42 protein-coding genes and 3 tRNA genes are annotated in these 42,957 nt (G+C 68.0%); 21 read left to right on the plus strand and 24 right to left on the minus strand.

Annotation, left to right across the window (positions count from 1 at the left end; all coding sequences use genetic code 11):
• Positions 1-406: 406 nt before the first annotated feature.
• Complete coding sequence (locus tag JHC79_RS09085; RefSeq protein WP_296389839.1) at positions 407-1,096, plus strand: GAF and ANTAR domain-containing protein; 690 nt, start codon at positions 407-409, stop codon at positions 1,094-1,096.
• A gap of 3 nt (positions 1,097-1,099) precedes the next feature.
• On the opposite strand, the gene JHC79_RS09090 is transcribed toward JHC79_RS09085, so the two are convergent.
• From JHC79_RS09090 to JHC79_RS09105, 4 genes are read right to left on the minus strand one after another with little or no spacing between them, the layout of a single operon-like run.
• Complete coding sequence (locus JHC79_RS09090; RefSeq protein ID WP_296389841.1) at positions 1,100-2,002, minus strand: glycosyltransferase family 2 protein; 903 nt, start codon at positions 2,000-2,002, stop codon at positions 1,100-1,102.
• A gap of 6 nt (positions 2,003-2,008) precedes the next feature.
• Complete coding sequence (locus tag JHC79_RS09095; RefSeq protein WP_296389842.1) at positions 2,009-2,923, minus strand: ABC transporter ATP-binding protein; 915 nt, start codon at positions 2,921-2,923, stop codon at positions 2,009-2,011.
• A 12-nt stretch (positions 2,924-2,935) separates the two neighbouring features.
• A complete protein-coding gene (locus tag JHC79_RS09100) occupies positions 2,936-3,799 on the minus strand; it encodes an ABC transporter permease (RefSeq protein WP_296389844.1) in 864 nt (287 codons plus the stop codon).
• Positions 3,800-3,848: 49 nt separating this feature from the next.
• A complete protein-coding gene (locus tag JHC79_RS09105) occupies positions 3,849-4,322 on the minus strand; it encodes a bacterial proteasome activator family protein (RefSeq protein ID WP_296389909.1) in 474 nt (157 codons plus the stop codon).
• 237 nt (positions 4,323-4,559) lie between these two features.
• On the opposite strand from JHC79_RS09105, the gene JHC79_RS09110 reads away from it, so the two are divergent.
• Positions 4,560-5,756 carry a cysteine desulfurase-like protein gene (locus JHC79_RS09110; protein WP_296389847.1) on the plus strand — a complete coding sequence of 399 codons (1,197 nt, stop codon included), beginning with the start codon at positions 4,560-4,562 and terminating at the stop codon, positions 5,754-5,756.
• A gap of 73 nt (positions 5,757-5,829) precedes the next feature.
• Here JHC79_RS09110 and JHC79_RS09115 read toward each other — a convergent pair whose 3' ends face one another.
• Entirely contained in the window at positions 5,830-6,807 is a 978-nt protein-coding gene (locus JHC79_RS09115) for an NAD(P)H-quinone oxidoreductase (RefSeq protein ID WP_296389849.1), read from the minus strand.
• Positions 6,808-7,030: 223 nt separating this feature from the next.
• Here JHC79_RS09115 and JHC79_RS09120 point away from each other — a divergent pair, with 223 nt between their 5' ends.
• A complete protein-coding gene (locus JHC79_RS09120) occupies positions 7,031-7,495 on the plus strand; it encodes a MarR family transcriptional regulator (RefSeq protein WP_296389851.1) in 465 nt (154 codons plus the stop codon).
• A gap of 18 nt (positions 7,496-7,513) precedes the next feature.
• Positions 7,514-7,598: transfer RNA gene (locus JHC79_RS09125), tRNA-Ser, on the plus strand.
• 96 nt (positions 7,599-7,694) lie between these two features.
• Here the strand turns inward: JHC79_RS09125 and JHC79_RS09130 are convergent.
• Positions 7,695-8,507 (minus strand): amidohydrolase family protein, encoded by an 813-nt coding sequence (locus JHC79_RS09130; RefSeq protein ID WP_296389853.1) that lies wholly within the window; start codon positions 8,505-8,507, stop codon positions 7,695-7,697.
• Between the two features lie 150 nt (positions 8,508-8,657).
• Between JHC79_RS09130 and JHC79_RS09135 the strand changes: the two genes are divergently transcribed.
• Positions 8,658-9,026: a hypothetical protein gene (locus JHC79_RS09135; protein WP_296389856.1), complete on the plus strand. Its 369-nt coding sequence runs from the start codon at positions 8,658-8,660 to the stop codon at positions 9,024-9,026.
• A 33-nt stretch (positions 9,027-9,059) separates the two neighbouring features.
• On the opposite strand, the gene JHC79_RS09140 is transcribed toward JHC79_RS09135, so the two are convergent.
• From JHC79_RS09140 to JHC79_RS09155, 4 genes are all read right to left on the minus strand, one after another.
• Positions 9,060-9,782 (minus strand): type II CAAX endopeptidase family protein, encoded by a 723-nt coding sequence (locus tag JHC79_RS09140; RefSeq protein ID WP_296389858.1) that lies wholly within the window; start codon positions 9,780-9,782, stop codon positions 9,060-9,062.
• A 4-nt stretch (positions 9,783-9,786) separates the two neighbouring features.
• Positions 9,787-10,947 (minus strand): NAD(P)H-binding protein, encoded by a 1,161-nt coding sequence (locus JHC79_RS09145; RefSeq protein ID WP_366782534.1) that lies wholly within the window; start codon positions 10,945-10,947, stop codon positions 9,787-9,789.
• An 85-nt stretch (positions 10,948-11,032) separates the two neighbouring features.
• Entirely contained in the window at positions 11,033-12,085 is a 1,053-nt protein-coding gene (locus tag JHC79_RS09150) for a magnesium transporter CorA family protein (protein ID WP_296389861.1), read from the minus strand.
• 30 nt (positions 12,086-12,115) lie between these two features.
• Complete coding sequence (locus JHC79_RS09155) at positions 12,116-13,231, minus strand: D-alanine--D-alanine ligase family protein (RefSeq protein ID WP_296389863.1); 1,116 nt, start codon at positions 13,229-13,231, stop codon at positions 12,116-12,118.
• A gap of 76 nt (positions 13,232-13,307) precedes the next feature.
• Here JHC79_RS09155 and murF point away from each other — a divergent pair, with 76 nt between their 5' ends.
• The 3 genes from murF to JHC79_RS09170 are packed head-to-tail and all read left to right on the plus strand — an operon-like array spanning position 13,308 to position 17,043.
• Entirely contained in the window at positions 13,308-14,636 is a 1,329-nt protein-coding gene (gene murF / locus JHC79_RS09160) for a UDP-N-acetylmuramoyl-tripeptide--D-alanyl-D-alanine ligase (protein WP_296389865.1), read from the plus strand.
• Positions 14,633-15,802 (plus strand): acyltransferase, encoded by a 1,170-nt coding sequence (locus tag JHC79_RS09165; RefSeq protein WP_296389911.1) that lies wholly within the window; start codon positions 14,633-14,635, stop codon positions 15,800-15,802. The genes murF and JHC79_RS09165 overlap by 4 nt, the downstream gene beginning before the upstream one ends.
• Positions 15,799-17,043 carry a hypothetical protein gene (locus tag JHC79_RS09170; RefSeq protein ID WP_296389866.1) on the plus strand — a complete coding sequence of 415 codons (1,245 nt, stop codon included), beginning with the start codon at positions 15,799-15,801 and terminating at the stop codon, positions 17,041-17,043. Before JHC79_RS09165 ends, JHC79_RS09170 begins: the two co-directional genes overlap by 4 nt.
• Positions 17,044-17,063: 20 nt before the next feature.
• Here the strand turns inward: JHC79_RS09170 and JHC79_RS09175 are convergent, their stop codons facing one another.
• On the minus strand, positions 17,064-18,425 hold the full coding sequence (locus JHC79_RS09175) for an alpha/beta hydrolase-fold protein (RefSeq protein WP_296389868.1): 1,362 nt from the start codon (positions 18,423-18,425) through the stop codon (positions 17,064-17,066).
• 171 nt (positions 18,426-18,596) lie between these two features.
• Entirely contained in the window at positions 18,597-19,430 is an 834-nt protein-coding gene (locus JHC79_RS09180) for a helix-turn-helix transcriptional regulator (protein ID WP_296389870.1), read from the minus strand.
• A gap of 100 nt (positions 19,431-19,530) precedes the next feature.
• Here JHC79_RS09180 and JHC79_RS09185 point away from each other — a divergent pair, with 100 nt between their 5' ends.
• On the plus strand, positions 19,531-20,301 hold the full coding sequence (locus JHC79_RS09185; protein ID WP_296389872.1) for an SDR family oxidoreductase: 771 nt from the start codon (positions 19,531-19,533) through the stop codon (positions 20,299-20,301).
• Between the two features lie 12 nt (positions 20,302-20,313).
• On the opposite strand, the gene JHC79_RS09190 is transcribed toward JHC79_RS09185, so the two are convergent.
• A complete protein-coding gene (locus tag JHC79_RS09190; protein ID WP_296389874.1) occupies positions 20,314-20,745 on the minus strand; it encodes a thioesterase family protein in 432 nt (143 codons plus the stop codon).
• A 143-nt stretch (positions 20,746-20,888) separates the two neighbouring features.
• Between JHC79_RS09190 and JHC79_RS09195 the strand changes: the two genes are divergently transcribed.
• On the plus strand, positions 20,889-21,938 hold the full coding sequence (locus tag JHC79_RS09195; protein WP_296389876.1) for an alpha/beta hydrolase family protein: 1,050 nt from the start codon (positions 20,889-20,891) through the stop codon (positions 21,936-21,938).
• Positions 21,939-21,945: 7 nt separating this feature from the next.
• Here the strand turns inward: JHC79_RS09195 and JHC79_RS09200 are convergent, their stop codons facing one another.
• Positions 21,946-22,434 carry a MarR family transcriptional regulator gene (locus JHC79_RS09200; protein ID WP_296389877.1) on the minus strand — a complete coding sequence of 163 codons (489 nt, stop codon included), beginning with the start codon at positions 22,432-22,434 and terminating at the stop codon, positions 21,946-21,948.
• Positions 22,435-22,551: 117 nt separating this feature from the next.
• Here JHC79_RS09200 and JHC79_RS09205 point away from each other — a divergent pair, with 117 nt between their 5' ends.
• Positions 22,552-23,499 (plus strand): NADP-dependent oxidoreductase, encoded by a 948-nt coding sequence (locus JHC79_RS09205; RefSeq protein WP_296389879.1) that lies wholly within the window; start codon positions 22,552-22,554, stop codon positions 23,497-23,499.
• A 4-nt stretch (positions 23,500-23,503) separates the two neighbouring features.
• Here the strand turns inward: JHC79_RS09205 and JHC79_RS09210 are convergent, their stop codons facing one another.
• Both JHC79_RS09210 and hisC read right to left on the minus strand, forming a co-directional pair.
• Positions 23,504-23,761, minus strand: a complete 258-nt coding sequence (locus JHC79_RS09210; protein ID WP_296389881.1) for a hypothetical protein — start codon at positions 23,759-23,761, stop codon at positions 23,504-23,506.
• Between the two features lie 4 nt (positions 23,762-23,765).
• Positions 23,766-24,848 (minus strand): histidinol-phosphate transaminase, encoded by a 1,083-nt coding sequence (gene hisC / locus JHC79_RS09215; RefSeq protein ID WP_296389882.1) that lies wholly within the window; start codon positions 24,846-24,848, stop codon positions 23,766-23,768.
• A gap of 101 nt (positions 24,849-24,949) precedes the next feature.
• Here hisC and JHC79_RS09220 point away from each other — a divergent pair.
• Positions 24,950-25,041, plus strand: a tRNA-Ser gene (locus tag JHC79_RS09220).
• 38 nt (positions 25,042-25,079) lie between these two features.
• Positions 25,080-25,155 (plus strand) — tRNA-Arg (locus JHC79_RS09225).
• 48 nt (positions 25,156-25,203) lie between these two features.
• Here the strand turns inward: JHC79_RS09225 and JHC79_RS09230 are convergent.
• Positions 25,204-26,391 carry an FAD-dependent monooxygenase gene (locus JHC79_RS09230; protein WP_296389883.1) on the minus strand — a complete coding sequence of 396 codons (1,188 nt, stop codon included), beginning with the start codon at positions 26,389-26,391 and terminating at the stop codon, positions 25,204-25,206.
• 79 nt (positions 26,392-26,470) lie between these two features.
• On the opposite strand from JHC79_RS09230, the gene JHC79_RS09235 reads away from it, so the two are divergent.
• Positions 26,471-27,040 (plus strand): TetR/AcrR family transcriptional regulator, encoded by a 570-nt coding sequence (locus JHC79_RS09235; RefSeq protein WP_296389885.1) that lies wholly within the window; start codon positions 26,471-26,473, stop codon positions 27,038-27,040.
• A gap of 6 nt (positions 27,041-27,046) precedes the next feature.
• Here JHC79_RS09235 and JHC79_RS09240 read toward each other — a convergent pair whose 3' ends face one another.
• Complete coding sequence (locus tag JHC79_RS09240) at positions 27,047-27,976, minus strand: aldo/keto reductase (RefSeq protein WP_296389887.1); 930 nt, start codon at positions 27,974-27,976, stop codon at positions 27,047-27,049.
• 58 nt (positions 27,977-28,034) lie between these two features.
• Here JHC79_RS09240 and JHC79_RS09245 point away from each other — a divergent pair, with 58 nt between their 5' ends.
• Complete coding sequence (locus tag JHC79_RS09245; protein WP_296389889.1) at positions 28,035-29,039, plus strand: hypothetical protein; 1,005 nt, start codon at positions 28,035-28,037, stop codon at positions 29,037-29,039.
• Positions 29,040-29,072: 33 nt separating this feature from the next.
• On the opposite strand, the gene JHC79_RS09250 is transcribed toward JHC79_RS09245, so the two are convergent.
• Both JHC79_RS09250 and JHC79_RS09255 read right to left on the minus strand, forming a co-directional pair.
• Positions 29,073-31,097, minus strand: a complete 2,025-nt coding sequence (locus tag JHC79_RS09250) for a hypothetical protein (protein ID WP_296389913.1) — start codon at positions 31,095-31,097, stop codon at positions 29,073-29,075.
• 41 nt (positions 31,098-31,138) lie between these two features.
• Positions 31,139-32,380 carry a carboxylate--amine ligase gene (locus JHC79_RS09255; RefSeq protein ID WP_296389891.1) on the minus strand — a complete coding sequence of 414 codons (1,242 nt, stop codon included), beginning with the start codon at positions 32,378-32,380 and terminating at the stop codon, positions 31,139-31,141.
• A gap of 139 nt (positions 32,381-32,519) precedes the next feature.
• Between JHC79_RS09255 and JHC79_RS09260 the strand changes: the two genes are divergently transcribed.
• Positions 32,520-33,167 (plus strand): nucleoside/nucleotide kinase family protein, encoded by a 648-nt coding sequence (locus JHC79_RS09260; protein WP_296389915.1) that lies wholly within the window; start codon positions 32,520-32,522, stop codon positions 33,165-33,167.
• Positions 33,168-33,170: 3 nt separating this feature from the next.
• Here JHC79_RS09260 and JHC79_RS09265 read toward each other — a convergent pair whose 3' ends face one another.
• Together JHC79_RS09265 and JHC79_RS09270 are read right to left on the minus strand one after the other, a co-directional pair.
• Complete coding sequence (locus tag JHC79_RS09265; RefSeq protein ID WP_296389892.1) at positions 33,171-33,836, minus strand: NAD(P)-binding domain-containing protein; 666 nt, start codon at positions 33,834-33,836, stop codon at positions 33,171-33,173.
• Positions 33,837-33,932: 96 nt separating this feature from the next.
• A complete protein-coding gene (locus tag JHC79_RS09270) occupies positions 33,933-34,961 on the minus strand; it encodes a hypothetical protein (protein WP_296389893.1) in 1,029 nt (342 codons plus the stop codon).
• 111 nt (positions 34,962-35,072) lie between these two features.
• Here JHC79_RS09270 and JHC79_RS09275 point away from each other — a divergent pair, with 111 nt between their 5' ends.
• Positions 35,073-35,867, plus strand: coding sequence for an SDR family oxidoreductase (locus JHC79_RS09275; protein WP_296389895.1), 795 nt, complete (start codon positions 35,073-35,075; stop codon positions 35,865-35,867).
• A gap of 25 nt (positions 35,868-35,892) precedes the next feature.
• Here the strand turns inward: JHC79_RS09275 and JHC79_RS09280 are convergent, their stop codons facing one another.
• Positions 35,893-37,029, minus strand: a complete 1,137-nt coding sequence (locus JHC79_RS09280) for a TDT family transporter (RefSeq protein WP_296389898.1) — start codon at positions 37,027-37,029, stop codon at positions 35,893-35,895.
• Between the two features lie 105 nt (positions 37,030-37,134).
• On the opposite strand from JHC79_RS09280, the gene JHC79_RS09285 reads away from it, so the two are divergent.
• The gene (locus JHC79_RS09285; protein ID WP_296389900.1) at positions 37,135-38,055 is read left to right on the plus strand and encodes a LysR family transcriptional regulator; all 921 of its coding nucleotides are present in this window, start codon (positions 37,135-37,137) and stop codon (positions 38,053-38,055) included.
• 44 nt (positions 38,056-38,099) lie between these two features.
• On the opposite strand, the gene JHC79_RS09290 is transcribed toward JHC79_RS09285, so the two are convergent.
• Complete coding sequence (locus JHC79_RS09290) at positions 38,100-38,873, minus strand: DUF2071 domain-containing protein (RefSeq protein WP_296389902.1); 774 nt, start codon at positions 38,871-38,873, stop codon at positions 38,100-38,102.
• A gap of 156 nt (positions 38,874-39,029) precedes the next feature.
• Here JHC79_RS09290 and JHC79_RS09295 point away from each other — a divergent pair, with 156 nt between their 5' ends.
• From JHC79_RS09295 to JHC79_RS09305, 3 genes are read left to right on the plus strand one after another with little or no spacing between them, the layout of a single operon-like run.
• Complete coding sequence (locus JHC79_RS09295) at positions 39,030-40,703, plus strand: FAD-dependent oxidoreductase (protein ID WP_296389904.1); 1,674 nt, start codon at positions 39,030-39,032, stop codon at positions 40,701-40,703.
• 37 nt (positions 40,704-40,740) lie between these two features.
• Positions 40,741-42,204 carry an ATP-binding protein gene (locus tag JHC79_RS09300; RefSeq protein WP_296389905.1) on the plus strand — a complete coding sequence of 488 codons (1,464 nt, stop codon included), beginning with the start codon at positions 40,741-40,743 and terminating at the stop codon, positions 42,202-42,204.
• Positions 42,201-42,863: a bifunctional 2-polyprenyl-6-hydroxyphenol methylase/3-demethylubiquinol 3-O-methyltransferase UbiG gene (locus JHC79_RS09305; protein ID WP_296389907.1), complete on the plus strand. Its 663-nt coding sequence runs from the start codon at positions 42,201-42,203 to the stop codon at positions 42,861-42,863. The genes JHC79_RS09300 and JHC79_RS09305 overlap by 4 nt, the downstream gene beginning before the upstream one ends.
• Positions 42,864-42,957 lie beyond the last annotated feature (94 nt).

Consider the following 42,957-nt stretch of genomic DNA (forward strand, 5'->3'; position numbering starts at 1 on the left):
GGGGACGTGTACCGCCGCCGGTCGGACGAGTCCGGGCGTGCGGTCGATCAACGACCGTGGGTCCGCCGGCGTGGCCGCGGTATCCGAGCTGCAGGCCGACGCCACGACGGCGATGAGCGCGACCAGCACGATCATCGGGTGATCGAGAAGGTGTCGCAAGACGGGGAGTGGATGGGTGCGGTGGCCTGCCGTCGGCGGGGAGTAGGAGGTCGTCATGACCCGCAAGGTATGGAAAACATATCGGTATCTTCAACGAAACCATCGGCCACCAGCGCCGTCCGTCATCGCCGAAGTCCCGGACCCGGCGTCCGCGGTCGCTATAGGATCGCAGGCGTAGTCGAACAAACAGGAGTGTGGGACCGTGGTCGAACGCGGCAACGAATTGTTCAGAGCTGTTGCGGCACAGGTGGCGAAGCTGCACGACACCGAGGTGTCGGATGAGGATGTCGAGAAGCTTCTCGCGTCGCTCACCGAGGGGGCGGTCGCGTCAGTTCACGCGGCGCGCTTCGGGTGCATCACCGTCGTCGAACACGGCGACGTCATGACCATCGCGCCGACCGACCCCATCGCGGCCCGCCTCGACGAGTTGCAGTCCAAACACGACATCGGACCGTGCCTCGACGCGGCGTGGGAGCAGCACCCAGTGCTGATCGGCGACTACACGACCGACAAACGGTGGCCTCGGTTCATCGAGGACGTGGTCGCCCAGACGCCGGTGCGGTCGAGCCTGTCGTTCCAGCTGCATCGTGACGACACCAGCATGAGTGCGTTCAACCTGCACGCCGATCGCGCCCACGCCTTCGACGACGGGGCGCAGCGATTGGCCAGCGTCTTTGCGGCGAACACCGCGCTCGCTCTACACAGCCGTACCTGGACAGAGCAGTTCGACCAGGCTCTGGCTTCGCGTGACGACATCGGGCAGGCCAAGGGGATCCTGATGGAGCGCTACACCGTCGACGCCGACCGGGCGTTCGACATGCTCAAGCAGATCTCGCAGACGAGCAACACCAAACTGGTCGAACTGGCCCGACGCCTCATCGACATCGACCACCCGTCGCACGACCAGCGCGGCGACGGGACCGACAGCGCCCGCTGATCCCTACGGGCGCTTGAAACGCTCGCGTCGACCCTCGCCGCGCAGTCGGATCCACTCGCGGAAGCCGGCCACGTCGCGGCGGTGGATCAGGAAGTACCACCCGAACCGAGCCCACTCCTGCGGTATCAGTTTACGAAGTCCGGGCTGGTGCAGGAGGTAGCCGCGGTTGCGATAGGTGAAGTAGCGCTTGGTCGTGTCATCGGGGTACTGCGTGTGCATGCGTCCGCCGAGTATTGGGTGGAACTCCGCGGTCCCGTCCGGGTGCAGGTACGCGGTGATCAGACAGGTGCCGAACCGCATCCCCGACCGGGCGAGCCGACGATGCATCTCGACCTCGTCGCCGCGGACGAACAGCCGCAGGTCGGGGACACCGACCGCATCGATCGCGCGCGACGAGAACAGGGCGCCGTTCATCAACGACGCGATTCCGTCGAGGACTTCTTCGGTCTCGCTGCTGTCGACGAAGAGTTCGGATCGCTTGCGTCGCCAGACGACTCCGCGTCGCAGCGGGAACGCGAGGGTGTCGGGGTCGTCGATGTTGCAGACCACCGGCGACAGCTCGTCGTAGCCGCCCTCGGTCGCACACCGCAGCAGTGTCGCCAGGACCTCGGGGCCCTCGGGGCGTCCGTCGTCATCGGCGCACCACACCCAGTCGGCGCCGAGCGCCAGCGCGTGCAGCATCCCGAGGGCGAATCCGCCTGCGCCGCCCAGGTTGTGGGCCGAGGGGATGTAGGTGGTCGGGACAGCTTGCTGCGCAACCAGATCGGCGACTTCAGTCTGGCTGCCGTTGTCGATGACCACGAGGTGGTCGATCGGTCGGCTCTGTGCGGTCAGCACGGCCAACGATTGGGCGAGGAGTTCGGCGCGGCGGTAGGTGACGACCACCGCGATGACCCGTTCGGTCACGCCGCGTCAGCCGTTCTGCGCGGCGTTGTCGGGATCGGGCGACTCGGTCGGGTCGGTGCCTGCGCCGGCGCGCGCCTTGTCGTCCCGCGCGGAGCGCGCCTTGTCGTCCCGCGCGGAGCGCGCCTTGTCGTCTCTGTCCACTTCGGCGAGGACCTCGCGGACGTGGCGGGCGGCGTCGGGACCCTCGTAGGCGCCGACCACCTCCTCGATACCGCCGTCCATCCGGATCTGACCGTGGTCGACCCACAACGCGCGGTCGCACAGCTGGGCGAGGAACTCGTTGGAGTGGCTGGCGAACACCAGGATTCCCGAGCGCTTGACCAGATCCTGCAGTCGGATGCGGGCTTTGCGCATGAAGTCGGCATCGACCGCGCCGATGCCCTCGTCGAGGATGAGGATCTCGGGATCGATGCTGGTGACCACGCCCAGCGACACACGGACACGCATACCGGTGGAGTAGGTGCGCAGCGGCATCTTGAGGTAGTCGCCGAGCTCGGTGAACTCGGCGATCTCGTCGGTCTTCTTGAGCATCTCGCGGCGGCTCATGCCGAGGAACATGCCTCGGATGATGATGTTCTCGTAGCCGGAGATCTCCGGGTCCATGCCGACGCCGAGGTCGAACACCGGCGCCACGCGACCCTGGATCTTGCAGGCGCCGCGGGTCGGTTCGTAGATGCCCGACAACAACCGCAGCAGCGTCGACTTGCCGGCGCCGTTGTGGCCGACGAGTCCGATCCGATCGCCGTGCGACAGGTGCAGATTGATGTTCTTCAGCGCCTCGACGACCACGACGTCCGACTCGTTGGCGCCGATCACTCCACCGGCCCGACCGAGGACGGACTTCTTGAACGAGCGGGTCTTGGCGTCGAAGATGGGGAAGTCGACGCCGGCGTCCCAGGTGTCCAATCGAACTGTGCTCATGTGTGCGCCCCCTCAGACCCAGTAGGCCACGCGGGCCCGGTAGTTGCGCAGGATCAGCAGGGCGGCCAGCCAGCCCACGGCGGTGCAGCCGATCACGATGAACCAGTGGTAGGCCTCGACGTGTTCGCCGACGAGCGGCCCGCGTGAGATCTCGAGGTAGTGGAACATCGGGTTGATCTCGACAAGTTTCAGCCGGCTCGAGTTGTCGACGTTCTTGGTGATGTTGTCGGTCGTCCAGATGATCGGCGTCATGAAGAACACCAGTTGCACCAGAGTCGCCAGCAGCTGACCGATGTCGCGGAAACGGGTCGAAAGGATCCCGAAGACGATGGTCACCCACACGGCGTTGAGCGCGAACAGGAAGAGCGCCGGGATGATCAGCAGAATCGTCCAGTTCACCGGCTGCGGGAACACCGCCATCACGACGGCGTAGATCACGATGTTGTGGGCGAAGATGATCGACTGTCGCCACACCAGTCGATAGACGTGGACGCTCAGCGGTGACGGGATCTGCTTGAGCAGGCCCTCGTTGCTGGAGAACACCACCGCACCCTCGAGGATCGACTGAGAGATGAAGTTCCAGAAGATCAGGCCGAGGGTGACGTGCGGCAGGAAGGTCTTGATGTCAGCGCCGAACAACTCGCCGTAGAGAAGGCCCATGGCGACGGCGGTGACGCCCGTTGCGACGGTGATCCACAGCGGACCGAGCAACGAGCGACGGTAGCGCTGCTTGATGTCCTGCCAGCCGAGCAGCGCCCACAGCTCACGCTGGGCGAAGCCGACACGCAGATCGGTCAGGGCTCGTCGCAGCGTCCGCGAGTCCGAGGCTTGCGGTCGCAGCGGTGCGACGTCGTCGTCATGCAGAACGGTGGACACGGTGGTTGAGCCTACCGGCCGCGCCCATCCGACCGGGTCACGCGGCAGGTCAGAGGTACTGACCGGTGCCGGGAACCCCGTGCCCGGAACCCGCCGAGCCGCCGACCGACGGCGGCAACGCGCCCTGGCGCATCTGCTCGAGCTGCGACCGCGCCGCCATCTGCTGGGCGAACAACGCCGTCTGGATGCCGTGGAAGAGGCCCTCCAGCCATCCGACGAGCTGCGCCTGCGCGATGCGCAGTTCCGCGTCGGACGGGGTGGAGTCGTCGGTGAAGGGCAGCGCCAGCCGCTCGAGTTCCTCACGCAACTCCGGCGCCAGACCGCCCTCGAGCTCGCGGATCGACGACTGGTGGATCTCCTTGAGCCGATTACGGCTGGCGTCGTCGAGAGGAGCCGCCCGCACCTCTTCCAACAGCTGCTTGATCATGGTGCCGATGCGCATCACCTTGGCCGGCTGCTCCACCATGTCGCTGAGACCGCCCGACTTGTCGCCCTCGGCGTCCGACGATCCGGTGGGCCCCATGACGACGATGCCGTCGTCACCGGAGCCGTTCCCGGCCGGGCCGGCACCTCCGGTCGGGTCGCGGTCGGCTGCGGATCCAAATGCTCCCGATGTCATGGCTTCCATTGTGCGACATCCGTCCGACTCGGTCGGCCCCCACACCCGGTGACCTGGGACAGATGTGTTCAGTACCCATCTCGTGAGCCGTCCTGACGAGGGGGTATGGCTCACCTCACCTGACCGTCTATCGTGTCTGCCATGACCTACGACGTTGCCCGGGTGCGCGGATTGTTTCCGTCACTCGGCGACGGCTGGATTCACCTTGATCCGCAGGTCGGGATGCAGATCCCCGACTCGGTCGCCTCCACGGTGTCCAAGGCGTTCCGGGCGCTCGTGTCGGCCCCCGGCGGGGTCTATCCCGCGGCGCGTCAGTCACGCGCCATCGTCGATGCGGCCAGGCTCGCGGTCGCAGATCTGGTGGGTGGCGATCCCCGCGGAGTCGTCCTCGGACCGAGTCGCGGGCTGCTGTTGAACATTCTCGCCGAGGCTCTCAACACCCGTGTCTGGTTGGGGTCGCAGGTGGTGGTCAGTCGGCTCGACGACGAGGCCAACCTGGTGCCGTGGTTACGGGCGGCCGACCGCTACGGCGGCAAGGTCGTCTGGGCCGAGGTGGACATCGAGAACGGCGCGTTGCCGCCGTGGCAGTACAGCGACCTCATCGTCGACGCGACCAGCGTCGTTGCGATGACCCTCGCGTCGTCGACCCTGGGCACCGTCACCGACGTCCGCGCGGTCGCCGAGGTCATCCATGCGGTCGACGGCTTGCTGGTGGTCGATGCGACCAGCGCGGCGCCGTACATGTCCCTCGACATCGACGAGCTGCAGGCCGACGTCATGGTGGTCTCCGCCGAGCGGTGGGGCGGGCCGCAGACGGCCGCGCTGGTGTTCCGTGATCCCGACTACCTCGCCCGGGTGCGTCCGGTGAGCCTGTCCCCGAACGCCGAGGGCCCCGAACGACTCGAGGTCGAGGGACATCAGTACGCCATGCTCGCCGGGCTGGTTGCATCGGTCGAGCACCTCGCGTCCCTCGACGAGGCCGCCGAGGGCACCCGTCGCGAGCGACTGGTGACGTCGATGACGAGCCTGTCGCACTACCTGCAGCGGCTGCTGTCGTACCTGATCAACTCGCTCGACCAGCTCAACACCGTCCGTGTCCTCGGTACGGCTGACGCCCGCGTGCCGACGGTCAGCTTCACCGTCGCCGGGGTCACCGCCGACAAGGTGGTGCGACGTCTCGCCGACAACGGGATCTGTGCGCTGGCAGATGTCTCGAACCGGGCGCTGAGCGGCATCGGGGTCAACGACGTGGGTGGCGCGGTCACCATCGGCCTCGGCCAGTACTCGACGCCGTACGAGGTGGATCAGCTCGTGCGGTGCCTCGGTTCCCTCGGCTGACCGCCGACCGTGCCGTAATCCCCCGCCGAGCGTGCCGAAAATGCGTGCCGACCGTGCCGAAACCCGCGCCTGATCAGAGCGTGAGCAGCACCTTGCCGATGGCTGCGCTGTCCTCGAGGTGCTGGTGCGCCTGTCGGGCCTGCTCGAGCGGGTAGGTGCGGTCGATGATCGGGCGCACGCGGCCGGCCTCGACGAGCGGCCAGGTGTGGTCCCGCACCCCGGAGATGACCGCCGACTTGCCGATGGGGCCGTCGACGGGACGTCCCCGCAGGTTGGTGGCGATGACCGAGCCCCGCTTCTTGAGCAGCGCCCCGATGTTCAGCTCGGCGCTGGCGCCGCCCTGCATGCCGATGATGACCAGACGGCCGCTGTCGGCGAGCGCGGAGACGTTGCGCTCCAGGTACTTCGCTCCCATGATGTCGAGGATGACGTCGGCCCCGCCCAGGTCACCGACCACCTCGACGAAATCCTGATCGTTGTAGTTGATGGTTGTGGTGGCGCCGAGTTCGGTGCAGAAATCGAGTTTGCGTTGCGAACCCGCGGTCACCGCGATCCGCGCACCGAGCGCGTGCGTGAGCTGGATGGCGTGGGTGCCGATACCGCTGGCGCCGCCGTGCAGCAGCACCAGTTCGTCGGGCTGAAGACCGGCGGCCATGAATAGGTTCGAGTAGACCGTCGCCGCGACCTCGGGCAGCCCGGCGGCCTCCACGAGGTCGACCCCGTTCGGCTTCGGCAGGACCTGACCGGCCGGGGCCGCGACGTACTCCGCGTAGCCGCCGCCCGCGAGCAGCGCACAGACCTCGTCGCCGACGGAGAACCCGTCGACACCCTCGCCCAACTCGGCGATGGTCCCCGACACCTCCATGCCCAAGATCTCGCTCGCGCCGGGCGGCGGGGGATAGAGGCCCTGGCGTTGCATGAGGTCGGCGCGGTTCACACCGGCCGCGGTCATCGCGATGAGCACCTCTCCGGGTTCGGGCCGGGGGCGATCGGCGCGGTCTGCCTCGAGAGTGGCCGACGAACCCGATCCCTGGATGCTGATGATGCGCATGGAAGTCACCCATCCATCTCTACCCGCGTCGAGGCCGAGACGAAACGAACGGGCCGCGACGGGCGATGTGATGAGCACAACGTGTTCATTCGGTCGTTCGCACGACTGTCGAGTGGACGCTTGTCCACGTACGCTTCCAGGACGCCGGTTCGGGCCGGTCGGGAAGTACAGGGAGATCATTGTGAGTGTGAACGGTCAGCCTGTCGGCTCCGTCGAGGACGCGGTGGAATCAGACAGATCGGGCCCTGGTTGGCTCTCCGACACCGAGCAGGCGGCGTGGCGATCGTTCGTCGACGGCTCCCACGAACTCATCGGGGCCCTCGATCGAGCCCTGACAGCCGAAGCCGGCCTCAGCTTCGACGAGTACCGGATCCTGGTGATCCTCTCCGAGAACCGCACCCTGCGGATGTCGGACCTCTCCCGTGGCGGGCTTGCCTCGCGCAGCACGGTGTCGAGGCAGGTGTCCCGGCTCGTCGAGCGTGGCGACGTCGAACGTCTCCCGGACGTCAACGACGCCCGCAACCGGCTGGTTCGCATCAGCGACCTCGGCCGGGAACGGTTGCACGAGGCCGCGAAAGATCATGTGCGCCTGGTGCGTCGGTATCTGTTCGACCATCTGACGCCGGAGCAGGTGGTGGAGATGACCCGCGTGCTCACCACGGTCCGGAACACCGTCGACGGGGCCTGACGTACGCTTATCCCGCTGGGAAGTGTGGCAGAGCGGCCGAATGCACTCGCCTTGAAAGCGAGCGTGGGTGAAACCACCGGGGGTTCAAATCCCTCCACTTCCGCTTCAGAGCGGCCGTGCGTCAACTGTCGCTGACGATCGAGATCTCCCTGTTTCTCGAAATCGCAGTTCGATCGGTCGTTTTCATGGCCTTACCGGGTCACGTCGGAACGGTGACGGCGGGAAGCCGATAGAACTCGACTGCATTGTCTCTCAACACCGCATCGAGATGTTGTTCGCCGACTGCATCGGCGAGGACACCGAGGTCGTCCTCATGGAATGGGCGGTCGGCTCGAGTAGACGGAAGGTCGCTTCCGAACATCAGAGCTCGGGGGTTGGCGTCGCAGACGGCCCGAAGGGTGGCCGCCACATCCAGCTTGACGCGTCCGAACCCGGTCGCCTTCACCCGGACACCGGAATCGACGAGCTTCAGCAGTGTGGCCAGCCCCTCGGCAGAGAGGCCCAGATGGTCGATGCTGGCCGACGGCAGGGCGGCGATCACATCGACGAGATCGCCCAGTGTGCTCGCGTCCGCATAGAGTTCGGTGTGCCAGCCGGCGACCTCGTGAACGCGGCGCGCGAAATGGTCCAGCTCATCGGTCGATTCGGACCCGCCGCGGCGGACATTGAACCGGATGGCCCGCACGCCTATTCGGTCGAGACGGAGAATCTCCTCGTCGCTGACCGTGGCCGGGAGCTGCGTGACCCCCACAAAGTTCGAGCCGAGTACTGCGAGTGAGTGCTCCAGGTACTTCTGATCAAACCCCTGGAAGGATCCCGACACGATGGCGCCGCCGACGATGTTCATCGATGAGCCGCGCTCGGAGTAGTCGCCGGCGGTGAACGTCGGAGGAAAGTACCCGTCGTTGCCGATGAGGTCGAACTCGGGATCGATGATGTGGAAATGTGCATCGAAGATCGGGCGCTGGACGACGTCGATTGTCGACTCTTCGGATGTTTCGGTCTGGCCCATGGCCTCACCCTTTCACTCGGACGGCACTGTTAGCTTATCTAAGAATGTCTCTGGGGGCGTGCCTCTGGAAGGGGAACTATGAATCACTTTGTCCGCCCGATACGTTCGGAGGGCGATAGCCAGGAGCCACCCCGCGGTCTCCTACGCCGAGTGTCGTGGTGGCTGCGCCAGGACGGCCCCCGGCCGAGCCCCGGATGGTACGAGAGTGGCGGGATCATCGACGACGACGCAGGGCTCGCAGTTCTGGATTCGACGGGGCACCGACACCCCCTTCCGGACAACGTCGCGAAGTTCGTGCGGCGCGACAGTCCGATCGAACTGTTTGCCGTGGACGATCAGAACAAACTGGTGGCAAAACTGCCCAACCGGGGATTGAGTGACGCCGCTCTCACGGAGTTCGCCGAGCGCACCGGTCGCGAGTTCTCGCATGAAACCAACCAGGGGTGGGCAGAAATGATGGATCGTTACCCACCGACGATGAGGTCGATCCTCCAGTACCAAGACCTGGCAAGTCGATGAGTCGACCCGGTGATCTCTCCCCCCGCCGGTGTCTCAGACGCCGAACAGCGGCGGAAGCGCCAGCAGGATGATCGCGGTCCAGGCGACGTGGGTCAGCATCGGCGCGAGCACACCGCCGGTCGCTCGACGCTCCAGCGCACACACGAGTCCGAGCAGGATGGCCGCGAAGCCGAGCATCGGGTTGCCGCTGGCCAGCGTCACGATGATGTAGATGATCGTGGAGTAGACCACCGGGTAGTACTTGCCCAGGGCCGAGTAGAGCGCGCCGCGGAAGAACAACTCCTCGGCGATTCCGTTGACCAGAGCGATCGCGACGACGAGGGCGAGGTTGCCCGCGGTCGCGTACTCGAAGACGCCGGCGATCAGGTCGCGGATCGGGGGGATCTCGCGTACCACGAGCCCGCCGACCACGAAGAACAGGCCGAGCCCGATACCCACACCGAGTCCGGTGAGTACCGGTCGGCGTTTGTGTCCGCGCCACGTCACCCGCCCGAGGTGCAGTGGTCGCGACAACGCCGCCCCCACGACCCAGACCGCGGCGAGCGCGAGTGTGTAGACGTAGAAGATCGAGTCGCCCGGCTTCGCCGACAGCGACAGTGCGAGGAACACCGCACCGAACACGAGGAAGACGATCACCACGATCCGGCGGCGTCGCACCACCGACCGTGCCTCATCGGGATTCGTGGGTCGGCGGTCGAGCAGCGCGGTGCGCAACTGGTCCCAGCCCTCGGTCGCCCTGGTTGTCATCGTGGTCATGGTCTCACCGCCCGACGTGTGACGCGATCTTGTTGGCCCGGGACACCGCGAAGTCGACGCCGGTGCGGACGGCCCCCGCGGCGGGACCGACCGACAGCACGAGGCCGGCGCCGAGGCGCTCGAACTCGTTCCATCCGCGGGAGCTGATCAGGCTGGAACCGACGCGTCGGATGCGCAGCCAGTCGCCGCCTGCCCACTCGGGGTCGGAGTCGGCGAGGTGGTGGATGTCTTCGAGCTTGTTGACCGGCAGCGCCGGTCCGGCATGCAGCGACGCCTCCACGGCCTGACGCACGGTGAGCAGGCCGCCGGGCGGGTCGGGGACGATCGAGCGGATGCGGTCCTCCGAGGCGAACATCGGATAATCCAACGACGCGACCAGATCCCCGGTGAGATCCGTCGGCACAGGCACGAGGCGTCCGCTGACGAGCGACGCCAGCCCGGTGCCCAGGCCGCGCAACGGCAACGGGAGCCGGCGACGTCGCGCTGCGGAGAGGTAGGTGAACAGCAGCTCGCGGTAGCTGGCCTTGTTCGCGCCGGCCACGTCGTAGGCGCCGGCCGGGAGCTTGTCCGCATCTGCTGCGGCGACGAGGTAGTACACGACGTCGCGCACGGAGATCGGATCCATCTTGTTGTCGGCCCAGTGCGGAAGCGGGATGACGGGAAGGCGGTCGGAGAGGTAGCGGACCAGCTCGAACGAGGTCGACCCGGCGCCCACCACGACCGCGGCGCGCAACCAGACGAGTTCGGGCCCGCCGTCGACCTTGAGGTACTCGGCGACCTCCGCGCGACTCGCGAGGTGCTCGGAGAGCTTCTCGCCGTCGGGGACGAATCCGCCGAGGTAGACGATGCGGGACACCCCGGCGTCCTTGGCCGCCTCGGCGACGTTGCGCGCGGCGGCGTTGTCCTTCTGACGGAAGTCGGACTCCCCGATGCCGTGCACCAGGTAGTAGACGACATCGACGTGGCCGACGGCGCCGAACGCGGTCGCCGCGGCCGTGCGGTCGGATGCGTCGAGAGCGACGGGCACGATGTCGTCGTACCACCCGAATGCGGCGAGCCCGTCGGGCTTGCGCGACGCGGCGATGACCTCGTGCCCCGCGGAAAGAAGTTCGGTGACCAGACGTGACCCCACGTAGCCGGTGGCGCCTGTGACCAGAATTCGCATATCCCCCACCGTACGGAGGGTGACGTGCGGTTTCAGTGTGAGATGTGGCTCGTGCGGTCTGGGGAACAACCGCGCCGACCGGCGACTACAGCCAATCCCGGCGCTTGAACAGCAGGTAGAGCACCGTCATCGACACCACCAGCAACGACACGCTGGTGATGAACCCGCCGGTGTGTTCGAAACCGGGGAAGGGGACGTTCTGGCCGTAGAAGCCGGTGATCGCGGTGGGCACGGCGATGATCGCGGCCCACGCGGTGAGCTGTTTCATCACGGTGTTCAGGCGGGCGTCCTGCAGCGACAGGTTCGTCTCGAACACAGTGGTCACCATGTCGCGCAGGGACTCGGTCCACTCGGTGACCCGCAGGACGTGGTCGTAGAGGTCGGTGAACTCGGGCTCGAGGGCGTCGCTGTGGCCCAGGTCGTGACGTCGGCGCTGGACCAGGGAGACGACCTCCCGCATAGGCAGGACGACGCGACGCAGCGCGACGAGGTTCTTGCGCAGCGAGTAGGTGCGACGTTGCAGCGCCCGCGAGGCGACCTTCTCGTCGAACAACAGTTCCTCGAGGTCCTCGATGGCGTCGTCGAGCTGTTGGACGGTGTCGAAGTGCCCGTCGACGACGACGTCGAGCAGCCCGTGCAGGAGCGCCCCGACGCCGTACTCCTGCCCACCGATCTCCTCCCATCGGCGCTGCACCTCGTCCATGTCGAACACTTCGGTGTACTCGCTGTCACCCCGGTCGCCGCCGCCCTCGGTGAGGCGGACCGTGATCAGGGCGTTGTGCACGATGAACATCGAGATCCGCTCGAAGCGGATCTCGGCCGCGGCGGCGTCGACGGCCTCGTCCCCGGTCGTCGCGGTGGGTGAATCGAACGCGACGGCGTAGACGGTGACGAAGGTGTGTTTGGCGTAGGCGGTGGCCTTGACCCGCTCGGAGGCGGCGAGCGCGTCCTCGACCGCCCACTTGTTCAGGCTGAGTTCTTCGGCGAGACGGGTCAGCGTGTCGTGCGACGGGTTGATCAGGTCGGCCCAGACGAGCCGGTCCGGGTCGTCGATGCAGTCCGACACCTTCTCGAGTTCGAAACCGTCGACCGGTTTGCCCTTGTGCCAGATCTGGCCGCGCACGGCCTGGTTGCTCACGACCTCATCGTGCCACCGCGGGGGCGGGGCTCACCGGTGGGTGGAGAACCCCGAGCGTCGACGGTGTCGCTCGACGGCCAGCCCGACGAGGCGATCGATCAGGTCGGTGTACTCGAGGCCGGTGGCCTCCCACATCTTCGGATACATCGACGACGGGGTGAAGCCGGGAATGGTGTTCACCTCGTTGAGCAGCCAGCCGCGGCCGTCCTCCTCGTAGAAGAAGTCGACGCGGGCCATGCCCGAACACCGCAGAGCGGTGAACGCGCGGGCGGCGAGTTCGCGTACCTCGCCGATGGCGTCGTCGGTCAGCTTCGCCGGGATCGACAGTGCCGCAGTGCCGTTGAGGTACTTGTCCTCGTAGTCGTAGAACTCCGCGCCGGGCAGGATCTCGCCGGGGAGCGACGTCTCCGGGATCTCGTTGCCCAGCACCGCCACCTCGATCTCGCGGCCTACGACACCCTCCTCGATGACGATGACCTCGTCGTACGTCAGCGCCAGGTCGATGGCCGCGACGAGTTCGTCGGCGTCGTGCGCCTTGGAGATACCGACCGACGACCCGAGGTTGGCGGGCTTGACGAACACCGGCAGGCCCAGTTCGGCGAGCACCCGGTCGACGATCTTGGACCGGGTGCCGATGCCGTCGCGGTACTCCAGCCAGCGGCACTGCGGGATGCCTGCCTGGGCGGTCGCGACCTTGGCCATCGCCTTGTCCATGCACAGCGCCGACCCGAGCACCCCGCTGCCGACGTAGGGGATCCCCGCCAGTTCCAACATGCCCTGCACGGTGCCGTCCTCGCCGTGCGGTCCGTGCAGCAGCGGCAGCACCACGATCGGTGCGTCGGAGTCGGCGTCGCGGAGCAGGTTCAGGGCCTCGACCTCGGTGCCGACGGTGCTCAGCGACGCCGGGAGTGCGGTCGACCCGGAGAGCGCGGCGATGGCGTCGTCGTTGCGGACCCACTGCCCCTCGTGGGTGATGCCGATGGGGACGAGGTCGTATCTGCCGCGGTCGGCCGCGGCCAACACGTGTGCGGCGGAGACGCAGGAGACGTCGTGTTCAGCGGAGACGCCGCCGAACAGGACCACGAGACGGTGCCGGCCCGGGGTCTCGCCGGGAGATGAACCGCTCTCGGGGGCGGGGATCAGCATGGACCACACCCTACGGACCCCATCGGTTGCCTGGCGAGGGTGTGGTTTCCCTGCGGCGGCAGAGTAGTTTCGGTGGGTGCATTTCTCAGCGAACGAGGTGGCAGAAGCGACCGGCGGCCGCCTCACCGGCCCCGATGTCACCGTCGACGGTGCGAGCATCGACTCGCGGACCGTGTCGGCCGGACAACTGTTCGTCCCGATCGTCGCCGAGCGCGACGGTCACGACTTCATCGCCACGGCGGTGGACGCCGGCGCGTCGGCGTTCCTGACCGACCGCGCGGTGGACGCGGACGCGACATCGATCCAGGTCGCCGACACCTCCCTCGCCCTCGCCGACCTCGGACGCGCGGCCCGTGCGCGGCTGACCGGTCCGGTCATCGGGGTCACCGGCTCGGTGGGCAAGACCTCGACCAAAGACCTCCTCGCCCAGGTGCTCTCGACGCAGATGCGTACCGCGGCCAACGAGCGGTCGTTCAACAACGAACTCGGTCTGCCGCTGACGCTGTTCGGCGCCCCCGACGGCACCGAGGCCGTCGTCGTGGAGATGGGCGCGCGCGGGGTCGGACACATCGCGACGCTCTGCGACATCGCGCACCCCACGATCGGCGTCGTCACGCGGGTCGACGGGGTGCACCTGGAGTTGTTCGGCAGCATCGCCGCGGTCGCGCAGGCCAAGGGTGAACTGGTCGAGTCGTTGCCCGCCGACGGACTGGCCGTCCTGAACGTCGACCAGGAGGCGGTCGCGGCGATGGCGTCGCGCACCTCTGCGCGTGTCATCGGCTACGGCCTCACCACGCCCGCCGACGTCCACGCCACCGACATCCGACTCGACTCCGAGCTCCGCCCGACGTTCACCCTGCACACCCCGTGGGGGTCGATCGAGGTGTCGATGGCCGCGCGGGGACGCCACCAGGTGTCGAACGCGCTGGCCGCGACCGCGGTGGCCGGTGGCGTCGGCATCGACCTCGACAAGATCGCCCAGGGGCTGTCCGGTGCGGCGATCTCCGGTCTGCGGATGGAGTTGTCGCGCACCGACTCCGGCGTCGCAGTGCTCAACGACTCGTACAACGCCAACCCCACCTCGATGAACGCAGCTCTCGACGCGCTCGTCGGGCTGTCGGACCGACGTCGGGTCGCGGTTCTCGGTGTGATGGCCGAACTCGGTGACACCGCCCGGGCCGAACACCTCGCCATCAGCGAACGCGCCGCCGCGCTCGGCGTGGATGTGATCGCCGTCGACGCAGCCGATTACGGGTCGTCGGTCACCCACGTCCCCGACATCGACTCCGCGGTCGCCGCGCTGAGTGACCTGCGCGCCGGGGACGCCGTTCTCGTCAAGGGCAGTCGGGTCGCGGCGCTCGAACGGGTCGCGGTCGCGTTGCTCGCCGCACCGGGCGCCTCCTGAGCGTCGAGGACAGTCGGCCGGCGCCCACCCCGGAGAAGACGACCGGCCGCGTCGACTCGCTGACCGGGATACGCACGCTCGCGGCGTTTCTGGTGTGCGCGACGCACGCGGCGTTCTGGACGGGCAACTACACCGATGACCTCGCGGGCCGTTTCTTCGCCCGCCTGGAGATCGGTGTCGCGATCTTCTTCGTGCTCTCCGGGTATCTGCTGTTCAAGCCGTGGATGACGGCGCTGGCCGGTGGTGGTCGACGCCCGTCGGTGCGGCGGTACGCCGAGCACCGCGCGCGACGGATCCTGCCCGCCTACTGGGTCACGGTGCTGGCGGTCTACGCGATCTTCACGTGGTGGCGCACCGACACCTCCGACCTCGGCCACGGGTGGTCGGGGCTGCTGCGCAACCTCACGCTGACCCAGATCTACGGGTACGGACACCTGCACTCGGGTTTGACCCAGATGTGGAGTCTCGCAGCCGAGGTCGGCTTCTACGTTGTGCTGCCGATCGCGGGATGGCTCATCGTCAGCGCTGTGTGCCGCGGCCGGTGGCGCCTCGACCTGATCGTCATCTCGCTGGTGGTCCTGGGTTCGGTGTCGCCGTTGTGGGCGATCGTCACCCACACCGGCGACGGGCTCGACCCGACCGCGCGGCTGTGGCCCCCGGCGTTCCTCACGTGGTTCGTCGGCGGCATGCTGCTGGCCGCGCTCGCGCAGACGCGACTGCGCATCAACCCGTTGCTGTCGGTGCTGATCGCGGTGCTCGCGTTCCAGGTCAGCTGCACCTCGATCGCCGGCGAGCCGACGATCACGCCGCTGTCCGGGTCGGCGACCGTCATCAAGTTGCTGCTCTACCTCGTGATCGCCCTGGGGCTGATCGCGCCGCTGGTGCTCGGACCGGCCGGATCGTGGTGGGACCGACTGATGGGCTCGCGGCCGATGGTGTGGCTCGGTGAGATCTCGTACGAGTTCTTCCTGGTCCACGTGATGGTCGTCGAGTTGGTGATGGACCTGCTGGGGTATTCGATCTTCACCGGGTCGATTGTCGGCGTGCTCATCGTCACCAGCGTGCTGAGCATCCCGGTGGCGTGGCTGCTGCACCGTCTGACCGTGGTGTTCTGGCGTCCGCGGGCCACCGCACCGAAACGGCAATCCGTACCATCGGTGCCATGACCGACCCCGGTTCACCTCACCCCGGACCCCGATTGCCCGACCCGCTGACGCCGTCCGACATCGGTCGGTGGTGCGAGAAGTCGGTGATCCCGGGCGTGCAACCGGAACTGTCCGACGACGCGGCGGTGGTCATCGCGTCCGGGCATCTGTCGGCTGCGGCACGGGAGATCGTGGTCCGCCGGATGTCGGCGGGGCTGCCCGTCCCGAGCTCGACGTCGATCAACGGCCCCGGAGGATTCGGTGGGCTCCGACGACTCCAGCGCAGTGTCGGGGCCATCGAGGCGCAGCTGGCGAACCCGATGCTGCCGTCGATGGTCGCTCCGGTCATCCGGAGTCGGCGCAACACCATGACCCGACGGCTCGACGACGCCCGGAAGAACGTGATCACGGGCAAGGGGATCTTCGCCACCAGCATCCGCGGTATCCGCCGGGAGCGCCGCGAGGGCGTGCACCTCGAGTTGATCGATCGAGAGCGGTTGTTCGTCGGGCTGACCTACACCCCGACGCCCAACGTGAACGCCGGCGGATATGTCCGCCGCGCGGGTAGTGCCGCCATCGACCGTGTCGCCGGGGTGGTCGGTGCCGCGGCCACCAAGGCCGGGATCGACAAGGGGAATCGATGGGTGAGCGAGATCCTCGGCGATCTCGAGACGCCCTCTCCCAGCGGTGATGCGAAGTTCGTCGACGGGTACGAGACCATCCTGTTCGCGGCGGGTTCGTTCTACGACCGGATCGTGCGTTGTCCCGCATGGCATTCCGACCACTTCGACGTGCAGCGCACCGCCGTCGACCTCAACGCCGAGCTCGGCGACATCGCCGCCGACGTGATCGCGCTGCGCACCATCCGTGTCGATCTCGACAACAGCCGCCGCGCAGCGGGTTTCGACGCCGACCTCAGCGACCACATCGCGAGCCGGGAGAGTTCGCTGCGACCCGTGTGGACTGAGCTGATCGACCGTGTCGCCGCCTTGGCGTCGGTGGCCGAGGTGGTCGAGTCGGCCGCCATCGAGCTCCGGGTCATCGCCGAATTCGCCCACACCGCGACGATCGACGACCGCATCGACCGGCTGGTGGCGCGGTCGGGGGAGCGGGAGATCTCCGCCGACAACACCAAGCGGCTCACCGAACAGGTGCGCGCCGGCGAGGACCAGTTGCGGATCTACCGGGACGTGCTGCAGGGCAACATCGCTCGTCTGTCCGCCGGCGACGCCACCCTGCGCAGTCGTCGCCTCCCCGAATAACCCGCCTCCCCAACTGGCGGTCAGGCTCCGGGGACCTTGATGGTCGAGGCCAACCACGGCAGCGACACCGACAGCGCCGTCGACGCGAACTGCCATGAGTGCCTACCCGGTTGGGTGTGGATCTGGCAGGCGATGCCGACGGCCTTGTTCTCGGTGCACAGGGTCTGCGCCGCCTGGCCCTGATCGTTCGCGTCGGGCCCCTCGCCGCGTCCGCCGAGTCCGGTGCCGCTGCTCTGCGCCGAGTGCGTCCAGTGGTGCCCGCCCCCGCCCCCGCCTCCGGGACGACGACCGGTCCGCGGGCTGTCGCCGGTGTCGTCGTACCAGGCCGAGATCCCCTGGTACGGACCGTGCCTGCTCATGACCGTGGCCGGATCGAAGGACTGCATCATTGCCGCGTCACCGCCGTAGAGCCGTGACAACGTCTGCGCGGCGGTGCCGGCCGTGGGAGCGGCGTCGCCGGCGATGTCGACGTAGCTCGAGAACAGATCGGGGTGCATGACGGTGAGGTCCACCGAGCACGTACCGCCCATCGACCATCCGACGATGCCCCAGTTCGCCGCGGCCGACGACGTGTGGAAGTGCGAGATCACGTACGGACGGACCTCCTCGGTGAGGTGGTCGGCGACGTTGCCGCGCGACCCGTTCACGCACTCGGTGTCGTTGTTGAACGACCCGCCCGCGTCGACGAACACCATGACCGGCGCCGAACCGTGGTGGGCGGCGGCGTAGGCGTCGACGGTGTGCATGGCGTCGCCGGTGCGAATCCAGTCGGCCGGGGTGTTGAACTCGCCGGCGATCATCATCACGACCGGCAGTGTCGGCGGGGTGGCGCCGACGAACCACGTCGGCGGCAGGTAGACGTACTCGGTCCGATGGGCGAAGTGGCTCGAGGTGTCCGGGGTCGTCACGGGGACCAGGGCGCCGGTCGTGTGGGTGGTGTTCCGCATCGACGCGAGGTCGCTCGCCGACACCTGGTCGGGCAGCGGACCGGAGGTGATCTCACCCCAGGCCGCCGACACGGTCGGGAAGTACCCGACCCACTGGTTGAGGACTATCCCTGTGGCCAACAGGGCGATCGGCACGACGGCGATGGCGACCCCGCGTCGCCACCACCGGGCGCTGCGCCAGCCGAACACGACGACTCCGAGCGCGCCGACGGTCACGCCGACCCAGATCCACAGGCTGCGCGGAGCGGGATCGGTGGCCAGACCCTGCGAGTCGAAGTAGAGGTGCACACCGAATGCGCCCAGGACGGCGACCGCCACCGATGCCGGCAACCAGATCAGGCGCCACCGCCGCGTCCGCCATCCGATCGCGACGACGAGCAGGACCACGGCGACGATCTGCACGGTGAGCGGGAACCACCCGTCCAACAACGACACACCCTGGTGGTGAGACCAGCCCGCGGGCGCTGACATCGGAGGCACGAGGACCAGTGTGCATCGTCAAAGCCACTGTGCGGCTGAGAGTTTGCTGACAGTGACGGGTATCGGGCAATACCGACGGTCGTTTGACGGGTTCGTCCGAGATGGCCCGATGAGCCCCCTGTGGGGTCAGACCGAGATGGTCGAATCCGGGTCCCAGCTCGCGAGGATCGGCAGCACCCGGGCCGTCGTCGAACCGGGCTCCACGGTGTAGACGATGAGACTCTGGTCGGGATTGCCCGGGGTGCAGAGGAACTCGATGCCGAACTGCATCGTGCCCGCCGACGGGTGCTGGATGACCTTGATCGTACGCTCGAATTCCAAGACCTCGTGGTCGTCCCACCACTGGGCGAACTGCGGCTCGGACACACGCAGTTCCTCGATCAGCGCAGCCAGTACGGGGTCGCCGGGTCGGCGCGCCGCGTCGCGACGGAGCCCGGCCACCGCGGCCGACGCGAACTGCGACCAGTTCACGATCCGCTCCCGCGCGATCGGATTACGGAACAGATAGTGGTGCAACGACGCCCCGGTCTCCATGGGAAGACTGAGCACCGCACGGATCAGGGCATTGCTGGCAAGGATCTCGCCTGCGCGTCCGAGCAGGATGACGGGGACGTGGTCGAGTGCCTGCATCACCTGCAGCAGCCCCGGATCGGCCACCTGCGCAACCGGATCCGGTGCAATCGCCGGTGCCGCCAGGTCATGGAGGTACGCGGACTCGACCGCGTCGAGCCGCAGCGCCCGGGCGAGCGCCCGCAACACCTCCGGCGAGACGTTCGCCTGCCGCCCCTGTTCGAGCTTGCTGTAGTAATCCGGACTGACCCCCGCGAGCTGCGCCAACTCCTCGCGGCGCAGCCCCGGCACCCGCCGCCGCCCGTACTCCGTCAACCCGACCGAGGCGGGCGTGAGGCGATCGCGACGATCCCGCAGAAAGGCGCTCAACGCGGTGCGGTCCTGGGTCATCACGCCAGGCTAGCCGCGTCACCGACCACGAGCCTGGTCATGACAGACCTAGGTTGATCCTCGCCTGGTTGCCGACCGTTGAGCGGCATAGACAGAGGTCATGACAACTCCGAGCACGCACAGACTCGCCGGCCGCACCGCCGTCGTCACCGGATCCACCAGCGGGATCGGCGAGGCCATCGCCGTCACTCTCGCCGCTCACGGCGCGAGCGTCGTCGTCAGCGGCCGTGACCGCGACCGCGGGAGCGCCGTCGTGGCCCGTATCCGGGACGCGGGCGGCACCGCGGTGTTCGTGCCGGTGGACCTCGGCGGGAGCTACAGCGACATCCGCTCGTTCGCGGCCGCCGCGGCGTCCGAACTCGGCGGGTCCGTCGACGTCCTCGTCAACAGTGCGGGCATCTACCCCGCCACCGCGACGGTGGATCTGGCCGATTCCGACCTCGACGCGATGCTGGCGGTGAACGTCCGCGCACCCCACGTACTCGTCGGTGAACTGGCCCCGCCGATGGCGCATCGAGGTGCCGGGGCGATCGTCACGATCGGATCGTGGATGGCCGCGGTGGGCAGCCCGTTCGCCGCCATGTACACCGCGACCAAGGCGGCCGACGAACAGCTGACCCGGAGTTGGGCCGCCGAATTCGGGCCGAGCGGGGTCCGGGTGAACTCGGTCGCGCCCGGCGTCACGTTGACCCCCGGCAACGAGGATTCCCGCCCCATCCTCGACGCCATGACCGCGTCCACGCCCGCGGGCACCGTCGTCGATCCGCAGGACATCGCCGACGGCGTCGCGTTCCTGGTCTCCGACGAGGCGTCGAAGATCCACGGGATCACCCTCTACGTCGACGGCGGGATCAACGCGACGCGGATGTGAGGGCCCGCCCGGTCAGCTGCGCGACCACGCGGCGAGGTGGGCCTTCTCGTCGGGGGAGAGGCGGCGCAGGGTGTGCTTCTCGATGTCGACGACAGCCATCTGCGTGGTCGCGACACAGGCCGGTTTGGAGGCGGCCGACGTCTGCGCGCCGCGGATCTCGTAGGAGATGGTGAAGTCGACCGACCGGTACGCGCTGATCCACATCCCCACGTGTAGCGGGGTGTCGGAGTGACGGAGCTGCGCCTGATAGCGGATGGCGACGTTGACGATCATCGCGCTGGTGATCAGCGGCTGATACTGCTCGCCCGCGCTGAGCAGCCACTGGATCCGCGCCTCCTCCATCAGGGTGACCATCCGGGCGTGATTGATGTGCCCGAAGGCGTCCATGTCCGACCATCGGACGGGGACATGGGCACTGAACGCAAAGCCGTCATCGGTGGTCACGCGGGTTCTCCGTTGCTCGTCGGTGGCTCAATCGTTACGCAGCCGAGGCTCACGTTGCCTGATTTGTTCGGGGGTGTGGACCTCGCGCGTCGGTACTGTGGGAACAGTCCACGATGTTTGCTGAATGCTGGGGGTAGTTAGACATGCTGAACTCTCGTGTGAGAGCTCGCCCCGGCTTCGTCCCGCGGCCGCGTCACCGGTCCATCCGCCGACGGGTGGTTCCGTCGTTGCTCGCGATCGGAATTGTCGCCTCGGCCGTCGTCGTGGCGCCCCAGGCCGCCGCCGCTCCCGCCCCTCCCGCACCGGTCGCGAAGCTCGACAAGGTCGTGAAGGTCAACAGCAGGCACCTGGACGTCACGGTGGATTCGCCGGCGATGCGCGGCAAGGTCACGGTCTCGGTGCTGCTGCCCCGCGACACGTCCGTGAGTCGGTCGACGGTCTACATGCTCGACGGCGCGGGCGCGACCGGTCAGGTCAGCGACTGGCTCACCAAGGGCAACGCCGCCAAGTTCTTCGCCGACAAGAACGTCAACGTCGTGCTTCCGTCCGGCGGAGCCGGATCGTTCTACACCGACTGGCAGAAGCAGGATCCCAAGGTCGGCATGCCGAAGTGGGAGACCTTCCTGACCGAGGAACTCCCGCCGCTGATCGACTCCAACTACAACGGCAACGGCCGCAACGCGATCGTCGGACTGTCGATGGGCGGCCAGGCCGCGCTGGCACTGACGTTCCGCCATCCGAACCTCTACACCGGCGCCGCGTCGCTCAGCGGTTGCCCGCCGGTCAGCGGTCTGCTGAACGAGGCCTACGTGCGCGCGACCGTCGCCAAGGACGGCGGCGACGCCACCAACATGTGGGGTCCGATCGGTGGCCCCGACTGGGCCGCACACGACCCGAGCCTGCATCTCGACGAACTCCGCGGCAAGAACCTGTACATCTCCGCGGGCTCCGGCGCGATCGGACCGCTGGACTTCACGACGCCGCTGGACCCGGGCATGTCCCGGCAGACCACGCTGCTGGCCGCGTCCGGACTGGAGTCCGGTGCCTACCGCTGCTCGCTCGAGTTCGCGCTCACGCTGCGCGCCAACGGTGTCGCGGCCGACGTCAGCTTCCCGCTCATCGGCACCCACAGCTGGGCCTACTGGTCGCGGGATCTGCCGCTGCTCTGGCCGACGATCTCCCGCGGGCTCTGACCCCGCGTCACCGCCGCCGAGCCGATCGCGGTGGTGCCGAACGCATGTGGTCGCGCACCGGCGACAACAGGTCCGCCAGTACTCCGGCGTCCGATTGCGAGAGCGTCGTGAACAGCTGGCCTCGGACGACCTCGGTGTGACCGGGTAGCACCCGCCCGAGCACCTCACGCCCGGCCTCGGTGATCGACACCGTCACGCCACGCTCGTCCTCCGCCGACGGGGCGCGAGTGATCAACCCCGCCTTCTCCAGCAGCCCCGCCTGGTAGGTCAACCCACTGCGGCTGTAGACCACGGCGTCGGCGAGATCGGTCATGCGCTCACTGCCGGTCGGCGAGTTCAGGCCGAGCCGCGCGAGCAGTTGGAACTGCACATAGCTCAGGTCGCCGACGTCGCGTAGTTGCTGTTCGACCGCGTGTCGGAGCAGTCCGGCGACATCCATCAGCGCGAAGTACGCGCCCAACTGGGTCGCATCGAGAGGCGTGAGTTCGTCGGCCATGCCCCCACTCTAGTCACTGCTTCAGATTCGAAACACTTGCTTCGAATCTGAAGTAATGCTAGCGTCCCAATGTGCTTCGAGTTCGAAGCACATTGGGATCTCAGGAGAGGCGAGAACATGAGAGCAGTGCGATTCCACGAGTACGGCGGACCCGAGGTGCTTCGCGAGGACGACCTCGAGCGGCCGGAACCCGGTGCCGGACAGGTGCGGATCCGTGTCGCGGGAACGACCTTCAACGCCGTCGACGGCAACATCCGCGCCGGGTTCATGCAGGAGCCGATCCCGGTGCAGCTTCCCCATGTCCCTGGCCTGGATGTCGCCGGGACGGTCGATGCCCTCGGCGACGGGGTGGACGGCATCGCGGTCGGCGATCGTGTCGTCGGCTTCCTGCCGTTCGTCGATGACGGTGCGGCCGCGGAGTTCGTCCTGGCGTCAGCCGAGATCCTCGCGTCGGCTCCGACGACGATCCCGCTCGCCGACGCGGCCGCGTTGCCGGTTGTCGGGCTCACCGCCTGGCAGGCGCTGTTCGAGCTGGCCGATCTGCAGGCGGGCCAACGGATACTGATCAACGGGGCCGGTGGCGCGGTGGGTGGCTACGCGGTGCAGTTGGCGTCGGCGGCGGGCGCCCACGTCATCGCCACGGCCGGCCCGAACAGCCGGGCGCGCGTCGAAGCGGCCGGCGCCGACGAGATCATCGATCACACCACGACCGACGTGATCGACGCGGTGACCCAGCCGGTGGACATCCTGCTGAACCTCGCGTCGATCGACCCCGACCGGTTCGCCGCGCTCGCGGCCCTCGTCGGAGACGGTGGGGTCGTGGTCAACACGACGGTCTGGATGCCGGCGCCGTCCGATGCCGATCGAGGCGTGCGCGGCATCGACGAGTACGTGCGCAGTGACGCAACGCAATTGGCTGAGCTCGTCGCGCGCGTCGACCGGGGTGAGCTGACCGTCGATGTCGCCGAACGGATGGCGTTGTCCGAGCTGGCCGATGTCCACACCCGGGCGGCGCAGGGAACGATCTCGGGCAAGATCGTGATCGTCGTCGACGCCTCGGAGTGATCGCTCAGGCCGGTCGTCGTGCGCGTCTCGTGACCACCAGGTACGCGACCACCCCGACGACCGGCAGCAGCCAGATGACCGCAACGCCGCGCCATCGGGTTCTGCTCGACGCGGTCGGGCGCGTCATGAGGTCGATGGTCAGGTAGGTGGCCATCGCGACCCAGGCGAGCGCGACCGCGGCGAGAGCCAGCCACCCCGCGACCTCCATGTAGTGCGGGAACATGTTGCATCCCCGGGTGCGGGCACACTCGGTGAAACCCATCGCCTCAGCGATCCCCGCCCGCCGTCGCCTCCGCGGCCCAGCGCTCGGCGAACGCGAGGAAGACGTCGTTCTCGTCGGGCTCGGTGACCGTCACACGCACACCGTCGCCGGCGAACGGGCGGATGACCACCTTGTTGTCGATCGCCACGGCGGCGAAGTCGAGCGAATCCGCGCCGAGGTCGATCCACACGAAGTTGGCCTGCGACTCGGGCACGCGGTAACCGAGCTCGCGCAGGCGGGACGAGACCCGGGACCGCTCGGCGACGACCGCCTCGGTCCGGGCGAGCAACTCCGCGTCGGCGGCGAGGCACGCGACAGCGGCGGCCTGGGCGAGGGAGTTGACGCTGAAGGGGACGTGGACCTTGCGCAGCGCCTCGATGACGGTCGGGTCGGCGATCGCGTACCCGACGCGCAGACCGGCCAGTCCGTACGCCTTGGAGAAGGTCCGCAGCACGACGAGGTTGCGGTAGCGCCGGTGCAGTTCGATCGCGTCGTAGCGCTGCGCCTCACTCGGCCGCACGTACTCGATGTAGGCCTCGTCGAGCGCGACGACGACCTCGGGCGGCACCCGGTCGAGGAACGCGATGAGGGCGTCCGCGTCGACCACGGTCCCGGTGGGGTTGTTCGGGTTGCAGACGAAGATCAGACGGGTGCGCTCGGTGATCGCCTCGGCCATCGCGGGCAGGTCGTAGGTGTGGTCGCCCGTCAGCGGGATCTGGACCGGCGTCGCGCCCACCACGCGGGTCGCCAGCGGGTAGGTCTCGAACGACCGCCACCCGAACAGGACCTCGTCGCCGGGCGCGCTGGTGATCGCGATCAGGTTCTGACAGAGGCTGACCGATCCGCACCCGGTCTGGATGTTGTCCGGGGTGACGCCGAGCCGCTTGGCCAACGCCTCGGTGAGCGCCACCATCGCGTTGTCGGGGTAGCGGTTGAGGCCGCCCGCGGCGTCGGCGATCGCGGTGGCGACGCTGGGCAGAGGCCCGAAGGTGACCTCGTTGCTCGCGAGCTTCACCGCGCCCGGGAACGTCTTGCCGGGAACGTAGGCGGGCAGGGTGGCCAGATCGGGTCGGATGCGCGGTGTCACACGTCAAATCTAGGCGGGTGTCCTGCGGGTTACCAACCGGTTTGCTCCGCGCGACGCACGCTGTGTAACCTTTGCTCTCGGCAGTTCGTAAGGACTCCGCTGGAGGCGTGCCAGAGCGGCCGAATGGGATTCACTGCTAATGAATTGTCCCGCTAAAACGGGACCGGAGGTTCAAATCCTCTCGCCTCCGCCACGGCACCAGCGGCCGTACAACTGAACACGCACGACCACGCGCCCGTAGCTCAACGGATAGAGCACTTGACTACGGATCAAGAGGTTAGGGGTTCGAATCCCTTCGGGCGCACCACACGACGATCCCGCCACTGCCCTCGCAGCGGCGGGATCTTTCGTCTGTCTACCCGGCCGCGGCCAGCGCCATCTCGGCGATGCTCTCGGCGTCGTGGGTGTTGACGTCGATGCCGGCGAAGATCGCGCCGATCCGCTCGGCCTGCTCCAGGCCGGTCAGGTCGGTCGACCGGTAGGTTCGGCCCGCATCGCGCGCACTCTCGCGCACCAGGCGGGTGCGGTCACGACGCAGCCCTCCGTACACCCGTAGCCGTGCGGGGATGTCGATCGGATCGCAGTCACGCAGCACGACCGCAAGCGTGGCAGCGTCCTCGACGGCCTGATTGGCCCCCTGGCCGAGATGCGGTGTCACCGCGTGCGCGGAGTCGCCCAGCAGTGCGATGCGACCGGTCGACCACCGGTCCAGTGGCTCGCGGTCGTAGATGCCCCACCGGAACGTCGCGTCCATGGCGCCGATGATGTCGCCGACGCGGGGGTCCCAACCCGCGTAGGTGTCGGCCAACTCGTTCACGTCACCGGGCGCGGTCCACGATTCGATGACGTCGAGATTGGTCGGTGCGAAAGCGACGACGTTCAGCAGCGCGCCGTCGGACACGGGGTAGGTCAGGAAGCTGCGTTGCGGTCCGAGCCACATGGCGCAGATGGACATGTCGACCACACCGTCGAGCCGGTCGGTGGGGATGAGTGCGCGGTAGGCCATGACCCCTTCGCTCACGGGGTCGGCCGGCTCGCTGACCATGCCCTGGATGTGGGAGTGGATGCCGTCGGCCCCGATCAGCAGATCGGCCTCGACGCTGGTGCCGTCGGCGAAGTCCACCTCGATACCGTCGGCGTGTTCGGTGGCGCCGACGACCCTGTGTCCGAGGCGCAGTGCGCCGGTGGGCAACGCATCGGAGAGCACCTGCTGGAACTCGCCGCGGTGCAGGAACCAGGTGGTGGCAGGGTCGCCGAAGGACAGCCGCGAGGGTTCGCCGGCAATCGGGTCGCCCTGCCAGTTGCGGAACGCGTAGCGGTCGAACGCGCCGGCCACCGCATGCAGGCGATCGCCCAGGCCGAGGCGGGTCAGGATCCGAGATCCGTTGGTGGCGATCGAGACCCCCGCGCCGAGCGCTTTCAGTTCCGATGCCTGCTCGTAGACGGTGGCGTCGATTCCCCGGGCCCGCAGCGCGATGCCCGCGGTCAGTCCGCCGATGCCGGCTCCGACCACTGCCACTCGTAGCGTGCGCGTGCGATTCACGATGTGTCCTCCCTCGACGTGTTCATGTACCGATCGGCACACTTTTGACGGTAGACGTACCGATCGATACATTCAAGCAATGCCGCGAATGCCCGATCAGAAGAAGCGTGCGGACCTGCTGCGCGACGTCGTGGGCTATCTGGAGGACAACGGCGTCAGCGATCTGTCACTGGCGCCGATGGCGCAGGCGTTGGGAACGAGCAAACGCATGCTGCTCTACTACTTCGGCGACCGCGGGGCGCTGCTGGCCCAGGCGATGGATGCGGCTCGACCCGACGCCGGCCAGATCTTCGACGGCGTCACCAGCGACGAGGAGTTCGTCGACGCGGCACGAACCCTGTGGCGGGCCATCACACGCGGTGAGCAACGCCGCAGCGTGACGGTGATGCTGCAGGTGCTGAGCCTGGCATCGACCGATCCCGACATCTACGGTCGGTACGCCCGTGTGGCGGTCGACGTCATGCTGGGTCCTGCCACGCAGGCGCTGGTCTCGCTGGGGTACGACCCCGCCGACGCCGCCGCGCGAGCGACCCTCGTCGTCTCCGGCCTGCGCGGACTGTGCCAGGACGGACTGGTGACCTCGCAGCGTGCCCGTGTCGACGCGGCGGCCGAACTCGTCATCGCCGCCGCGGTCGCCCCGGTGCGCTGAGCCGGCTCAGGGCAGCGTGTGCCCGGCCGCACGGAAGATCCGGTACCACTGCTCGCGGGTGAGCTCGACGTCCGATCCGGCGGCGGCCTCGGTCACCCGACTCGGTGTCGTGGTTCCGAGAACGACCTGAATGTTGGCCGGGTGCCGGGTGATCCACGCGGTCGCGATCCCGGTTGGCGTGACGCCGTAGTGGTCCGCCAACTCGTCGAGCACGTCGTTGAGTTCTGCGTAGTTCTCACGATCGCCGAGGAAGACGCCGTCGGACGTGCCTTTCTGGAACGGTGACCACGCCTGCAGGGTCATACCGTGCACGCGTGAGTAGTCGAGCAATCCGTTGTCCCGGCTGACCGACTGGTCGAGGCCGCCGATGTTCGCCGCGACGCCGGCTGCGATGAGCGGGGCGTGGGTGACGCTCAGCTGCACCTGATTCGCCACCAGGGGCTGCGTGACGGCGGTCTTGAGCAGCTCGATCTGACCGGGAGTGTGATTGGAGACGCCGAACGCGCGCACCTTGCCCGACGACTGCAGCGCGTCGAAGGCGGCGGCCACCTCGGCCGGTTCCACCAGCGTGTCCGGGCGGTGCAACAGCAACAGATCCAGGTGATCGGTGCGCAGGGCGTCCAGCGACTCGTCGACCGTGTCGAGGATGTGTCGGGTCGAGAAGTCGTAGAAACCGTCGCGGATGCCGACCTTGCTCTGCAGCATCACCCGCTCCCGTTGTGATGCCGTGAACGTCACCGCCGCACCGAATCTCCGTTCGCACGCGTGCCGCTCGCTACCGTAGATGTCGGCGTGGTCGAAGACCGTGACACCGGAATCCATCGCGGTCCCGACGAGCGTCCGGATCTGTTCGTCGTCGAGCGGTTCGATCCGCATCAGGCCGAGGACGACGGCTGAGGCGCTGCGGCCCGTGGCGGGGAGTTCGTAGGTCTTCACGTTCCCAGGATGCCCTGCGTCGACTCTGAACCGGTAGGGCGCCAATACAGTGGCCACCATGACGGGTGTACGAGACGACAACATGGGTGGAGGAGACGACGCCTCCGAACCGCCACGGCCGATCTGCACGGAGCTCCTGGCCGCACAGGAAGTGTGGGACACGAGGGACCGGCTGCAGCGAGAACTCGACGCGGCGGTGGCTGTCGGCGAGACCACCGCAGCTGAACTGGACCGGGTCGCCGGTATGCACGAGATCGAGAGCGATGACGTCCACGATCTCGAGTCGGTGACTCCCACCCGGGTGTGGGCCTCGCTGCGCGGGGCGCGCGACGAACGGTTGCAGCAGGAGCGTGCGGAGCGCGACGACGCCGAGCGCAGGCTGCGTGCGGCCGAGTACGAGGACGGCAGAGCTCGTGCCGACGCCGAGCGACTCCGGCAGGCGATCGCCGATCTGGGCGACGTCGACAGCCGGCGGGCCGACGCTCTCGACGCGATGGAGCAGTGGATTGACCGTGTTGGTGCGGTGGGGCTGGACTCGCTGCGGCGGGTGGCCCTGGAACGCCACGCGCTCGACGACGAACTCGGCGAGGTGCGCCAGGCCATCGCGGCCGTGGAGACCGCCGAATCCCGCCTGGCCGAGGCCGCGGTCTGGCTCGGGAAGGCCGGGGACTGGGCGACCTACGACACTTTCTTCGGCGGCGGGATGATCGGGGACGCAATCAAATACGACCGAATCGACTCCGCCAAGGCGTCGATCGCTGCTGCCGAGGACAGTCTGCGAACCCTCTCCTCCGAATTGTCCGACATCGGTATGACGTCGATCGGCGGGGTCGACGTGGGTGGACTGACCAGCACGTTCGACGTCTGGTTCGACAACTTCTTCAGTGACGGCGCGGTACGGGGGCGCATCCGCGATGCGGCCGAGCGGGTACAGGTGGCGCGGCACTCGGTGGCGCAGGCCGCCGCCGAACTCGGCCGACGTCGTGACCACATGACGCAACGGTCGACCGAGCTCGGCGAGCAGAGGCGAATCATGCTGCTCGACAGGGCCGCTGGGCGCTGACCACGAGGTCGGGGGCGCCGTGTGTGCTCGCCGTCAGCTGTCGGTCGCACCGGAATCGACCGGCATGCGCTCGGCACCCCAACTGCGTTCGATGAACCCGACGATGCGGTCGATGTCCTCGGACGGGACGTTCTGCGGCTCGCCGTTCTCCAACGGGTCGGCGTGGAAGATGTAGAGCCGGGAGGCGAACTGGTCGAACGGCAGCGATCCCTCGCCGGCCCGCTCCCCGTTGCCGGCGGTCCCGACCACGACGCCGTCACCCCAGTCCTGGCCGCTGTCGTTGTTGGGGTTGAAGAAGTACACCCGCATCACGCCGTCGGGGTCGGCGGCGACGCGCAGGATGGTGATCGCGTGCCAGCCGACGTACCGTGCCGCGCTGTCGGTCACCGCCACCCCGGCCGGCTGGGGGTGGATCAGCGGCTGATCGCCGTTGTAGGCGGGGTGATACGAGGCGTGGAACTGCCTCAGGAAGTCGTCGAGGTCGATGAGGTTGCCGGTCTCCACGTCGACGTTGATGTGGAATTCCCTTGCGGCCCACCAGCCGTGGAACTCGGGGTTGACCCATCGGTGCGGATCGCCCGGTCGTCCGGCGCAGCGCCGGACCATCTCGGCGTAGATGCGGTCGAGGTGTGGGACCAGCAGCAGCGACACCGGATCCAGGTCGATGGGGTCGCTGGTCGCGACACCGGAGACGCTGTCGGTCGACGACAACGGTTGCCCCTCGAAGTGCATGACGATCTCGTCGTCGCGCGCCGCCCAGACCACCATCTGCAGCAGGTAGTCCGGGTCGTTGTAGGCCCACATCGACAGTGCACGCGCCGACTGACAGGTCGGGTTGTCGCCCTGACCGACGCCCAGCGGCTGTCCGAGCATGGACAGCAACCCACCGAGCAGGCGCGACTCCGGCGCCGGTGTGGGCCCGAACGCCAGCGTCATCCGTTCGCGGACCGCAGGCGAGAGCTTGAGCGCGATCTGCCGCCACAGCGACGGCACGATCGGCGGCTGGTGCAGAATGCCTCGATCGAGCATCAGCGCGAGGCCGTACAGGCACTGCGCGGTCTCCGGGTGGACGGCCTCGAGGACGAGACGGTGGACCAGTTCGGGGTAGCGCTGCAACGAGATACGGCCGGTCTCGGAGAGTCCGAGCGCCTCGGGCAACCCGTAGGAGTTGTTCTCGACGAGGAAGCGCACCAGCGTCGCGTGGTACGGCGAGACGAGTCCGGTGTCGTGCATGGCGCGGGCGAATCCGCCGGCCTCGAACTGCAGGGCGCCGGCGTCCATGTTCTCCAGGCGCGACCGGTAGACGTCGACACCGGGATCCTCGCGACATGAGTCGGTGGTTCCGAACAGTGCCGTGATCAGGCGGTCGAGGCCCTGACCGGAGTTGCCGAGGTCGACGTCGGGGTCGTCGCGGTAGATCGCGATGCGGGTCACCATCGAGGTGACCTGCTCGACCTGGATCGGACGCTGCCGCAGGATGCGCCAGATCTCCTCGACCAGTTCGTCGAGGACGCTGTCGTAGCCGATCTGCTCGGCCACGTAGGCGAACAGATCGCGGATCAGATACGCGGTGCGGCCCAACCGGACTCGCTCTGACTCCGACGGCGGCGTGAACAACACCTCGAGGTTCATCGCGAGAACCTGCGACAGGAACCGCCGCGCGTCGTCGGCGGAGATCGACGGGTGGGTGAACTCGCCGGCGGCGATCGCCACCAACCGCAGTTCGCTGGTCGCCTCGAGCACGACGGTGTCGTTCTGACCGCTGCGCAGACTCGGCCCGACGAAGCCCGGCACCAGGATGTCCGGTTGCGACCAGTCGGTGCCCTCGAACAGTCCGGCACCGTCGAGCTCCGCGGCGCGGTCCCGGATCGCCGCGCACCCGCCCTTCTGCGCCAGCACGCGGTGCAGCGAGTCGAGGACGCGTCGAACCTTCGTGTTCTTGGTGAAACTCGGCGCGTCACGCAGGGCGGCGGTCGCGTGATCGAGCTGCGCGAGCCGCGACGTCAGAGCCGGATCCTGCGCAGGCGAGGAGTCCCCCTCTGTCGAGGAGGCGTCCATCGTCTGCGTCGGTCCGGTCCGGTCGTTCCCGAGTTCCTGCTTCACACGTAGAAGTCCAGTTCTTCCTGTTGCTTGAGCAGATCCCGCATCCGATACGGGTCCTCACCGAAGAAGTACAGCAGACCCCAGTGCGTTCCGAAGGCCGTGCGCTTGGTGACGGTCTCTTCCAGCGGCGGGGCCAGGTCGTTTGTCTCGTAGTAGTCGTCATCGAGGGTGACCTCGGGGATCTCGAGGTTGCTGACCACGCGTCGACGGGGATAGACGCCGAAACACCCGGCGACACCCGCGGCGTCGACGACCTCGCGCGGGAAGAACGCGTCGATCTCCTCTTCGGTGGTCTTGGGGTCGAAGGCCAGCGCGAGCCCCTGGTAGGCGTTGAAGCCGTAGGCACGCTCGAGCAGTTCGAACACCTTGAAGCCCGGCGGGCGGTATGCGACCTCACCGAAGTACATCTCGCCGTCACTGGTCACGAAGTACTCGGGATGGACGAATCCGAACTCGATGTCGAAGGTCTTGATGAGCTTCTCGATCTGGGCGGTGATCGCCGGACGGTACTTCTCCAGCTCCGGCGTCGCCGGGACGAACACCGAGTACCCGAGTGTCACGTACTCGGAGATGTTGAGGAACTTGATCTTTCCGTTGTGGATCCATGCCTCGACGGCGAACTCCCAGCCGTCGAGATGGGACTCCATCAAGACCGGGAACTCCTCTTCCGGGATGGAGTCGACCTCGTCGGGGGTGCGGATCACGCGGTGCCCGAGGCATCCGGCCTTGTCGAACGCCTTGAGGTGGATGGGGTCGTTCGGGTCGCCGTCGAGCTTGAGCAGCGTCTGGTTGACGCGTCGCAGGAACCGGATGACGTCCTCACGGTCGTGCGCTTCCTCGAAGATGCCGACGCGGATGCCGCCGAGCTGGGCGCGTCGCTTCATCAGGGCCTTGTCGCGCAACAACATCGCCTGCCCGAACAACCGCGGGTTGTCCAGCAGGACCGAGTTGATGGCACCCGCCCATTCGACGGTCTCCTCGTACAGCGGGATGGCGACATCGACGCCCTTGTCGCGCAACGTCTCTGCGATCTCCAACGATCGATCGTTGAGCCGCTCGAAGTTCCACGGGAGGAACGGGATGTCGTTGGTGGTGCAGTACTCCTCGGCCCATTCCGGGGCGACGACGATGTACCGGCGGTCAAAGCTCTCGAGGGCTTCCACCGCGGCGAGACTCCAGCCCAGCAGGGCGACATAGCCCTTGTCCGGGTTCTTCGGCAGCTTTGCGGGCTGCGACATAAAGATCCTTCCTTCGCGTCGAACGGTCGGAGATGATCGTTTTCAACGGTACAGAAGGCGGTTTCTCGTTCCGGGGACCACCCGAGTGCAGGTATAACTCGATTCATGCATCCCCGGGACGGTCGGTGACGACGACGTGATCGACGCGCTCGTCAGCGAGGCGATCGCCCTGGCCGCAGGCCCGCAACGCGCCGTTCTGGGCGTGACCGGTCCGCCCGGCGTCGGCAAGACGACGTTGGCCGAGGCGTTGATGGCGCGCATCGACGACATGCAGGGCCCGGGATGGGTGGCGCACATCCCGATGGACGGTTTCCACCTGGCCGACCGGCAACTCCGCAGACTCGAGGCGCTGGACCGCAAGGGTGCACCGGACACCTTCGATCCCCTCGGCTACGCCGCGACACTCGATCGGGCTCGCCGCGAGACCGACACCGCTGTGTACGCGCCGGGGTTCGAACGCACACTCGAGCAACCGCTGGCCGCCGCGCTGGTCGTGCTGCCCCGAGCTCGGCTCGTCATCACCGAGGGCAACTATCTGCTGCTCGACCACCCGGCGTGGCGAGTCGCCCGCGGGCAGATGGACGCGGTCTGGTTCGTGACCGCGGACGAGACGACACGCGTCGAGCGTCTCGTGACACGCCACGTCGAGTTCGGCAAGACGTCATCGGACGCCCGCGCCTGGGTTGACGCCGTCGATCAGCGCAACGCCGAGGTGGTCTCGGCGACATCGGCGCGCGCTGACCGAATCGTCGTCAACCGCGACGACGACTGGTCGTTCGTGGAATAGGCGTCAGGCCTTGGCGCGCCACTCGTCGGTGCGCTCGTTGCTCGCCTCGGCGAGAGCCGCGCGGGTCTTCTCGACGTCGTAGTCCTTGCCGTAGACGGGCGTGCCCGGCTGCTGACGCCACGAATCGGTGATCGACCCGGCGTCGACGGGATCGAACCCGATCTGGTCGACGAGGTCGGACACGATCTTCTTGTGGTCCACGTCGTCACCGGCGATGGGCAGCGCGATCCGGCCGTCGGTGCCGGCGTCGACACCCTTCTCCAGCAGGTGCTTCCAGTAGATCCCGTTGAACACCTTGATCACCGGCGCGCCGATGTGCTCCGACACCCACGCGCTCTCGGGCTGACCGTCCTCGATGGCGGCGATGAGACCGTCGCGCTGTTGCGGGTAGTAGTTGTTCGTCTCGATGATCGGTGCGCCGGGCTTACGCGCCGCGAACAGGTCGTCGGCGAGGTCGGGGACGTTCTTCTGCGGGATCGAGAGGATGACGAGGTCGGCGTCGGCTGCCGCGTCCTTGGCCCAGACCGCCGTGGCGCCGGTCTCCGCTGCGAGGTCGGCCAGCGTCTCCGGGTCGCGTGAGTTGGCGACCGCGACCTCGTGGCCGACGGCCGTGAGGCGCCGCGTCAGCGTGCCGCCGATGAATCCTGCTCCGATGATTCCGATCTTCATGTGCCCTGCTCCTGTGGTTGAACGACATCATCTGGTGTCGCTTCTCCAGAGCATCGTGAGCAAGCCCAATATTCCAGGCTGTGGGTCCGGTAGGGATCAGTCGCCGGTGCGGGTGAGTTCCGCGCGAAAGCGCACGGTCCCCGCGCACGCTCCCGACCATGTCAGGGTCGACTCGTTGTCCAGGGTGTCGATCGGGGCCGAGGAGTTCGGCTCGACGAGGGTCTGCGAGGTCAAGGTGGGGCGGTACCGTTCGCTGCGGCCCGGGCACTGGCGCTCGGGGAGGGTCTCTGTCTGGCGGAAGACGCCGTCGGCGAAGTCGACGACCGTCTGACCGGGTCGAGACGGTTTGTCGACCATGACCACCACGCATCGGGTGCCGTCACGGGTGCAGGTCGGTGCCGCGGTGAACTCGGTGGTCTGTGTGGTGGGCCGTGCGATCAACGACGGCGGGTCCCACGAGACCACCGTGGTGCGTTGTCGGTAGGACCCACGGAACCCGTCACCCGGTGTCGTGGTGGCGTCGGGAACGGACACCGACCCGAGGGGTGGGGTGCCGGCGGGTAGATCGCCTTTCCGGGTGAGCGTGATCCGGCCCGTGCTGACCCGGGAACACGAACCCCCCTGGATGGAGGTGGTGGGTCCGCCCAGGGTGTCCGGCGCGCCGTTGGTCGCCGAGTCGGAGCGCGGTGTCACCGTTGTGTTGTCGATGGCCACCCACGGCTCGTCGACCGGTGCGGTCGTCCCCGGCAGAACACACGTCCGTTTCGGTGGGACGGCAACGCGTGACCACGAACCGTCGGCGAAGACGAACTCCATTCGGTCGAGGTCCAGACCGGATGAGTTGTTCGGCGCCGTCGACCGGGCGACCGCGACGCACGTGCCGCCGTCACACCGGGACTGCACCACCCAGGTCGACGTCACGGGTTCGGCGTCACCGCCGGTCGGAGGTTCCCGATCGACCGAGGCGGTGGTCCGGAACACCGAGTACGTACCCTCGAACACCGCGTCGGACGACGTGCTCGACGCGGCTGTGTCGTCGCCGGAGTCCGTGTTGCCGCAGGAGCCGAGCGCTCCGGTGGCCACGACGGCGGACAGGCAGGCGATGACAACCCGGCGACGGCGCATGCTTCGCAAACTAGGCGAACCGGCCGCCGGGTGCAGCGGTAAGCGAAAAACTGCCCGCCTAGGGTGGATTCGCCGGCGAGCCTCCGGCGTCGTCGACCCCAGGAGCACGCGATGCACATCGATCTGTCCGGGCGCACCGCCCTGGTCACCGGTTCCACCCAGGGCATCGGAGCAGCCATCGCCGCCGGTCTCGCCCGTGCCGGAGCCCGGGTGGCGATCAACGGCCGCAGCGCCGACACGGTGGACTCGGCCATCGCCACGCTGCGTGGCGAGCTGCCCGACGCCGAGCTGATCGCTGCGCCCGCCGATCTCGGTGACGCCGATGCAGCCGATGCATTGTTCGAGCAGCTGCCCGACGTCGACATCCTGGTGAACAACCTCGGCATCTTCGGGGCCACACCGGCGTTGGAGATCACCGATGAGCAGTGGCGGCGCTATTTCGAGATCAACGTCCTCTCCGCGGCGCGGCTCATCCGGCTGTACCTCCCCGGGATGATGGAGCGGCGCGACGGGCGGATCGCCAACATCGCCAGCGACTCGGCTCTCGTCATCCCGGAGGAGATGATCCACTACGGGATGTCGAAGACCGCGTTGCTCGCGGTGTCGCGGGGTTATGCGAAGGAAGCCGCAGGCACCGGCGTCACGGTGAACTCGGTGATCGCCGGCCCGACGCACACCGGCGGTGTGGAGGATTTCGTCTATCAGCTGGTTGACAAGGACCTCCCGTGGGAGGAGGCCCAGCGAGAGTTCATGCGCGAGCACCGACCACAATCGTTGCTGCAGAGACTGATCGAGCCCGAGGAGATCGCCAACCTCGTGGTCTACCTGAGCTCACCGTTCGCCTCGGCCACCACCGGCGCCGCGGTGCGTGTGGACGGTGGATACGTCGACTCCATCGTTCCCTGATCGACCGTCCGAAGGCTCGACCAGGTCAGGCCGCGGCGGGAAGTGCGCCGCTGCGGATGCCGGCCACCGTCCGGGCCGCGACGACCAGCCACGCGCTGAACAGGAGAACGTAGAGCACCACGGCAGTGGTGTGGATCGCACCGACACCGGTCGCGGTTCCCAGCGCGGTCGCGCCGGTGACGCAGGTTCCGATGGGGAAGGTGAAACTCCACCAGGTCAGCGAGAACGGCAGACCGGAGTGTGCGGCGCGAGCGGTGACGGTGGCCGACACGGCGAAGGCGACGATCCCGAGCGTGCCGACGACGACCCCGTATGCGACGCCTGCGGTGTGCAGATCGGCGGCGACAGGCCCGCTCGCCACGCTCCTGGCGCCGGCGAACTCGCCTCGGCTCACGGTGCCCAGGGTGATGGCCGCGGTGATCGACTGACCGATCATGCCCAGTGGGATCCACACGGTGGGTACGGCATCGCGTGCGGGAAGGCCGACGCGAAGGAGCCGTCGGTAGACGACGAACGCCGTGGCGGTGCCGAACACGAAGCTCACACCGAACAGCAGGTAGCAGAGCATCAGGAAGGCCAGACGCAGGTCGGCATCGGCGATGTGCGGCACCAGCAACGCGCCGGTGGAGGCCGAGACCATCGGCGCGACCACCGACATCATCCGGGCGGGCACCGCGGCGCCACCGCGATCGGCACGGGTGCACAATCGGGCGACCACGAAACCGACGGCGACGACGCCGATGACCGTGCCGACCGTCCACAGCATTGCGTCGACGCGCACCGCCGTGGTCGTCCCCATCAGATCTGCACCGAACAGCAGCGTGCCCGCCCCGACGGTCATCACGGCCATGGCCGGTGCCCCGTAGAAGTGCGAGACCACGCCGTGGTCGAGGTATCGACGCGCCTGCGCGCGGTGCAGTGACCAGTGGGCGACGAACGCCACCGTCACCGCGAGCAGCGTCAGCGAGGCGACGGCCCACACCACCGTCGCGACGGTGTGCAGTCCGGCCACGTGCGCCGGCAACGTCGCGGCCGAGGTCGCCACGATGCCGGTCCCCATCACGGTGGTGAACCAGTTGGGCGTGACGTGCGCCAGACGACCCCGCGTATGGCCCACGACGGGTTCGAGGGAGGTCGGGCGCAACGGCGCTGCGGTGGTCATGTCCCCACAGTCGTCGGATCGGCAACGCGCTGGTAGACCCCTTGTTCTTGTGGGGGCACAAGGCAGCGTTGTACCCGCTCCGTCGCGACTGTAGGGTCGGCGGAGATGGCCGTACCCGCGCACGTTCCCGAACTCGCCACCCTCGACGTCCTCGTCGCGGTCGCGGTGGCCGGGAGCATGAGCGCGGCCGGGCGTGCCCTCAACATGAGCCAACAGGCGGTCAGCGCCCGCGTCCACAGCGCCGAACGGGAGATCGGGATCGCGGTGTTCCGACGGTCCCCGGCGGGCGTCGAGCCCACCGCGGAGGGCGTGCTGATCCTCGAATGGGCGGGCGCGGTGATCGAACGCGCCGAACGGCTCTCGGCCGGGGTCGAATCGCTGCTCGGGCATCGCAACGCGGAACTGACCGTCGCGGCGTCGATGACCATCGCCGAATACCTCGTCCCGGAATGGGTGGTGGCGCTGCGCCGCGCGAGCCCCGAGGTGAAGATCCGCGTCCGCCCGATGAACAGCACCGACGTGGTGACCCGCGTCGTCGCCGGTTCCTGCGATGTGGGTTTCGTCGAGGGATCCGGTGACATCCCGGCGTTGCAGGAGCGCACGGTCGCCACCGACGAGCTCATCCTGGTTGTGCCGCAGGGGCATTCGTGGGCGCGCAGGACGAGCGTCACCGCGGCCGAACTCGCCAGGACGGCGTTGGTGCAGCGTGAGCCCGGATCGGGCACGCGGGTGGTGTTCACCGAGTCGCTGGCTGCCGCGGGCTACGAGCCCGCCGAACCCATGCTCGAACTCACGTCGGTGTCGGCGGTGCGCGCGGCCATGCTCAGCTCCGACAGCCCAGCGGTCCTGTCGTCGATGTCGGTGGCCGACGACCTCCGTCGCGGCACGTTGGTCGCCGTGCCGATCGACGGCATCACGATGCCGCGGCGACTACGGGCGGTGTGGGACCGCGACCGCGGCCTGCGCGGGCCGGCACGCGACCTCGTCGACATCGCCATCCGCCACGCCGGCTCCGGAAATGTGTAGTTCCGGTGATGCCGACCTGGGCATTCGATCACCGAAACCACGCATCATCGGACTACGGACGGTCGGCCGAAGCGGGTGCGGACACCCGGGGAGAACAACGCCCGCAGACGCTCGCCCGTCGGTTCGACACCGCTCGCGCCCAGGAGATCGTCGTGCAGTTCGACCACCTCGGCGTCGTGCAGTGGCCACGGGTCGTGCTCGTTGGGCACCCACCACGTCTGACCGGCCTTCCGGGTGTGCGCACCCCAGCGCGCCGTCAGCCAGACCTCCAACGGCGTCGGGTCGACCCGGTCGCCGACGCGCACCGACACCCGGCTGCGCAGGCCGCGGTCGGGCCAGCGGCGGACGCTGTCGTAGGTGATGAGGTCGCCGTCACGGGTCAGCCGCATCTTGGCCCAGGTGTAGGGGATGCCGAGTCCGATCCGCGTCATCGGGACGACGGCGAGTCGTTCAGTCTCCAGGGATCGGAACAGGACACCGTGCCTGCCCGCGTCGTCGACCGAGTACAGGCGGATGTTCGTCTCGAGGAACGTCCCCAGGTACGGGATCGGCCGAGAGGGGCCCAGGCCGATACCGCTCATCGCGAACGGCACCAGCGCCACGTAGGTCATGCCATCGGCGAAGACGTCCGGCCGGGTCCCCGCAGGGAACAGATGCGCCACCGACTCGGGGTCCACGGGCCAATGGATGAACGTCAGGTCGCCCCACGTCTGGTCGAAGACGACCGGCCGCGGCAGCGGTTCCGGGGTGACGGGATAACCGACCAGGGCGTCGGGAACGGCGTCCGGCCGGGCTGCGGGATCGGGCGCGGCGGTCATCAGTCCATCGTGGCACGGGTCCGGGGTGTTCGACGTGTGCGTCCGGACACTGTTCGCCCTGCGAGAAGTCCCAGGTGACGGGCCGGAACGGACGCGCGCGGCCGTGGCCGTGAGTCCATACTGGACAAGGTTCACCTGCGCGATGAGAGGTTCTTCGTGTCCCAACCCGTTCCCGGCAAGCCCGCCCTGCTGACCGTCGACGACGACCCGTCGGTGTCCCGCGCGGTCGCCCGCGATCTACGTCGTCGGTACGGCGAGCGCTATCGCATCATCCGAGCCGAGTCCGGTGACGCGGCCCTCGAGGCGCTGCGCGAGCTGAAGCTGCGCGGCGGCGCGGTCGCGCTGATCCTCGCCGACTACCGCATGCCCGGCATGAGTGGCATCGAGTTCCTCGAGCAGGCGATGGACCTCTACCCGATGGCGCGTCGCGTGCTGCTGACCGCCTATGCCGACACCGGCGCCGCGATCGACGCCATCAACCTCGTCGATCTCGACCACTATCTGCTCAAGCCGTGGGATCCGCCGGAGGAGAAGCTGTATCCGGTGGTGGACGCACTGCTCGAGGCGTGGACGGCATCCGATCGCCGACCGGTCGACGAGACGCGGGTCATCGGGCACCGCTGGTCGCCCCGGTCGTCGGCGGTGCGAGAATTTTTGGCGCGCAACCAGTTGTCCTACACGTGGTACATGTCCGACGAGTCCGAGGGTCGTCGCCTGCTGAAGGCCGCCGACATCGACGACCGCTCGCTTCCCGTCGTCATCTGTGCCGACGGGACCGTGCTGGTCGAGCCGACCGACACCGAGCTCGCCCAACACCTGGGGTTGCGCACCGATCCGTCGGGCGACTTCTACGACCTGGTGGTCGTCGGTGGCGGCCCGGCCGGTCTCGGCGCGGCGCTCTACGGTGCGTCCGAAGGGCTTCGGACCGTCCTGGTCGAACGCACCGCCGCCGGTGGGCAGGCCGGGCAGAGCTCCCGGATCGAGAACTACCTGGGGTTCCCCGACGGCGTGAGCGGATCCCAGCTCGCCGACCGCGCCCGCCGCCAGGCCACCCGGTTCGGTGCGGAGTTGATCACCACGCGTGACGTCGTCGCCCTGGAGTGCAACGGATCCGCGCGCAGCGTGCGGTTCGCCGACGACACGCGGATCCACGCGCACACGGTGATCTTGGCGACCGGCGTCGCCTACCGCGGTCTCGACGCCGAGGGACTCGACGAATTGACCGGTCGCGGTGTGTATTACGGCTCGGCGGTGACCGAGGCGGCCCGATGCGCCGACCAGGACGTCTACATCGTCGGCGGCGCGAACTCGGCCGGGCAGGCCGCGCTGTACCTGGCGCGCGGGGCGAAGTCGGTGACCATCGTGGTGCGGGCGCCGTCGCTGACCGCGTCGATGTCGCACTATCTGATCGCGCAGATCGAGCAGACCCCCGGCGTGCGCGTCCGGACCTGCAGTGAGGTCATCGGGGTGTCCGGCTCCGACCATCTCGAGTCGATCCGACTGCGCAACAACGCGACCGGCGAAGTCGAGACGGTCGACGCCGGATTTCTGTTCCTGTTCATCGGAGCTGCACCCCGAACCGATTGGCTCGACGGCCTCGTCGCCAGGGACGAGCACGGTTTCATCCTGTCCGGACCCGACCTCGTCGAGAACGACACGGCGCACGCGACGTGGCCGCTGGATCGCGCGCCACACCACCTCGAGACCAGCGTGCCCGGGGTGTACGCGGCCGGCGACGTCCGCTCACAGTCGGCCAAGCGCGTGGCGTCCGCGGTGGGCGAGGGAGCGATGGCCGTGATGCTCGTGCACCGGTACCTGGGCCAACTATGAGCGGCACCACAACTGCGACAACAGAAATCAGACGATCATGACACGAGCGACGTGTAGCCCGGAGGAACTCAAGACCCTCTTCCTGTTCGAGAAGCTCGGCGACGACCAACTGCAGACGCTCTGTGAGAACGGCCACGTCGAGTGGATCGAGCCGGGGCCGGTGTACGCCGAGGGGGAGCCGGCCACGTGCTTCTACGTCCTCATCGAGGGCGAGATGGTCATGAGCAAGCTGTCCGGCGGCGAGGACATCGAGATCAGTCGTACGTCTCAGAGTGGTGTGTATTCCGGTGCGTGGCAGGCCTATCTGGGCGATCGTGCCTCGCAGACCTACCCCGCGTCCGCGCGGGTGCTGGTCCCGTCGCGGTTCTTCGTCCTCGACGCCGATGTGTTCGGAACCCTCGTCCGTGACTGGTTCCCGATGGCGGTGCACCTGCTCGAAGGACTGTTCTTCGGCAACCAGAGCTCGCGGCAGATCGTCGATCAGCGAGAGCGTCTACTCGCCCTCGGTTCGCTCTCGGCGGGACTGACCCACGAGCTGAACAATCCGGCGGCCGCTGCGGTGCGGGCGACCTCGTCACTGCGTGACCGGGTGTCGCACATGCGTCGCAAGCTGGGGGTGATCGCCTCGGGTGTCTACGACCACGACACCATCGCCACCCTGATCCGTCTGCAGGAGGAGGCGGCCGAGCTGGTGGCGAAGGCGCCCACCCTCACGCCGATGGAGGCGGCCGACCGCGAGGACGAGCTCGGGGAGTGGTTCGACGAGCGTGGGATCAGCGGCGGGTGGGATCTCGCGCCGTCCTTCGTGCAGGCGGGTATCGACGTCGGTTGGCTGAACAAGGTCAGCGCGGGCGTCGACAACGACGAGATCCTCGAGAGCGCGATCCGGTGGCTGAACTACACGATCGAGACCGAGCTGTTGATGAACGAGATCGCGGACTCGACGACACGGGTGTCCACCCTGGTCGATGCGGCCAAGCAGTACTCGCAGATGGATCGCGCGCCCTATCAGCGCGCTGATCTGCGTGAGCTGCTGAACAGCACGCTGGTGATGCTGGGACGCAAGATCGGTGGATCGATCACGGTGGTCAAGGAATACGACCAGTCGCTGCCCGCGATCCCGATGTACGCCGCCGAGCTGAACCAGGTGTGGACCAACCTCATCGACAACGCGGTCGCGTCGATGGAGGGCGTGGGGACCCTGACGATCCGCACCCGCCGCGACGGCGAGCAGGCGCTGATCGAGGTGGGCGACACCGGCCCGGGGATCCCCGAGGACATCCGGACCCGCATCTTCGAACCGTTCTTCACCACCAAGCCGGTGGGACAGGGGACCGGCCTGGGTCTCGACATCTCGTGGCGGATCGTCGTCAAGAAGCATCACGGGAGTCTGCGCGTGGATTCGCAACCGGGACAGACGGTGTTCCAGGTGCGCATCCCCATCGAGCCCCGCGTGGAGGAAGCCCCGGTCGCCGAGACGACCGATACGATCGCCGAGTGAGCAGACCCCACGACGCCGACGCCAGCCGCCTCGCGGCCCGATCCCTCGCCCGCGGCGACGTCACCGGGTGGTTCGAAGACCTCTACGTCGAGGCCGCGGGTGGCGAGGCCGTGGTGCCGTGGGATGCGCCGGAGGCCAACCCGCTGATCGTCGACGCGCTCGCCGCGGCCGGTACGGCGGCCGGGCGGTCGGCGTTGGTGGTGGGGTGCGGACTCGGTCGCGACGCCGAACACGTAGCCTCGCTGGGTTTCGCGACCACCGCGTTCGACGTGTCGCCGACCGGCATCGACAGCGCCCGGGCCCGGTTCCCGGAGTCCGCGGTCGACTACGTGGTCGCCGATCTGCTCGACCTGCCGAACCGGTGGCACAACACCTTCGACCTCGTCGTCGAGTCGATCACCGTGCAATCGATGCCACTGTCGGTCCGCGACGAAGCGATCGCAGCGGTCGCCGGCACCGTCGCACCGGGCGGTCGGCTACTCGTGATCTCCGGTGTACGTGCGGACGGCGTCGATGTCGACGGTCCTCCGTGGCCACTCACCCGCGCGGAGATCGATTCCTTCGCGACCGGAGGACTCACCACGACATCGATCGAACAGATCGAGCGCGCCGACATCCCCGGCGCCCGCCGCTGGCGGGCGTGGTTCGACCGGGCCTGACCGCCGACGCCGCCGCACCGACACCGGATAGTGTGACGGCATGTCGTCTCCGATGGAGTGGTCGCGTGGTCGGTACGAGGCGGTTGCGGAACGC

Source organism: Williamsia sp., from assembly GCF_016462415.1.
Taxonomy (GTDB): Bacteria; Actinomycetota; Actinomycetes; order Mycobacteriales; family Mycobacteriaceae; genus Williamsia_A.

Coding starts and splice junctions, on each gene's coding strand:
- JHC79_RS09270 (WP_296389893.1), bottom strand. CDS start 34,961: ATGCGCCGTCGCCGGGTTGTCATCGCCTGCCTGTCCGCCGTCGTGGCC.
- JHC79_RS09105 (WP_296389909.1), bottom strand. CDS start 4,322: ATGGGGCCCACCGGATCGTCGGACGCCGAGGGCGACAAGTCGGGCGGT.
- JHC79_RS09200 (WP_296389877.1), bottom strand. CDS start 22,434: ATGGCCGACGAACTCACGCCTCTCGATGCGACCCAGTTGGGCGCGTAC.
- JHC79_RS09130 (WP_296389853.1), bottom strand. CDS start 8,507: ATGGGCCAGACCGAAACATCCGAAGAGTCGACAATCGACGTCGTCCAG.
- JHC79_RS09140 (WP_296389858.1), bottom strand. CDS start 9,782: ATGACCACGATGACAACCAGGGCGACCGAGGGCTGGGACCAGTTGCGC.
- JHC79_RS09250 (WP_296389913.1), bottom strand. CDS start 31,097: ATGGACGCCTCCTCGACAGAGGGGGACTCCTCGCCTGCGCAGGATCCG.
- JHC79_RS09110 (WP_296389847.1), top strand. CDS start 4,560: ATGACCTACGACGTTGCCCGGGTGCGCGGATTGTTTCCGTCACTCGGC.
- JHC79_RS09195 (WP_296389876.1), top strand. CDS start 20,889: ATGCTGAACTCTCGTGTGAGAGCTCGCCCCGGCTTCGTCCCGCGGCCG.
- JHC79_RS09235 (WP_296389885.1), top strand. CDS start 26,471: ATGCCGCGAATGCCCGATCAGAAGAAGCGTGCGGACCTGCTGCGCGAC.
- JHC79_RS09095 (WP_296389842.1), bottom strand. CDS start 2,923: ATGAGCACAGTTCGATTGGACACCTGGGACGCCGGCGTCGACTTCCCC.
- JHC79_RS09245 (WP_296389889.1), top strand. CDS start 28,035: ATGACGGGTGTACGAGACGACAACATGGGTGGAGGAGACGACGCCTCC.
- JHC79_RS09255 (WP_296389891.1), bottom strand. CDS start 32,380: ATGTCGCAGCCCGCAAAGCTGCCGAAGAACCCGGACAAGGGCTATGTC.
- JHC79_RS09205 (WP_296389879.1), top strand. CDS start 22,552: ATGAGAGCAGTGCGATTCCACGAGTACGGCGGACCCGAGGTGCTTCGC.
- JHC79_RS09180 (WP_296389870.1), bottom strand. CDS start 19,430: ATGACCCAGGACCGCACCGCGTTGAGCGCCTTTCTGCGGGATCGTCGC.
- JHC79_RS09170 (WP_296389866.1), top strand. CDS start 15,799: ATGACCGACCCCGGTTCACCTCACCCCGGACCCCGATTGCCCGACCCG.
- JHC79_RS09185 (WP_296389872.1), top strand. CDS start 19,531: ATGACAACTCCGAGCACGCACAGACTCGCCGGCCGCACCGCCGTCGTC.
- JHC79_RS09210 (WP_296389881.1), bottom strand. CDS start 23,761: ATGGGTTTCACCGAGTGTGCCCGCACCCGGGGATGCAACATGTTCCCG.
- JHC79_RS09290 (WP_296389902.1), bottom strand. CDS start 38,873: ATGACCGCCGCGCCCGATCCCGCAGCCCGGCCGGACGCCGTTCCCGAC.
- JHC79_RS09285 (WP_296389900.1), top strand. CDS start 37,135: ATGGCCGTACCCGCGCACGTTCCCGAACTCGCCACCCTCGACGTCCTC.
- JHC79_RS09300 (WP_296389905.1), top strand. CDS start 40,741: ATGACACGAGCGACGTGTAGCCCGGAGGAACTCAAGACCCTCTTCCTG.
- JHC79_RS09115 (WP_296389849.1), bottom strand. CDS start 6,807: ATGCGCATCATCAGCATCCAGGGATCGGGTTCGTCGGCCACTCTCGAG.
- JHC79_RS09265 (WP_296389892.1), bottom strand. CDS start 33,836: ATGAAGATCGGAATCATCGGAGCAGGATTCATCGGCGGCACGCTGACG.
- JHC79_RS09155 (WP_296389863.1), bottom strand. CDS start 13,231: ATGCTGATCCCCGCCCCCGAGAGCGGTTCATCTCCCGGCGAGACCCCG.
- JHC79_RS09280 (WP_296389898.1), bottom strand. CDS start 37,029: ATGACCACCGCAGCGCCGTTGCGCCCGACCTCCCTCGAACCCGTCGTG.
- JHC79_RS09275 (WP_296389895.1), top strand. CDS start 35,073: ATGCACATCGATCTGTCCGGGCGCACCGCCCTGGTCACCGGTTCCACC.
- JHC79_RS09145 (WP_366782534.1), bottom strand. CDS start 10,947: ATGCGAATTCTGGTCACAGGCGCCACCGGCTACGTGGGGTCACGTCTG.